General features: G+C 62.7%; 53 protein-coding genes and 1 riboswitch (2 of these 54 cut by a window edge). Of the genes, 30 read left to right on the top strand and 23 right to left on the bottom strand.

The features are described 5' to 3' along the window. From LDN82_RS21495 to LDN82_RS21485, 3 genes are all read left to right on the top strand, one after another. Window positions 1-850: the 3' portion of an NAD(P)(+) transhydrogenase (Re/Si-specific) subunit beta gene (locus LDN82_RS21495; protein ID WP_224165794.1), read on the top strand. The gene continues 524 nt to the left of window position 1, outside the view; only the last 850 of its 1,374 coding nucleotides appear in the window; the start codon falls outside the window, past its left edge; the stop codon is at window positions 848-850. A 138-nt stretch (window positions 851-988) separates the two neighbouring features. Then, complete coding sequence (locus LDN82_RS21490; protein ID WP_224165793.1) at window positions 989-1,231, top strand: hypothetical protein; 243 nt, start codon at window positions 989-991, stop codon at window positions 1,229-1,231. Between the two features lie 119 nt (window positions 1,232-1,350). Continuing rightward, on the top strand, window positions 1,351-1,698 hold the full coding sequence (locus LDN82_RS21485) for a hypothetical protein (protein ID WP_224092974.1): 348 nt from the start codon (window positions 1,351-1,353) through the stop codon (window positions 1,696-1,698). A gap of 20 nt (window positions 1,699-1,718) precedes the next feature. Here the strand turns inward: LDN82_RS21485 and LDN82_RS21480 are convergent, their stop codons facing one another. The 11 genes from LDN82_RS21480 to speB form a co-directional block, all read right to left on the bottom strand. After that, a complete protein-coding gene (locus tag LDN82_RS21480) occupies window positions 1,719-2,447 on the bottom strand; it encodes an aspartate/glutamate racemase family protein (RefSeq protein WP_224165792.1) in 729 nt (242 codons plus the stop codon). Window positions 2,448-2,455: 8 nt separating this feature from the next. Further along, a complete protein-coding gene (locus LDN82_RS21475) occupies window positions 2,456-3,895 on the bottom strand; it encodes an amidohydrolase family protein (protein WP_224165791.1) in 1,440 nt (479 codons plus the stop codon). 27 nt (window positions 3,896-3,922) lie between these two features. Beyond that, complete coding sequence (locus LDN82_RS21470) at window positions 3,923-4,738, bottom strand: aspartate/glutamate racemase family protein (protein WP_224165790.1); 816 nt, start codon at window positions 4,736-4,738, stop codon at window positions 3,923-3,925. Further along, complete coding sequence (locus LDN82_RS21465) at window positions 4,735-5,418, bottom strand: GntR family transcriptional regulator (RefSeq protein WP_224165789.1); 684 nt, start codon at window positions 5,416-5,418, stop codon at window positions 4,735-4,737. The genes LDN82_RS21470 and LDN82_RS21465 overlap by 4 nt, the downstream gene beginning before the upstream one ends. A gap of 103 nt (window positions 5,419-5,521) precedes the next feature. Then, window positions 5,522-6,871, bottom strand: a complete 1,350-nt coding sequence (locus tag LDN82_RS21460; RefSeq protein WP_224165788.1) for an MFS transporter — start codon at window positions 6,869-6,871, stop codon at window positions 5,522-5,524. Window positions 6,872-7,244: 373 nt separating this feature from the next. Continuing rightward, on the bottom strand, window positions 7,245-8,144 hold the full coding sequence (locus LDN82_RS21455; RefSeq protein ID WP_224165787.1) for an amino acid-binding protein: 900 nt from the start codon (window positions 8,142-8,144) through the stop codon (window positions 7,245-7,247). Window positions 8,145-8,351: 207 nt separating this feature from the next. Continuing rightward, window positions 8,352-8,804 carry a large conductance mechanosensitive channel protein MscL gene (mscL, locus tag LDN82_RS21450; RefSeq protein WP_224165786.1) on the bottom strand — a complete coding sequence of 151 codons (453 nt, stop codon included), beginning with the start codon at window positions 8,802-8,804 and terminating at the stop codon, window positions 8,352-8,354. 179 nt (window positions 8,805-8,983) lie between these two features. Next, a complete protein-coding gene (locus tag LDN82_RS21445; RefSeq protein WP_224092989.1) occupies window positions 8,984-10,261 on the bottom strand; it encodes a D-arabinono-1,4-lactone oxidase in 1,278 nt (425 codons plus the stop codon). Between the two features lie 28 nt (window positions 10,262-10,289). Further along, window positions 10,290-11,819: an aminobutyraldehyde dehydrogenase gene (locus LDN82_RS21440; protein ID WP_224092992.1), complete on the bottom strand. Its 1,530-nt coding sequence runs from the start codon at window positions 11,817-11,819 to the stop codon at window positions 10,290-10,292. A gap of 21 nt (window positions 11,820-11,840) precedes the next feature. Further along, window positions 11,841-13,274, bottom strand: a complete 1,434-nt coding sequence (locus LDN82_RS21435; protein ID WP_224165785.1) for a cytosine permease — start codon at window positions 13,272-13,274, stop codon at window positions 11,841-11,843. Beyond that, a complete protein-coding gene (gene speB / locus LDN82_RS21430) occupies window positions 13,271-14,269 on the bottom strand; it encodes an agmatinase (protein WP_224092994.1) in 999 nt (332 codons plus the stop codon). Before speB ends, LDN82_RS21435 begins: the two co-directional genes overlap by 4 nt. 177 nt (window positions 14,270-14,446) lie before the next feature. Here speB and LDN82_RS21425 point away from each other — a divergent pair, with 177 nt between their 5' ends. From LDN82_RS21425 to LDN82_RS21350, 16 genes are all read left to right on the top strand, one after another. Beyond that, window positions 14,447-15,961, top strand: coding sequence for a PucR family transcriptional regulator (locus tag LDN82_RS21425; RefSeq protein WP_224165784.1), 1,515 nt, complete (start codon window positions 14,447-14,449; stop codon window positions 15,959-15,961). Between the two features lie 74 nt (window positions 15,962-16,035). After that, window positions 16,036-16,134: riboswitch (glycine riboswitch) on the top strand. A gap of 148 nt (window positions 16,135-16,282) precedes the next feature. Further along, window positions 16,283-19,150, top strand: coding sequence for an aminomethyl-transferring glycine dehydrogenase (gene gcvP / locus LDN82_RS21420; protein ID WP_224165783.1), 2,868 nt, complete (start codon window positions 16,283-16,285; stop codon window positions 19,148-19,150). Between the two features lie 12 nt (window positions 19,151-19,162). Continuing rightward, entirely contained in the window at window positions 19,163-20,299 is a 1,137-nt protein-coding gene (gcvT, locus tag LDN82_RS21415) for a glycine cleavage system aminomethyltransferase GcvT (RefSeq protein WP_224165782.1), read from the top strand. 20 nt (window positions 20,300-20,319) lie between these two features. Then, window positions 20,320-20,703 carry a glycine cleavage system protein GcvH gene (gcvH, locus tag LDN82_RS21410; RefSeq protein ID WP_224165781.1) on the top strand — a complete coding sequence of 128 codons (384 nt, stop codon included), beginning with the start codon at window positions 20,320-20,322 and terminating at the stop codon, window positions 20,701-20,703. After that, window positions 20,700-22,019, top strand: coding sequence for a serine hydroxymethyltransferase (gene glyA / locus LDN82_RS21405; protein ID WP_275964852.1), 1,320 nt, complete (start codon window positions 20,700-20,702; stop codon window positions 22,017-22,019). The genes gcvH and glyA overlap by 4 nt, the downstream gene beginning before the upstream one ends. Before the next feature lie 457 nt (window positions 22,020-22,476). Continuing rightward, window positions 22,477-23,895 carry an L-serine ammonia-lyase gene (locus tag LDN82_RS21400; RefSeq protein ID WP_224165780.1) on the top strand — a complete coding sequence of 473 codons (1,419 nt, stop codon included), beginning with the start codon at window positions 22,477-22,479 and terminating at the stop codon, window positions 23,893-23,895. A gap of 57 nt (window positions 23,896-23,952) precedes the next feature. After that, entirely contained in the window at window positions 23,953-24,960 is a 1,008-nt protein-coding gene (lipA, locus tag LDN82_RS21395; RefSeq protein ID WP_224165779.1) for a lipoyl synthase, read from the top strand. A gap of 21 nt (window positions 24,961-24,981) precedes the next feature. Beyond that, the gene (locus LDN82_RS21390) at window positions 24,982-25,767 is read left to right on the top strand and encodes a methylenetetrahydrofolate reductase (protein ID WP_224165778.1); all 786 of its coding nucleotides are present in this window, start codon (window positions 24,982-24,984) and stop codon (window positions 25,765-25,767) included. A 183-nt stretch (window positions 25,768-25,950) separates the two neighbouring features. After that, window positions 25,951-27,330, top strand: a complete 1,380-nt coding sequence (locus tag LDN82_RS21385; RefSeq protein WP_224165777.1) for a serine/threonine-protein kinase — start codon at window positions 25,951-25,953, stop codon at window positions 27,328-27,330. A 495-nt stretch (window positions 27,331-27,825) separates the two neighbouring features. Then, complete coding sequence (locus LDN82_RS21380; RefSeq protein ID WP_224165776.1) at window positions 27,826-28,278, top strand: hypothetical protein; 453 nt, start codon at window positions 27,826-27,828, stop codon at window positions 28,276-28,278. Window positions 28,279-28,366: 88 nt separating this feature from the next. Further along, window positions 28,367-29,233 (top strand): hypothetical protein, encoded by an 867-nt coding sequence (locus tag LDN82_RS21375; RefSeq protein ID WP_224165775.1) that lies wholly within the window; start codon window positions 28,367-28,369, stop codon window positions 29,231-29,233. A 1-nt stretch (window position 29,234) separates the two neighbouring features. Beyond that, window positions 29,235-29,741, top strand: coding sequence for a hypothetical protein (locus tag LDN82_RS21370; RefSeq protein WP_224165774.1), 507 nt, complete (start codon window positions 29,235-29,237; stop codon window positions 29,739-29,741). After that, the gene (locus LDN82_RS21365; protein WP_224165773.1) at window positions 29,738-31,018 is read left to right on the top strand and encodes a hypothetical protein; all 1,281 of its coding nucleotides are present in this window, start codon (window positions 29,738-29,740) and stop codon (window positions 31,016-31,018) included. Before LDN82_RS21370 ends, LDN82_RS21365 begins: the two co-directional genes overlap by 4 nt. Before the next feature lie 160 nt (window positions 31,019-31,178). Next, the gene (locus LDN82_RS21360; RefSeq protein ID WP_224165772.1) at window positions 31,179-32,249 is read left to right on the top strand and encodes an FUSC family protein; all 1,071 of its coding nucleotides are present in this window, start codon (window positions 31,179-31,181) and stop codon (window positions 32,247-32,249) included. Window positions 32,250-32,311: 62 nt separating this feature from the next. Further along, window positions 32,312-32,713 (top strand): hypothetical protein, encoded by a 402-nt coding sequence (locus LDN82_RS21355; RefSeq protein WP_224093024.1) that lies wholly within the window; start codon window positions 32,312-32,314, stop codon window positions 32,711-32,713. A gap of 140 nt (window positions 32,714-32,853) precedes the next feature. Further along, a complete protein-coding gene (locus tag LDN82_RS21350) occupies window positions 32,854-33,114 on the top strand; it encodes a GlsB/YeaQ/YmgE family stress response membrane protein (RefSeq protein ID WP_224093026.1) in 261 nt (86 codons plus the stop codon). Window positions 33,115-33,174: 60 nt separating this feature from the next. Here LDN82_RS21350 and LDN82_RS21345 read toward each other — a convergent pair whose 3' ends face one another. Together LDN82_RS21345 and LDN82_RS21340 are read right to left on the bottom strand one after the other, a co-directional pair. Next, window positions 33,175-33,969 (bottom strand): hypothetical protein, encoded by a 795-nt coding sequence (locus LDN82_RS21345; protein ID WP_224165771.1) that lies wholly within the window; start codon window positions 33,967-33,969, stop codon window positions 33,175-33,177. Beyond that, window positions 33,959-34,642, bottom strand: coding sequence for a DNA-binding protein (locus LDN82_RS21340; protein ID WP_224093029.1), 684 nt, complete (start codon window positions 34,640-34,642; stop codon window positions 33,959-33,961). Before LDN82_RS21340 ends, LDN82_RS21345 begins: the two co-directional genes overlap by 11 nt. A gap of 163 nt (window positions 34,643-34,805) precedes the next feature. Between LDN82_RS21340 and LDN82_RS21335 the strand changes: the two genes are divergently transcribed. Next, entirely contained in the window at window positions 34,806-36,038 is a 1,233-nt protein-coding gene (locus LDN82_RS21335; protein ID WP_224165770.1) for a hypothetical protein, read from the top strand. A gap of 29 nt (window positions 36,039-36,067) precedes the next feature. Here LDN82_RS21335 and LDN82_RS21330 read toward each other — a convergent pair whose 3' ends face one another. Beyond that, window positions 36,068-36,529, bottom strand: a complete 462-nt coding sequence (locus tag LDN82_RS21330) for a hypothetical protein (RefSeq protein WP_224093032.1) — start codon at window positions 36,527-36,529, stop codon at window positions 36,068-36,070. Then, window positions 36,526-38,931, bottom strand: coding sequence for a nitrate reductase (locus tag LDN82_RS21325; protein ID WP_224165769.1), 2,406 nt, complete (start codon window positions 38,929-38,931; stop codon window positions 36,526-36,528). The genes LDN82_RS21330 and LDN82_RS21325 overlap by 4 nt, the downstream gene beginning before the upstream one ends. 250 nt (window positions 38,932-39,181) lie before the next feature. Here LDN82_RS21325 and LDN82_RS21320 point away from each other — a divergent pair, with 250 nt between their 5' ends. The 3 genes from LDN82_RS21320 to LDN82_RS21310 all read left to right on the top strand — a co-directional run bounded on the left by LDN82_RS21320 (window position 39,182) and on the right by LDN82_RS21310 (window position 41,050). Next, window positions 39,182-39,787, top strand: a complete 606-nt coding sequence (locus LDN82_RS21320) for a TasA family protein (protein ID WP_224094101.1) — start codon at window positions 39,182-39,184, stop codon at window positions 39,785-39,787. A 182-nt stretch (window positions 39,788-39,969) separates the two neighbouring features. Then, window positions 39,970-40,635: a signal peptidase I gene (locus LDN82_RS21315; protein ID WP_224165768.1), complete on the top strand. Its 666-nt coding sequence runs from the start codon at window positions 39,970-39,972 to the stop codon at window positions 40,633-40,635. Then, complete coding sequence (locus LDN82_RS21310) at window positions 40,628-41,050, top strand: Hpt domain-containing protein (RefSeq protein ID WP_224165767.1); 423 nt, start codon at window positions 40,628-40,630, stop codon at window positions 41,048-41,050. Before LDN82_RS21315 ends, LDN82_RS21310 begins: the two co-directional genes overlap by 8 nt. Before the next feature lie 13 nt (window positions 41,051-41,063). On the opposite strand, the gene LDN82_RS21305 is transcribed toward LDN82_RS21310, so the two are convergent. Next, the gene (locus LDN82_RS21305) at window positions 41,064-42,332 is read right to left on the bottom strand and encodes an aromatic acid/H+ symport family MFS transporter (protein ID WP_224165766.1); all 1,269 of its coding nucleotides are present in this window, start codon (window positions 42,330-42,332) and stop codon (window positions 41,064-41,066) included. A gap of 164 nt (window positions 42,333-42,496) precedes the next feature. Between LDN82_RS21305 and LDN82_RS21300 the strand changes: the two genes are divergently transcribed. Together LDN82_RS21300 and LDN82_RS21295 are read left to right on the top strand one after the other, a co-directional pair. Next, a complete protein-coding gene (locus LDN82_RS21300) occupies window positions 42,497-43,237 on the top strand; it encodes an IclR family transcriptional regulator (protein ID WP_224165765.1) in 741 nt (246 codons plus the stop codon). Window positions 43,238-43,347: 110 nt separating this feature from the next. Beyond that, on the top strand, window positions 43,348-44,535 hold the full coding sequence (locus LDN82_RS21295) for a 4-hydroxybenzoate 3-monooxygenase (protein WP_224165764.1): 1,188 nt from the start codon (window positions 43,348-43,350) through the stop codon (window positions 44,533-44,535). Between the two features lie 185 nt (window positions 44,536-44,720). Here the strand turns inward: LDN82_RS21295 and LDN82_RS21290 are convergent, their stop codons facing one another. From LDN82_RS21290 to LDN82_RS21275, 4 genes are all read right to left on the bottom strand, one after another. Then, window positions 44,721-47,135, bottom strand: a complete 2,415-nt coding sequence (locus tag LDN82_RS21290) for an HNH endonuclease signature motif containing protein (protein WP_224165763.1) — start codon at window positions 47,133-47,135, stop codon at window positions 44,721-44,723. A 318-nt stretch (window positions 47,136-47,453) separates the two neighbouring features. Further along, the gene (locus LDN82_RS21285) at window positions 47,454-47,954 is read right to left on the bottom strand and encodes a hypothetical protein (protein WP_224093062.1); all 501 of its coding nucleotides are present in this window, start codon (window positions 47,952-47,954) and stop codon (window positions 47,454-47,456) included. A gap of 2 nt (window positions 47,955-47,956) precedes the next feature. Continuing rightward, window positions 47,957-48,517 carry a hypothetical protein gene (locus tag LDN82_RS21280; RefSeq protein ID WP_224093063.1) on the bottom strand — a complete coding sequence of 187 codons (561 nt, stop codon included), beginning with the start codon at window positions 48,515-48,517 and terminating at the stop codon, window positions 47,957-47,959. A gap of 125 nt (window positions 48,518-48,642) precedes the next feature. Then, entirely contained in the window at window positions 48,643-49,107 is a 465-nt protein-coding gene (locus LDN82_RS21275) for a phage tail protein (RefSeq protein ID WP_224093064.1), read from the bottom strand. A 178-nt stretch (window positions 49,108-49,285) separates the two neighbouring features. Between LDN82_RS21275 and LDN82_RS21270 the strand changes: the two genes are divergently transcribed. Further along, window positions 49,286-50,182, top strand: a complete 897-nt coding sequence (locus LDN82_RS21270) for a helix-turn-helix transcriptional regulator (RefSeq protein WP_224165762.1) — start codon at window positions 49,286-49,288, stop codon at window positions 50,180-50,182. Here the strand turns inward: LDN82_RS21270 and LDN82_RS21265 are convergent. After that, window positions 50,146-51,366, bottom strand: a complete 1,221-nt coding sequence (locus LDN82_RS21265; RefSeq protein ID WP_224165761.1) for an MFS transporter — start codon at window positions 51,364-51,366, stop codon at window positions 50,146-50,148. The two genes, LDN82_RS21270 and LDN82_RS21265, sit on opposite strands and share 37 nt — an antisense overlap. Window positions 51,367-51,637: 271 nt before the next feature. Between LDN82_RS21265 and LDN82_RS21260 the strand changes: the two genes are divergently transcribed. Beyond that, window positions 51,638-52,294 carry a PRC and DUF2382 domain-containing protein gene (locus LDN82_RS21260; RefSeq protein WP_224165760.1) on the top strand — a complete coding sequence of 219 codons (657 nt, stop codon included), beginning with the start codon at window positions 51,638-51,640 and terminating at the stop codon, window positions 52,292-52,294. A 140-nt stretch (window positions 52,295-52,434) separates the two neighbouring features. Next, window positions 52,435-52,656, top strand: coding sequence for a hypothetical protein (locus LDN82_RS21255; RefSeq protein ID WP_224165759.1), 222 nt, complete (start codon window positions 52,435-52,437; stop codon window positions 52,654-52,656). Window positions 52,657-52,667: 11 nt separating this feature from the next. Here LDN82_RS21255 and LDN82_RS21250 read toward each other — a convergent pair whose 3' ends face one another. Both LDN82_RS21250 and LDN82_RS21245 read right to left on the bottom strand, forming a co-directional pair. Continuing rightward, window positions 52,668-54,584, bottom strand: coding sequence for a glycoside hydrolase family 15 protein (locus LDN82_RS21250; protein WP_224165758.1), 1,917 nt, complete (start codon window positions 54,582-54,584; stop codon window positions 52,668-52,670). An 83-nt stretch (window positions 54,585-54,667) separates the two neighbouring features. Continuing rightward, on the bottom strand, window positions 54,668-55,345 hold the full coding sequence (locus LDN82_RS21245) for a TetR/AcrR family transcriptional regulator C-terminal domain-containing protein (protein WP_224165757.1): 678 nt from the start codon (window positions 55,343-55,345) through the stop codon (window positions 54,668-54,670). A 94-nt stretch (window positions 55,346-55,439) separates the two neighbouring features. On the opposite strand from LDN82_RS21245, the gene LDN82_RS21240 reads away from it, so the two are divergent. Together LDN82_RS21240 and LDN82_RS21235 are read left to right on the top strand one after the other, a co-directional pair. Further along, a complete protein-coding gene (locus LDN82_RS21240; RefSeq protein WP_224165756.1) occupies window positions 55,440-56,498 on the top strand; it encodes an NAD(P)-dependent alcohol dehydrogenase in 1,059 nt (352 codons plus the stop codon). Between the two features lie 153 nt (window positions 56,499-56,651). Further along, window positions 56,652-57,198: the 5' portion of an SDR family oxidoreductase gene (locus tag LDN82_RS21235; protein WP_224165755.1), read on the top strand. The gene runs 359 nt beyond the window's last position; only the first 547 of its 906 coding nucleotides appear in the window; its start codon is at window positions 56,652-56,654; its stop codon lies beyond the right edge, outside the window.

Raw genomic sequence — 57,198 nt, 5'->3', positions numbered from 1 at the left:
ACTGGATGGTTCATTGCTGCTCGCGTTCGTGCTGCTGATCCTTGGTCTTGTTGCCGGTGTCCTGCTGGTGCTCCCGGTGGGCGGCGCCGATGTACCGATTGTCATCTCGCTGCTCAACGCTTTCACCGGATTGGCCGTTGCCGCGTCGGGGTTGGTGCTGGGTAACGTACTCCTGGTGGTTGCCGGAACCCTGGTTGGAGCGTCAGGCACCATCCTCACCCGGGCCATGGCTGCCGCAATGGGCCGAAGCGTTGCGGGAATCATGTTCGGTGCCTTCAAGGGTGGCTCCACGGCTGGGTCCACTGCCGTGAGTGAGCGCCCGGTCAGGTCCTCCAGCCCGGAAGATGTTGCGGTGCTGCTCGGCTATGCCCAGCGGGTGATCATCGTTCCGGGGTACGGCTTGGCTGTTGCGCAAGGCCAGCACACAGCCGCTGAATTGGCCTTGGCTTTGGAAGCACGCGGGACTGAGGTTGACTTCGCCATCCATCCGGTGGCCGGACGCATGCCCGGGCACATGAACGTCCTTCTTGCCGAGGCCAACGTGCCCTATGAATCGCTGAAGGAAATGAGCGACATCAATCCGGAGTTCAAGACCGCGGACGTTGCCCTAGTGGTGGGTGCCAATGACGTCGTGAACCCCGCAGCCAAGACCACCTCAGGTTCGCCGATCTACGGAATGCCCATCCTGGAAGTAGCTGAGGCCCGGCAGGTGGTATTCCTCAAGCGTTCCATGCGTCCAGGATTCGCCGGCATCGAAAACGAACTTCTCTACGAACCTCAGACCACTTTGCTTTTCGGCGACGCGAAGGATTCGTTGACCAAGGTGTTGGGCGCCGTGAAGGCGCTCTAGGAGGATTGGTCCCCTAAATTCGGCACCGATATTCGCGTCATATCCGGGTTTGCAGAGCCACATCTTTTGTACACAAGTCTGCCCAGAAGGCGACTGCGGAAAGATGAATGGCTAGGAGTCAGCGATTTGCAAGACGACATGAAGGATTCGACGCCCGATTCGCGCTTCGACAAACCACAAAGCAAGAGGGTGACTGATTGGAGGCCACTCGTTGGCCAGGATGTGCAGATCTGGCGTGGCAACAAGATCGTGGACCAAGGCCGGGTGGAGGCCGTGACTGCCGACGGCAAAGTTCTATGGCTCAAACAACTTGGAGCAATCGAACGTCGGTTGGTCATGAAGGAACCCGGAACAGGGCTCCGGGTACGGCTCATCCCTTGAACGCAATCCTTGGAGTGCGCGGGGCCCTGGCTCTTCCCGGCCATCCGCCGTCGTCCTAAGCTGAACCGTACGAGTTACCCAACCCATGCCGAACCGCCACATCGAAGCGAGGTTGCGCCATGACCGTGAAACTCAACAAGAAAGCCTTCGACAACGCGAAGCACCTGATCCGTGACGGCAAGATCGTCAAGGACGTCCGGGATGACTGGAGCGAGCACGCCCCGTCCACCAAGGACGAGAATGAGTTCCTGGAGAAGAACGGCCAAGCCGAGTATTCCAAGTGGTACCTCGGCGTGGACGACGATCATCCGGCTGACCAAAAGGGCCACTACAAATTTCCCTTCGGCGACTTCAAGAAGATCCACAGATGTGCGGTCATCTCTGCCGAGAGCCGTGCGGCGCAGAACGACTATGACGACATCCGGGATGCGCTCGGCAAGCTGCTCGAACGCATCGATGAGGAATGAGCCGTGACGGGCAAGCTCATCTACTCAGCCAGCAAGCGCCCCCATTTGGCGTCGAGCAGCGGTGCGCCAGCGAGTTTGAGTGCATGCCAGAGAGTCACTGCCACAGAATCGAGCACCGGAACGCCGGTCCGGGCCTCCACCTCGGCCGTGATGTTGGCTCCGTAAAGATTCGTGCACAGGTATACCAAGGCGTCCGGGTGGGCGGCGGCCAGCTCAAGGGAACCCGGTAGCATCTCCTCATCCGTGACCCGGCCAAAGGATTCGTTATCAGTCAGGTCGAGGTGCCGGTGATCGATCGTCTTGATGCCTTCCTTGGCATAGGACGCGATCACGGCCTCATTCACGTCTGCCGTATAGGGGGTGAACAATCCGATTCGTTCGGTGCCAAAAGTAGAAAACGCGTCCAAGTAGGCGAGCGTGGACGTGGTGGCCGGTATGCCTGTGGCGTCGGTGATCTCACTGGCCAAGGCATGGTCGTGGGAAGCTCCAAGCCAGGATCCGGAGGTGCCGTTCCAAGCAATGACGTCCACATTCGCCGTGGCCAGCAACTCGGCGGCGGCACGCATTACAGAGGAATCGAATTGCTTGTCCGAGGAGTCGTCGAGGGCGATTCGCGTGACCGGTATGCGGGTTGAATGGATGGTTATATCCTGGCGATCGCCCAGAATCCGGTATGTCTGCGGCTCAAGGCAGGTGTTGGAGGAGGGCACGATCATGCCGATGCGGATGGGGCGGTTGTGTGAAGGCATGCTTGCTCCTAGGCGCTGAGGGATTCGGCAGAGGGAAGGACGGGAACAGAGAGGGCGTCGCGGTGTTCAGCGAACCCGTTCCGGGCGACGAAACGGCCGACTGCGCCAGGATCGTGGAAACCGTCCTCGTCGAGGACCACTCGCCCGGAAGAGACCACGACGGCGGGCCAGCCGTTCAGCGTCTTCCCTTCGAAAGGCGAGAAATCAGTCCCCATGTGCAGCGCACCGCCGTCGACGGTTTGCTGTGTGGCGGGATCGAAGATCACGAGGTCGGCGTCGAAGCCTTCCACGATGGCGCCCTTCCGCGGCACGGCGTTGATCCGTGCGGGGCCGGCGGAGAAGACCTCAACGAACTCCTCCACAGAGCCGCCCGACTCAGTGACCAATGCCGTGAACGTCACGGGCATGCGCGTCTCGACGCCAGGGAGGCCGTGCAGCATGTAGCGGACGTCGTCCGTGCGCTCGCGTTTTTGCGAGAGATCGTAGCAGGAGTGGTCCGAGGAAACAGTATGGATGGCCCCGGCTGCGAGGCGTTCCTTGAGTGCGGCCACCGTTTCGGCGCTCCGCATCGGCGGACAGCAGGCGTACCACTCGGGGAATTTTGAACCGTAGACGGTGTCATCCAGGGTCAGGTAGTGCGGGCACGTCTCGGAGTACGCCTCCTGGCCGTGCTCGCGGGCTTCGGTGACCAGATCCACGGCGCCCGGAGTGGACTGATGGACGAAGTAGACGGGCGCTCCGGTGTACTCGGCCATCGCCAGGGTTTCCTTGACCGAGATCTCCTCGGCAAGCTCAGGCCGGGTACGGTGCAGGTGTTCGATGCCGATGCGGCCATCCGCGACGTGCTGGTCAGTGCAATCGGTGATGATGGGATCGTGCTCTGCATGGATGTACGTGAGGCCATCCAAGCGCACCATTTCGCGCATGACCTTCAGGATGGTGTCGCCGTCGGCCATGGTTGAACCGCGGTTGGTGGTGTACATCTTCACGGACCGGACGCCCTCGGCAGCAAGCTGCTCAAGCTGCCACGGGACCGTCTCATCCCATGCGACAACCGAGCCGTGCAGGGCAACATCGCAGCGCGACTCGGCGGCCAGGCGCTTCTTGTTCAGCACAGCTTCCAGCGGTGTCTCCTGGGCATCGCGGGGGATGCCGAAGTCGATGATCGTGGTGGTGCCACCCCACAGCGCAGCCGTTGATGTGGTCCGGTAGTCATCCAGGGTGCGGAATCGGCCCGTCACTTGGGCAACATGGCAGTGGCCATCGATGCCACCGGGAATGACCAGCTGGCCGTGCGCTTCAATGGTGCGGGCAGCCGCGGGAATGGGTTCGGTGGCGTCAATGAGCTGGACGATGCGTCCGCTGTCCACTACGACGTGGGCCGCCTGCCGGCCGAAACTGTTGACCACGGTGCCGTTGGCAATGACGAGATCGGGGAAATGGGACATCGTTGTCCTCCTTGTTCTTGGGAAGCGTTAGAGAGTGGGGGACGAGGAAAGGTGCGCCGACTGTGCGACGGTCAGGGCGGCGTCGAGGTTTTCGGAGAGACCCTGACGGCGCTTGACCGGTGGCGCGGCGAACGAGCCGCCGCGATGTGCCCCCGACTTCAACGCGACCACGGCCTCCGTCATGCGGATGCCGGCCGAGATGCCGTCCACCACGGGCACTGGAATCTGGCCTTCGAGCTCGCGGGCAAGTCCTGCTAGCGGCGCACCTGCAAGGATCACGACGTCGGCACCGTCCTCTGCGACCGCCTGCCGGCTAAGTGCCAGGAGCGTTTCCTTGAAGTCGGCCTGCACGGATCCGATCGAATTGAGGCTCTGGTTGATGGATCGGATGGAGGCGAGACGGCCGCCGAAACCGAACCGCTCCACGCAGTCGAGGTACCAGGCCTGGATACGGTCCGAGATGGCGATGATGGAGAAACGCTGGCCCTGGAGTGCTGCCGCGCAGAGTGCGGCTTCGGTGATCCCGATGACCGGTACGTCCACCAGTTCCTTCAGGGCGGGCATGCCGGGATCCCCGAAGGCAGCCACAACGACGCCGTCCACAGCGGCACCGCCGCGTTCACGCCCAAGGCTGGCTCCGCCGTCGTGCGCGTATTCGGCGATCAGCTCGGCAACAGCGCCAGCAGCGATCAGCGATTCGAAGCGGGTTTCGATATATTCGACGCCGTGCCCGGCGGTCCGCACGATCAGTTCGGTATCCGGTCCTGCCGAACGCAGGGCCTCGGCCTCGATCAGTGCCGTGACATCGTCACTGATGTTGGGGTTGATGACCAGGAGTTTCATGATCTTTTCCGTTGCAGCTTGGGCTCAGTGTGGCTGGAATCGTCAGGGAACTGCTCGCGGTACTTGCCGATGTGCGACGCCGACTGGGTAGCGGCGCGGTCAGGATCGCCACTGGCGATCGCGGCGTAGAGGTCGCGGTGTTCCTGGATGAGTTCCGGGAGGTCGCTGACGTGGCGGAACAGCCAGTGCATGCGTCCCTGGAGTGGTTCCAGCGCGGAGCGGAGAAAGTCGTTGTTGGCGATGGCCGTGATGGCATCGTGGAAATCGCTGTTGGCGCGGTGGGCTTCCAGGATGGAGCCTTTGGCCAGGCAGCGGTCGGCCTCATCCAGCAGTCCGGCGAGGTGTTCAAGATTCGCGGCGGTAGCGCGCTTGGCTGCCAAGCGGCAGGCAAGGACTTCCAAGGATTGACGGACGTCGAAGAGGTCCTCCACGTCCTTGGCGCTCAAGCCGCTGACCTCGGAACCGCGGCCGGCGCGGTCCCGGATCAGCCCTTCTTGCCTCAGCATGCGGAGTGCTTCGCGGATGGGCAGTCGGGAGACGTTGAATTCGGCGGCGAGGTCGCGCTCCACCAGCCTGGTGCCGGGCGCATAGTGCCCCTCAAAAATCCTTGAACGGAGCGTGTCACGCACTGACTCCCGGAGGGGGCGGTCAGTGATGTTCGTGTCTTCTGCGGCTAGCATTTCCAGCTCCATTTCGTGATGTGTGAGGCGGTGCGCCCGGCGACCAGGCGGGCTTCCGGCCATCCGGCGGTTCAGTACCGTCCGGCCGGCCCGGTCAGGCGAGTTAGACCGGGAGTCGCTTGTTGTAATCCAGGACGAGGACGGAGATGCCCATGATCACCGCGGATCCAACAAAGTACAGCAGCGCCCAGGTGTAGGAGCCGGTGGCCCCGACAATCAGGCCTACCACAATCGGCGTGACGAACCCGGCGATGTTGCCGCTGAAGTTCATTGCCCCGCCGAGCACGCCAGCGTTGGTGCGGCCGCCCAGGATGGAAGGGATGGACCAGAACAGGCCAACCCAGCGCAGGAAGAACAGGACTACAGAGAGAAGCACGACGGCGGTGATCGGGTCTGCGACCACGGTGACACCTACGAGGCCGCCCACCACTACGACGCTGGAGAATCCCAGTAGGGTTCGCATGACGCGGTTGGCGGAGGCGCCGGATGCGCGCCATTTGTCGGCGATGATTCCGCCGAGGATTTCACCGACGAAGCCGGCACCGAAGATCACGAATGTGGACCAGCCGATGGTCTTCAGGTCGAAGCCCTTGGCTTGGGCCAGATACAGCGGGCCCCACGTCAGCAGACCGTAGAAGACGCCGTTGAAGCCTAGCCAGCCGAAGCACATTGCCCAGAAGGAACGGAACTTCAGGTAGGGGAGAAGGGCTCGCTTGCCTTGTGCGCCTTCCTTGGCTGCCTCGGCGTCGTCCTCGGCATGCGAGGCTTCGATGTACTCAGCTTCGGCATCGTTGACGCCCTTGTGCTGGCGGGGGTTGTCGCGAATGTACCACCAGACGGCCAAGCCCATGAGAATCGTGGCGGCACCGGCGATGATGAACGACATGCGCCAGCTGCCCGTGGAGGCGATCAGCCAGGTGATGAGGATGCCGCCCAGACCTGCGCCCAGTGGAGCTCCGGCGTCGAGAATGGTGGCGCCGCGGCCACGTTCCTTCTTGTGCATCCAGATGGCATTGAGCTTGCCACCGGCAGGCATGACGCCGGCCTCAGTGACACCGATGCCAAGGCGTGCGATGAACATGCTCAGGAAGCCACCCGCGAAGCCGGAAGCAGCAGTTGCTGCGCCCCAGCCAATGCAGGATGCTGTGACCATCTTGCGGGGGCCGAACTTGTCGATCAGCCAGCCGACAGGGATTTGCATGAGCGCGTAGGTCCAGAAGAACGCCGACAACAGAAGCCCCACAAGCTCGGGCGGGAGGTTGAATTCCTTCTGGATGATGGGGAGCGCAACGGATATTGAACCGCGGTCGATGTAATTGACGGCGACCAGGACCAGGAGCAGGATGAACAGTTTCCAGCGGACGTTCGTGCGTCGCTGCACACCGTCCTTAGCGGTTTTGGGCTCGTTTTCCTGGTTTTCCTGGGTTGCCAGTTGGGTGTTTTGGGGAGACACAGCTTCTCCTTCAGAGGAGTCAACAGAGGTGGAATGTCTTTGGGGTATGTCTTTGGGGGGATGAGCCGGGCGTGGATATCGCTGCAGCCGAACCCGTGCCGGCGGCAACTGTTGCGGTCCCTGCCCTTTTGGTGGCGGGGGCCGCAGCCGGTAGCGGGTCTATTTGGGATCCCGTTTTGGGATCCCAAAATCCAAGTTAGATGTGACGGGCCGCACTGTCAAGGGATTTGGTATACAAAGTCTGTTGGCGAAATGTGACCGTGAGATCTACCTGCGCGCGCTCCTCCCCGGTTGCTCCTGCCCTGGCGCACGAAAACCCGGCGTTTCCTGGGAAATGCCGGGCTTTCGGGTAGTAAGTGGGAAGGAGTGCTGGCTAGCGCTGGTATGCCGAACTTGGGGAGGCTTCCGGACTGTATGCCAGAATCTCCGCGAGCTCAGCAAGCCGGTGCGCGCGGGCGGACTCGGCGGGCGTGAACGGCTCGCCTGGTCGGGAAAAGACCAGCGGTCCATGCCATGCGGTAGGAATCTTCAGGATGTCCGTTGAACGTTCGACGCCGGCACTCGCCTCGGGTGCCGGGTTCTCGGGGTCGTTGGGGACCACTTTGGCGGAAAGCAGTTCGGCAACCGCGTGCGGAAGCTCATTCGGGTTCCCGGCAATGCGGGTGGCCAGGCTCAGGGCCTTGGTTTGGCCATCAGCCATGGCAAGCGCTGTGGTTGGCCACACGTGTGACTCACGCCCGCCGCCGTCGTCGAGTGCTTTCAGCAGTTCATGTTCGGTGACTTCGCCCGGGGCGGAGAGGACGAACTCGTCCAGCACTATTTGGGCGCCCTGTGTACCCTGGCGGCCCGGGGCATCCATCGGATGAACGTGAATGCTGAGGATGTTCGTGTCCAGCTTGGCCAAGGAATGGGTGATTTTTTGCAGGGACCCGGGCTGGTCCCGCAGCAGGGTTCGGGCCCGCCACAACGCAGGTGCGGCGTGCAGCTTGTTCCGCTGGCGAAGGGCCGGCGCATGCAACCAACGCCGGAGGACCTTGGCAGCCGACGGTTCGGCCACCCAGATAACCAGCACTGTGGCAGTCACGGTCAGCAGCAGCACTTTGGCCACATAGGGAAGATGGGTTTCCACAACCGCCGCGTGAACCAGCAGTTCAATGGGAAGCATCACCGCGATGTTGGCCAAGGTGAGCCGGGCCTTGGGCGGTTCGGGCAACTGTCCGCAGACATCGCACCGAAGATCCGCAGTAACGGGAGAGCTCATTTTGGGCTTCATGGTTTCATGCTGCCCCTCGCCTGTTTCGGGACGGTTGCCTCCGCGTCACGTTCTCGGGACACGCTGGTCGGTGCTCCGCTCCTGCCCACTTAGTGGCTTTGTGCCGAACGCCGGCAACGCAAAAGCCCGACGTTCCCGCGGTGGGAACGCCGGGCTTTGCAAAGCAACCGGGAAGGAACGCTCGGGCTTGGTCGTTACTGCTCGGACCTAGCGGACGCTGTCCGGGTCGAGGTCCGAATCGCGGTCCGTGCCACGGTGGGCCGCTGCGTCCTTCAAGAGATCCCGGATCTCGGCCAGCAGTGCGGTATCCGCAGGCAGCGGTTCTTCCTCGGGTTCTTCGGTGGAGAGGCGGTCCTTAACCATGGAATTGATCTTGTTCATGGGCGCCACGAAGATGAAGTAGACCACTGCCGCAGTGATCACGAAGGTCACAAGGGCAGTCAGCACCGCGCCGAAGTCGACGAACGTGGCCGGGTTGTTCTCCCAGATCTTGAAGCCAAGCCCTTCGGCATTCATGCCGCCGGCCGCAGCAATCACGGGGTTGATGATGTGGTTGGTGAAGGCTGCTACGAGAGCGGTGAAGGCACTGCCGATGACGACGGCAATGGCCAGTTCAATCACGTTGCCGCGAAGTATGAAGTCCTTGAAACCCTTAAGCATGGAATGTCCTCCGGATGGGTACGGGTGTGTGGCTTAGGCAGAGAACAAACTACCACTTGCAGGTTTCAAACGGGTGTCAAGGGGATGTGAGAGAGGGATGCCGCCTGGGGGTGTGGATGTGAGAGAGGGATGCCGCCTGGGGGTGTGGATGTGAGAGAGCGTCGGGTTCTTTAGTGGGATCAGCCTACGAGGGCCCGGGTGTGGTCGTTCAGGAAGATTCCGCGGGGATCGAATTCACGCCGGACCTGGATGAAGGTGTCCAGCTCGGGGTAGAGACGCTCAAGGCGGCCCCGTGTCATGAAGTGGATCTTCCCCCAGTGGGCCCTCGGCTCGAATTCCTGCAGGACGGCGTCGGCGTCCCGGAAGAACTGCCAGTAGTCGGTTCCGGGCTCGGTGGTCAGCGTGATGACGGTGCTGTCTCGCCCTTGGAACTGGGACATGTAGGCGTCGTCGGCCTTCACCCAGCGGACCTCGACGGGGTACTTCTGCTCGGGATACTTGCTGCGGATCAGCTCCTGGATGGCCTCGACGGCGGCAAAGCCGTCCTCGCTGCGGACGAAGTACTCAAGTTCGTGGAACTGGGTGGTGAAGCCGCCAGGATAGATCCGGTACGAGCGGTCAAGCCGGGCACCTTCCACGGTCGAAATCCCGCGCTCGTCCTCAATGGAAGCAACGTTATACCGCTTGGTGTAGCTCCGGTTGGCCATGCTCAGGCCGGGTGCGCCAGGAAGATCCAGGAGCTCGCAGGAATCGTTCTCCGGGCACCATAGGAACGAGTAGTGCCTGTTGTTGTCAAGATCGTCCTGCCACGTCGAGGCAGTTTCAGCCCAGGTGGGATAGGTGATCTGTTCCTGCAGGTAGTAGCTGTCCTCAACAGCCAGCTCCACCTCCAGGAAAACACCCAGCGTACCTAGAGCCACCTGGGCGGCCCGGAGTTCGCGGAGCTGACCTTCGCCGATTTCCACGATGTCGCCATAGCCGTTGATGAGCTTCACCCAGCGGAGGTTGGACGAGAAGCTGCCCAGGTGCTTCCCGGACCCGTGGGTGCTGGTGGCCAGTGCGCCGGCGATTTGCTGCTTGTCGATGTCGCCTTGGTTGCCCAGGGCCAGACCCTGCTCCCACAGCGGATCTCCAAAGGCATTGATCGTGGTTCCGGCAAGGGCCCGGGCGCGACGCCCGGCCTTGTCAGTTCCTGTAATCGCGGAGAGCCCGGACATGTCCATCAGGACGCCGCCAGTCTGAACAAGAGGTGAGGACGAGTGCCCTGAGCCGACCGCCCGCACAGGCAGGCCTTCCCGAATGGCGAAACGGACGGCGTCGAGCGCTTCTTGTTCGTTCCTTGGCCGGACGGTGAAGGCCGGCGTCGCGCTCTGGTTCCCGCCCCAGTTGGTCCAGGTGATGTCTGTTCCAAAAGGTGCCGTAGGAGTGGCGGCGCGGGAAAGGTCTTTGGTGGTCATTGCTAAGCTCCGTTGCTTGTTTGAAGGCTTACGCGCCGTGGTTGATCATGACGTGCTTGGTGCGCGAGTAATCATCCAGGGCGTAGAGCGAGAGGTCGCGCCCATACCCTGAGCCCTTGAATCCGCCCCACGGTACCTCACACGCAAGGACCAGGTGCGCATTCACCCAGACGGTGCCGAAGTCCAACTGCTTGGGAATGCGCAGGGAGAGGCTGGAGTCCTTGGTCCACACGGAGGCGGACAGTCCGTAGGGGCTTTCGTTTGCACGGGTGACGGCTTCTTCAGTGGAAGAGAAGGTTTCCACAGTGACCACGGGGCCGAAGATTTCGTGGGTTGCGATGTGCGCGCCGGCAGGGACGTTGGAGATGATCGTTGGCTCGATGAAGTAGCCGGGACCTTCCAGTGCCGAGCCGCCAATCGCGATATTCAGTCCCGCCTCGCGGGCTTCGGCCAAGGATTCCTTGACGCGTTCAAAGTGGGGCCGGGAGATCATGGGACCGATTTCGACGTCGTCCCCAGCCTCGGGTGCGCCGACCACCAGCGTGCTGACTTCGCGTACCAAGTGCTCGGTGAATTCCTCGGCCACGGACTCGTGGACCAGCACGCGGCAGGCAGCACCGCAGTCCTGGCCGGCATTCCAGAATCCTGCGTTGCGGACTCCAGCGGCGGCGGCGCGAAGATCGGCGTCGGGGAAGACAACAACCGGGGCTTTGCCGCCAAGTTCCAGGTGGACGCGCTTCACGGATTTTGCCGCAGTTTCCGCAACGGCCTGGCCACTAACGACGCTGCCCGTCAGGGCGACCAAAGCAATCGATGGGTGCTCCGAAAGCCGCTGTCCAACAGTGCGCCCCTGGCCAGTGACCACGTTGAGGATCCCGTCCGGGATCCGTCCGGCGAGCAGTTCGGCCAGCTTCAGCGTGGACAAGGGGGTCTGCTCGGAGGGCTTGAGGACGATGCTGTTGCCGGCGGCCAGAATCGGTGCGATCTTCCAGGCGGCCATCAGCAGCGGGTAGTTCCAGGGGGTAATGACGCCGACGACGCCCACGGGTTCGCGGAGGATCACGGAGGTGTGGTCAGTGGCGTAGTCGCCGCCGGCCATGGAAGTCAGCGTGCGGGAGGCGCCGGCCATGAAACGGAACGTATCGATGGTGCTGGTGACGTCGTCCTCGGCCACTGCCTGCGGCTTGCCGGTATTGGCGGACTCGATGAGCTCGAACGCTTGCCGGTTCTCCTCAATAATGTTGGCGATCAGGTTCAGGACGTCCGCGCGCTCCTTGGGGGTAGTAGCCCCCCAGGTCTTTTGGGCGACGACGGCGGCCTCTACAGCGGCGTCGACATCGTCCGCCGTGCCCGCCTGCACTGAGGCGATGACCTGCTCGGTGGTGGGATCCACGACGTCGATCAGCTGACCGGTGGAGCCCGGGACGAACGATCCGTTGATGAAGTGCCCTGCGGGAGGCAGGGGCAGCTGCGGAGGCAGGCTGCTGCCATGGTCAGAGGACGTGCGTCGAACGGTGAACTGGACGGTTTCGGGGTGTGCAGTGTCTGTGAGGGTCATGACAATTCGCTTTCAGATAGGTCAGTTTGCGAGTGCAGGGGATGGAAAGGGGGCGGCTTCCGTCTTTTTCCGGAACACGCGTGCCGCGAAGTAGTAGAGGGGAGCAACCACTACGAGGCCGACGAGCCAGGAGATGTCCACCCCTCCCAACGCGGCCGCGAGGGGGCCGGTGTAGATTGCGGTTGCCGAGAAGGGAACCTGGATCAGGGCGCCTGCCAGGTAGGAGCCGATGGCGACCCAATTGAACCGCCCGTACACACCGCCGTCGCGCTTGAAGAAGTCCTCAACCCGGTAGTCGCCGTGCCGCAGAAGGTAGTAGTCCACCAGGTTGATGGCAGTCCACGGGACCAGGACGTACATCAGGAAGGAGAGGAAGTTGGTGTAGAAGAGGATGAAGTTGTCGCGGGCGAACAAGGCGATGGAGACTGCGACGACGAAGAGGATGAGGGCCGCGATGCTGCGGGTCTTGGCGCGTGGCAACCAGGACGGCTTGAAGGTTTGGCCGATGGTCAGAGTGCACAGGACGCCGCAGTAGAGGTTCATGGCGTTGGACGCCGCGACACCCAGGCAGAAGATGCCCACGATGATCAGGGTCCACGGCTGCAGCAACGCACCCAGGCTGCCAACGATTTCGACGTTGTCGGCGCTCATGGTCATGGCGAGCGTGCCCACCAAGGCGCCGAGGATCATGGGGAACAACGTTCCCAGGACGCAGCCCGAGTAGGAAGCCCAAAATGCCGGTGCCGACCCCGTGCCCTGCGGCATGTAGCGGGAGTAATCGGAGACGTAGGGCGCGTAGGCCAGCTGCCACAGGGCCGAGACGGAGATGGTCCCCATGAAGCCAACCCAGTTGAAATTGCCCTCCGCAAGGAAGCTGGCGGGAAGGCCGTGGACAACGAGGATCCACACGAAGGCGAGCAACAGAGCCAGGCCCGCTGCAACGCTGAGGATCCTGGCATAGGCGTGGATGAGCCGGTAACCGAAAATCGTGGCGATGACGCTGACCACGCCGATGATGATGATGCCGGCATCCACGCTGATGCCGGGGCTGACCGCGGCCATTGCTTCTCCGCCAAAGACGAGGTTTGCGGCGAAGAACCCGACGTACATGATGACCACGATGACCACGATCAAGAGGGCGCCGAAGGAGCCGAACTGGCCGCGGGTCTGGATCATCTGCGCCACGCCCAGCTGGGGGCCTTGGGCCGAGTGCAGCGCCATGAAGATGCCGCCCACGACGTTGCCGATGATGATGCCCACCAGCGCCGGCACGAAACCGAGGCCGAATACCGTGGTGGCAAGTCCGCCGGTCACGATGGTCATGATCATGATGTTGGAACCGAACCAGATGGTGAAGAGATCGCGCGCCTTGCCGTGCCGCTCATTCAGCGGGATCGGCTGGATGGTTTTGTCCTCAAGCCGGGGAACTTCGTGGGTGGCCAAGGGCGCATTCATGATGCGCTCCGGGACGTCGAAGCCAGTTCACGGACTGTAGTGGCTTTGCTGCGGTTCACCATCAGGCCGAGAAGGTCGAAAACAAGGGTGGCCGCAGCGACGGTTGTGATGTCCGCATGGTCGTAGGCCGGAGCGACCTCCACGACGTCGGCGCCCACGATGTTGATGCCGTTCAGGCCGCGGAGCAGGGCCAGGAGTTCGCGGGAGTGGAGTCCGCCCATCTCCGGGGTGCCCGTACCGGGAGCGAATGCGGGGTCCAGGACGTCGATGTCGATGGAGACGTACACCGGGGTGTCGCCGAGCCTGTCCTTCACCTGCTGGATTGCCGCCGGGACACCGATGACATCCAGGTCCGAGCAGCGGATGATCTGGAACCCGAACTCGTGGTCCCTGAGGAAGTCATTGCGGTCATACACAGGGCCACGGATGCCGACGTGCATCGACTTGTCCTCCACAAGGAGGCCTTCCTCGAACGCCCGCCGGAAGATGGTTCCGTGCGTAATGGGCTGGTCAAAGTACGTGTCCCACGTATCCAGGTGTGCGTCAAAGTGCAGCAAAGCCACCGGACCATGGACCTTGTTCAGGGCCCTGAGCATCGGCAGGGCAATCGTGTGGTCGCCGCCGATCGAGATCAGCCGCTTGTCTTCGCTGATGAGGGGCAACGCCTGCTCCTCGATCTCACGAACAGCGCGGGTGATGTCGTAGGGCGTGCAGGCGATGTCGCCGGCGTCCACAACCTGGGCTTCGTAAACGGGTTCGACGTCGAGCTCCGGGTGGTAGCCCGGGCGCAGGAGACGCGAGGCCTCGCGAACCGCGGCAGGACCGAAACGGGCGCCGGGCCGGAAGGAGGTTCCGCCGTCGAACGGTACGCCGACAATCGCAATGTCATAGTCCGGGACGCGGTCAATTTGGGGGAGGCGGGCGAAGGTGCCGAGTCCGGCATACCGGGGGACTTTGGTTGCGTCGACAGGGCCGATGGGCTTGTGGATTGTCATTGCCGGTTCCTTGGTGTGAGGGGTGCTCGCCATTGAGCGGGAAGTAAGTAATTCCATTCTTGGTGACGCGGGTCACGGCGAATAGCGGTACATTGACTACAAATGGCCCAGACGCTTAGACGAATGTCTAAAAGTCCGGAACGGGCCCCGGGAATCATAGAGTCAGGACCTCATCCGATGGCAATCACGGTCGCCGAACTCGTGGCTGAACCCCAACTCGGGCTCAGCCTTCTGGCCGGTGACGCAGGCCGCGACAACCGGATCACCTGGGCCCACACCTCCGATCTGCCCAGGCTCTGGGAATGGGTCACAGGCGGCGAGCTCATGATGACCAATGGGCTCTCGATTCCCGCCGATGCCGCGGGACAAGTGGCGCTCGCAGAGGCACTGATGGACAGCGGGGCAAGCGCCTTGGCCATCGGCGAGAAGATGCACGCGCCGCCGCTGACGCAGGATTTCCTGGCGGCCTGCGATCGGCTGCCGCTGCCGCTCATCAACATCCCCTACCCGCTGCCGTTCATCGCGATCGCCCGCTCGGTTGCCGAGTCCTCCCTGCTCGAAGAGTCCCGGCGCTTGCGGCAGACGGCCAGGGTTTACGACCTGCTCCGAACGGCCGGCGCCTCGGAGGACCATTGGCAGAGCCTGGTCCAACGGCTCGCCACCGAACTGGATGCGGAGCTGTTCGTGGTGGACCGCCGCTGCCTGCATCCCTGGCACCCGGAGGGACAGCCGGTCCCGGGGTTCCTTGCGGATGAATGGGCTCCGCTTTCCGGGCATGTGTCCTTGGCGGGTAAGAACTTCCAGTGGCACCGGATCCGGGGCCGGCACGTGCTGACCATGGACATCCCGACCCACGCCAACGCGCTCCTCGTGGTGCTGCCCAACAGCGAACCGCACCCGGACGCCGTCGTACTTCTGCACGCCGCAACGGTGCTGGGACTGCAGCTTTCGCGCATCGTCCTCTCGCTTGAAGGCCGCCATCGGCTGGCGGGTGAGTTCCTGCTGCAGGCCATGGATGGACGTTTGGGTGCGGCCGAGATGGAGAGCCGGCTGGCCGGTTTTGATGTTCCGCCCCAGGATTTCCTGCTCGCCTCGCTCTACGCGGACGCCGGCAATAAAGCAGCGGACGACGGCGACAGGCTGGCTAACGTGCACATCGAACTGTGGCGGCACGGGGTTGCGTCGGCTTCCCTGAAGCGGAACAACCGGCTGCACGTCGTGGTCCCTGCTGATGTGCCGGACGACATTTTGGTGCATTGCGCAGGGGCGGATGCCGCGATCGGGATCAGCGCTCCGGCGGCAGTGGCCGGCATTCAGCGCGCGCTGCAGGAGTCACTGTGGGCGCTCGGATCGGCCCGGGCGAACAAGCTTGGCTTGGCCCGTTACGCGCAGGGACCATCGTGGCTGGGGCTGACGGGTTTCGAGGAAGGAACTGCGCTGGTCCGGCGTCTCCTCGGCCCGATTTTCGATTACGAGCAGAGCCAGGAAGGCGATCTCATCGTCACGCTGAGGACCTATCTGGACTCGCAGCGTTCCTGGCAAAAGACCGCAGCTGCCCTGTTCGCGCATCGGCAAACCATCATCTATCGGATACGAAAAATCGGCGAATTGACGGGGCTGGACATGGGTGAAACCTCCACTGTTGCCCAGTTGTGGTTCGCTCTCCAGATCCACGAGGCAATGCACCGGTAGGTATCCCTTGCTTGCGCTTTTTCCAGATAACCCGCTATGGTGTGAACCGTGTCACTGACGTGACGCAATGCTTTTGATCTGTGGCGGGAGAGTCCTGCCGGTACATCCAGTCAGGCGCCGTAGGAGCAAATCCTCCCCAGGAATCTCTCAGGCCCACGTACCGCCACGGCGAGGCAACTCTGGAAAGCAGTCCAGGTAACTGGGCTCACCGACGGTGCAAGCAGGCAACCATTCCTGCGGAATCTCTCAGGTCCAATACAGAGCGGGGAGGAACCCACATCATCGTGGCGCACATAGGGCGCCTGAATCATGGAGTTCCTCTTGACTGTTCAATCAACCCCCACCGCTTTCGCGGACCGGCACATCGGCGCCCGCCGCCAGGCCGACGTTGACACCATGCTCAAGGCAATCGGCTACGACTCCGTAGACGGCCTGGTAGATGTTGCGGTCCCCGATTCCATCCGGCAAGCCACGCCGCTGACGCTTCAAGCCGCCCTTGGCGAGACCCAGGTCCTCGCCGAGCTCCGCAAGCTTGCGTCCAAGAACAAGACCGCCATCCAGCTGATCGGCCAGGGCTACTACGACACCGTCACGCCGCCGGTTATCCGCCGCAACATCCTTGAAGCGCCAGCCTGGTACACGGCGTACACGCCTTACCAGCCCGAGATTTCGCAGGGCCGCCTCGAAGCTCTCCTGAACTTCCAGACCATGGTCCAGGACCTCACCGGACTTCCCGTGGCCAACGCTTCGCTGCTGGATGAAGCCACCGCTGTGGCCGAGGCTGTGCTGCTGATGCGTCGCGCCAACAAGTCCAAAACCGCGAAGGACGGCAAGACCGTCCTGGACGCCGACCTCCTCCCGCAGACCATCGCCATCGTGAAGGGCCGCGCCGAGGCGCTCGGCTTCGAGGTGGAGATTGCCGACCTATCCGCCGGGCTTCCCGACGGCGAGATCAACGGCATCGTCCTGCAGCAGCCCGGCGTTTCGGGCCGCGTTTTCGACCACTCCGGCGTGATCGCTGACGCCAAGGAGCGCGGCGCGCTGGTCACTGTCGCTGCCGACCTTTTGGCGCTCACCCTCATCACGCCCCCGGGCGAGCAGGGCGCCGACATCGCCGTCGGAACTGCGCAGCGCTTTGGTGTTCCGCTGTTCTTCGGCGGCCCCCACGCTGCGTACATGGCAGTCCGCGAAGGCATGGAGCGCACGCTCCCGGGCCGCATCGTCGGCGTCTCCAAGGACAACGCCGGAGTCCCGGCCTACCGCCTGGCCCTTCAGACCCGCGAGCAGCACATCCGCCGCGAAAAGGCCACGTCCAACATCTGCACCGCGCAGGCACTGCTCGCCATCGTGGCGTCGATGTACGCGGTTTACCACGGTCCGGAAGGCCTGAAGGCGATCGCCGAAAGCGTGCACGGCCACGCCCGCACGCTGGCCACTGCCCTCAAGACCGCCGGCCGTGAACTCGTGTCTGAATCCTTCTTCGACACCCTCACTGTCCGCGTACCCGGCAAGGCTGACAAAGTCATCGCCGCCGCCGAAGCCCGCGGTATCAACCTGCGTCGCATCGATGCTGACACGGTTGGCGTTTCCCTCGATGAAACCACGACGCCGGAGGTCCTCTCTGCGGTAGCCGTCGCTTTTGGTGCCGGTCCGGTGAAGGACGCTTCCGGGTTTGAGCTGCCCTCAGACGTGGTCCGAACCAGTGATTTCCTGCAGCACCCCGTGTTCAACACGCACCGTTCCGAGACGCAGCTGTTGCGCTATATCCGCAAGCTGTCCGACCGGGACCTCGCACTGGATCGCACCATGATCCCGCTGGGTTCCTGCACCATGAAGCTCAACGCTACAGCTGAGATGGAAGCAATCTCCTGGCCGGAGTTCGCCTCGATCCACCCGTTCGCTCCGGATCACCAGACCGCTGGGTGGCGCGAGCTCATTGAAGGACTGGAAGCCGACCTCACTGAGATCACCGGCTACGACCAGGTCTCCATCCAGCCGAACGCCGGTTCGCAGGGTGAGCTCGCCGGCCTCCTTGCGATCCGCGGATACCATCTTTCCCGCGGCGACGAGCAGCGCAACGTGTGCCTGATTCCGGCCTCTGCCCACGGCACCAACGCGGCCTCGGCTGTGCTCGCTGGCATGAAGGTTGTTGTGGTGGCCACGGCCGCTGACGGCACGATCGACCACGCGGACCTGGCAGCCAAGATCGAGGCCAACAAGGACGCCCTTTCGGCCATCATGATCACCTACCCGTCCACGCACGGTGTGTACGACGCCGATGTCCGGGAGGTCTGCGACGCGATCCATGCTGCCGGAGGCCAGGTGTACGTTGACGGCGCAAACCTCAACGCACTCGTTGGGCTCGCCCAGCCGGGCAAGTTCGGCGGCGATGTATCCCACCTGAACCTGCACAAGACTTTCTGCATCCCGCACGGCGGCGGCGGACCTGGTGTTGGACCGGTTGCAGCCAAGGCCCACCTGGCACCGTTCATGCCCGGAGATGCGAACAATGTTTCGTCTGAAGGTGGCGTGGCCATCTCTGCATCCCGCTACGGCTCCGCCGGCGTGCTCCCCATTTCCTGGGCCTACGTGAAGCTCATGGGTGGCCAGGGCCTCACCGAAGCCACCAAGTCCGCGCTGCTTGCTGCGAACTACGTTGCCTCCCGCTTGGATGAGCACTTCCCGGTTCTTTACACCGGCGAAGGCGGTCTTGTTGCCCACGAGTGCATCCTGGATCTCCGCGAACTGACTGCCCGCACCGGCGTCACGGCTGAGGACGTGGCCAAGCGCCTCATCGACTTCGGTTTCCACGCTCCCACCTTGGCGTTCCCGGTTGCGGGCACTTTGATGGTGGAGCCGACCGAGTCCGAGGACCTCGCCGAGATCGACCGCTTCATTGAAGCCATGATCACCATCCGTGCCGAAATCGAGCAGGTTGCCACCGGCGATTTCACTGTTGAGAACTCGCCGCTGCGTAACGCGCCGCACACGGCTGCCGCCGTCGTGAGTTCTGCATGGGACCGCGACTACACGCGGGAGCAGGCAGCGTTCCCCGTCCACCACCTTAAGCAGGACAAGTACTTCCCGCCGGTCGGACGCATTGACGGCGCTGCTGGCGACCGCAACCTGGTCTGCTCCTGCCCACCCCTTGAAGCGTTCGAGGACAACACCGCAGACGTCGAGAACTAAAGGACTGACTCAATGACTGAGAACTACACCGCTCTCTACGAGCAGCACAAAAAAGCCGGGGCCTCGTTCACGGACTTCGGCGGCTGGCAGATGCCGCTCAAGTACGAGTCCGAGCTCGCCGAACACCACGCAGTCCGTAACGCAGCTGGCCTCTTCGACCTCTCCCACATGGGCGAAGTCTGGGTCAGCGGTCCGGACGCGGCGGCGTTCCTGGACTTCGCGCTCGTGGGCAAGTTGTCCGCGATCGCCGTGGGCAAGGCCAAGTACTCGCTTATCTGCAACGCCGACGGCGGCATCATCGACGACCTCATCACCTACCGCCGCCCTTCTCCCGAAGAAGGCGTGGATCAGTACCTCGTGGTCCCCAACGCGGGCAACGCCAAGGTAGTTGCGGCAGCATTGCTGGAGCGGGCGGCCGGCTTCGACGTCGTGGTTGAGGACGCCTCGGCCGAGACGTCGCTGATCGCAGTCCAGGGTCCGAACGCGGAAGCCATTCTGCTGACCTTGGTTCCGGCAGAGCAGCACGCCCTCGTGACCGAACTGAAGTACTACGCGGCTGTTGAGGTTGAGATCAACGGGCAGGACCTATTGCTTGCCCGCACCGGTTACACCGGCGAAGACGGCTTCGAGATCTACATCCCGAACGTTGACGCAGCCGGCCTTTGGGAAGCACTCCTCGAGGTCGGCGAAGGCCACGGCCTCATCCCCGCGGGCCTTGCAGCACGCGACTCCCTTCGCCTCGAAGCCGGCATGCCGCTCTACGGCAACGAGCTCTCCCGCTACGTCAACGCCTACGCCGCAGGACTTGGCCCGGTGGTTTCCCTGGCCAAGGAAAGCGACTTCATCGGCAAGGAAGCCCTGGCCGCGATCAAGGCAGCCGGCGTCGGATCGACCATCGGACAGAAACTGGTCGGCCTCAAGGGAACCGGCCGACGTGCAGCCCGCGCCCATTACTCGGTCCTCAAGGACGGCTCGCTCATCGGCGAAGTCACCTCCGGCCAACCGAGCCCGACGCTCGGTTACCCGATCGCCCTGGCGTATGTCGACGTCGAGCATTTCACACCGGGCACGGTAGTCGAGGTGGACCTCCGCGGAAAAGCTGAGCAGTTCGAGATCGTTCAGCTGCCGTTCTACAAGCGCCAAAAATAGCCACGAGAGAAGGAACTGGAATGAGCAAAGTAGTTGCCGAGCTGAAGTATTCGGCTGAGCATGAATGGGTTGCTTCGGATGGAGCCGGGCCTGTGGGGATTGGGATCTCTGCGGTTGCTGCGGATGCCCTGGGCGACATTGTGTACGTTGACCTCCCTGAGGTCGGTTCTACTGTGACTGCAGGCGAGACCTGCGGTGAGGTCGAGTCCACCAAGTCGGTCTCGGACCTGTACTCGCCGGTGACAGGTGAGGTGACCGAGATCAATGACGCCGTTGTCAGCGATCCGGCCCTGATCAACACCGACCCTTACGGCGCTGGTTGGCTGTTCAAAGTGGCGGCCACGGAAGAAGGCCCGCTCATGTCGGCTGAGGAATACGCTGCAACAAACGGTGGCGAACTGTGAGCGCCGCAGCCGTGACTGAGTTCGAGCAGGTTGTGTCTGCGTCGTTGGACGCCCAGCTGTCCGAGCTGGACCCGGACATCGCCGCGAAGATCGACGACGAACTGGGCCGCCAGCGCGACGGCCTGGAAATGATCGCCTCAGAGAACCACACAGCCGTTGCCGTGATGCAGGCCCAAGGCTCCGTGCTGACCAACAAGTACGCCGAAGGCTACCCGGGCAAGCGGTACTACGGTGGTTGCGAGCACGTCGACGTGATCGAGCAGCTCGCGATCGACCGCATCAAGTCACTCTTCGGTGCGGAGTTCGCGAACGTCCAGCCACACTCCGGTGCGCAGGCGAACGCCTCAGTGATGCACGCGCTGATCAAGCCGGGCGACACCATTATGGGCCTCAACCTTGCCCACGGCGGCCACCTCACGCACGGCATGAGGATCAACTTCTCCGGCAAGCTCTACAACGTGGTCCCCTACGGCGTCCGCGAGGACACCCACACGGTGGACATGGCCGAAGTCGAACGCCTGGCGCAGGAGCACAAGCCGGCACTGATCGTTGCCGACTGGTCCGCTTACGCGCGGCAGCTGGATTTCGCTGAGTTCCGTCGGATTGCCGACTCCGTGGGTGCCTACCTCATGGTGGACATGGCGCACTTCGCCGGACTGGTTGCGGCTGGCCTGCACCCGTCCCCGGTGCCGCACGCCCACGTCACGACGTCGACGACGCACAAGACCCTCGCCGGTCCGCGCGGCGGCATCATCCTCTCCAACGACGCCGACATCGCCAAGAAGATCAACTCGGCCGTGTTCCCGGGCCAGCAAGGTGGACCGCTGGAGCACGTGATCGCGGGTAAGGCAGTTGCTTTCAAGATCGCAGCCTCGGCAGAGTTCCGGGAACGTCAGGAACGCGTCCTGGCCGGCGCCCGGATCCTGGCCGAACGCCTGGTCCAGCCCGACGTTGCAGAAAAGGGTATCTCCGTTGTCTCCGGCGGGACCGACGTGCACCTGGTCCTCGTCGACCTGCGCAACTGCGAACTCGACGGCCAGCAAGCCGAGGACCGCCTCGCCGCGATCGACATCACCGTCAACCGCAACGCCGTCCCGTTCGACCCACGCCCGCCCATGGTCACCTCCGGCCTGCGCATCGGCACCCCGGCCCTCGCCACGCGCGGATTCGGGGAAGCGGCCTTCCGCGAAGTTGCGGACATCATCGCCGAAGTGTTGATTGCCGACGCCGATGCGGACCTTTCCGGGTTGCGGCACCGGGTTGAGGTTCTTGCGAAAGCGCATCCGCTGTACCCGGGAGTTGCGAACCTCGCCTGAGCCTTGCGGGTTGGGTCGTCGACGCTGGCCGGTGTGTGGGCCCGTCGGGGCCGACATCCTCCGCGGGCTCGGTCGCATAGGCACCCGCTGAGCGGATGCGATGCTCCCTTGGACGCCCGCTTCCGGATGCCGGCCCCGAAGGGGCCGCCGGGGCGGGTCGCCTTCTTGGGACGGGCAGCTTCCGAGGGTGGGCCGCGAGGATGCTTTGGTCTTCCGTTTCGTGGGGTTGCTGCGGGGTGTGCCGTGCGCACGGCATGTTTGGCAGGGAGTCCACGAATCGGCGGGACTCGATTTTGATCTCCCGGGTGTGGCATTTGCTGGGAACGAATGCCGCACACAAAACCGGGTTTGGAGGTTCGCACTGGGACCTCCAGGGGGCCGGGCCGCCTTGGCTCGGGATTTGGCCCGGCCCCCACATTTTTGTTGTGTTTGACTCCTCCCTGAAAGGGATCCAGCCATGGCTGTTGGTGTTTTCGATCTGTTCTCTGTGGGTATTGGCCCGTCGAGTTCTCATACTGTGGGGCCGATGCGTGCTGCTGCGGTGTTCGCTGGCGAGTTGCGTGAGTCCGGGGTGCTGGGTTCGGTGGCGGGGTTGCGGGTTGATTTGTATGGGTCGTTGGCTGCGACTGGCCGTGGCCACGGGACGATGACTGCGACGCTGTTGGGTTTGGAGGGTTACCACCCGGAGTTGATCCTGCCTGATGAGGTGGAGGAGCGGTTGGCTGCGATCGCGGAGACGGGTGTGCTGAATCTTGCTGGTGCTGGCGTTGCTGGTGCGGGGGTGCAGTTGCGGTATGCGGTGGAGGATATGGTGTTGCATCCGTTGACGGTGTTGCCGCGGCATACGAACGGGATGAAGTTTGCTGTGGTTGATGCTGAGGGCGCCACGTTGCGGGAGGCGACGTTTTTCTCGGTTGGTGGCGGGTTCATTGTCCGGGAGGGTGAGGAGGACGCGGCGCGGGCGGAGTTGGAGGAGACGAAGGCGGAGTTGCCGTTGCCGTTCCGGACGGCTGCTGAGTTGCTGGGCCGGTGTTCCTCGAAGGGGTTGGGGATCAGCGACATCATGTTCATCAATGAGCGTGCCAGCAGGTCTGAGGAGGAGATCCGGGAGGGTTTGTTGCATATCTGGCATGTGATGGAGGCGTGTGTTGAGACGTCCTTGAAGCGTGAGGGTGTGTTGCCCGGGGGGTTGAGGGTCCGTCGTCGTGCTCCGGACTGGCTGGAGCGGTTGTTGAAGGAGGACAAGGACCGTAACGATCCGAAGTATTGGCAGGAGTGGGTGAACCTGATCGCGTTGGCGGTCAATGAGGAGAACGCTTCCGGTGGGCGGGTGGTCACGGCGCCGACGAATGGTGCGGCGGGGATTATCCCGGCGGTGTTGTATTACGCGTTGCATTATGCGCCGGGCATGGACAAGGCCACCCAGGCCGATAAGGACGATGTGGTGGTGAAGTTCCTGCTGGCTGCGGGGGCTGTGGGGGTGTTGTACAAGGAGCAGGCGTCCATTTCGGGGGCTGAGGTGGGTTGCCAGGGCGAGGTGGGTTCGGCGTCGTCGATGGCTGCTGCGGGGTTGGCCGAGGTGATGGGTGGTACGCCGGGTCAGGTGGAGAACGCGGCGGAGATCGCGATGGAACACAACCTGGGGTTGACGTGTGATCCGATCGGGGGGTTGGTGCAGATTCCGTGTATTGAGCGGAACGCGATCGCGGCGGCGAAGGCGATCAACGCGGCGAAGATGGCGTTGTGGGGGGATGGGACGCACCGGGTGTCGTTGGATGAGGTGATCGTGACCATGCGCGAGACCGGCAAGGACATGTCTTCCAAGTACAAGGAAACCGCGATGGGCGGCCTGGCCGTGAACGTCGTCGAATGCTGACACGTACCTGCGTTGTGGCAACGGACAAAACGAGACAACCAACAAGGAAGTAAACCCATGACCCTGGCACCTGAAGGCCGTAAGTTGCTGCGCGTTGAGCAGCGTAATTCGGCTATCCCGGTTGAACGCAAGCCCGAGTGGATCAAGGCCAAGGTCCAGATGGGGCCCGAGTTCGTCGGTCTGAAGAACCTGGTGAAAAAGGAAGGCCTGCACACGGTGTGTGAGGAGGCCGGTTGCCCGAACATTTTCGAGTGCTGGGAAGACAAGGAAGCGACGTTCCTGATCGGCGGGTCCGAATGCACGCGGCGCTGTGATTTCTGCCAGATCGATACCGGCAAACCCTCCCCGGTGGATATGTTCGAACCCACCAAGGTGGCCCGGTCCGTGCAGGCCATGCAGCTGCGCTACGCCAGCGTCACCGGGGTGGCCCGTGACGACCTCGCCGATGAGGGCGTGTGGCTGTACGCCGAAACGGTCCGCAAGATCCACGAACTGAACCCCGGCACCGGGGTGGAGCTGCTCATCCCTGACTTCTCCGGCAAACCCGAACACATCAAGGCGATCTGCGATTCCAAGCCCGAGGTGTTCGCGCACAACGTCGAAACCGTGCCCAGGATTTTCAAGCGGATCCGCCCGGCGTTCCGGTACGAACGCTCCCTGGATGTCATCACCCAGGGCCGGGACCTTGGCATGGTGACCAAGTCCAACCTGATCCTGGGCATGGGCGAAACCCGCGAGGAAATCTCCGAAGCGCTGCGGGACCTGCACGCGGCCGGGTGTGACCTGATCACGATCACCCAGTACCTGCGCCCGTCCGAACGGCACCTGCCCGTGGACCGCTGGGTCAAGCCGCAGGAGTTCGTGGACCTCCAGCACGAGGCCGAGGAGATCGGGTTCCTCGGTGTCATGTCCGGGCCGCTGGTCCGCTCCTCCTACCGGGCCGGGCGTTTGTGGGCCACCGCGATGCGCAAGAAAGGCTGGGAAATCCCCGCCGCCCTGGCCCACATCGAGTCCTCCGGCACCACCCGCCAGGAAGCCTCCACCATCCTCGCCGCCCACGCCTAAGCCACAGCAAAAGGACACATCGTGCTTCCCGTTCGTGTTGAGATCATCCCGTCCGAGGGAATCGTGGACGTCGTCAGCAAGGCCCTGCCTACGTCCACCGCAATCAGCATTACCTGCCTGCCGAAGCATGGTGTCGGTGCCACACTCCGTGCTGCAGTCCAGCTGAGGGAGCTCGGCTATACCGTGGTTCCCCACCTTGCTGCCAAGGCTCTTGAAAGTCGCGAGGAGTTGTCAGCCATATTGGGTGACTGCTCGGCGTCGGGCATCACGGAAGTATTCGCCATCGGTGGCGACGGGCAGCCATCGGGTCCGTATTCCACAGGCGGGGAATTGCTGCGCGACATCGCCCAGATCACGTCCGGCGAAATGGCCGTTGGAGTGGCCGGCTACCCGGAAGGGCATCCGGATATCACCAGCCTGCACTTGGTTGATGCCTTGCTGGAGAAACAGGAGTTCGCCACGAAAATAGTCACGCAGATGTGTTTCTCGGCGGACAGGATCCAGGACTACGTGGCCATGCTCCGCCGTGAGGGCGTACTCCTTCCAGTGTGGGCAGGTGTGGCAGGGGCCGTGCCCAAGGTAAAGCTGGTCTCGCTTGCCACCAAGATCGGAGTGGGGTCCTCCTTGAAATTCCTCAGCCGCAAAGGCCCGCTGGCACGGAGGCTTCTGATCGGGGAACGGTACACGCCGGACGCGCTCATTGAGGAGCTCTCTGTCCGACCAGGGATAGAGGGAATCCAGCTCTACAGCTTCAATTCCTTGGACGCACTTCCAACGCCACAACCCGTCGTCGAAGGACTCCGGTAACCGAAGCTTTAGGCGCGAATTCCCCCGATTTTTCCCGGAAAAGTAGTAGCAGACTTCATGGTTGGCAAGGTGGGCCGGAGGCTGTACGTTTGCCGTAAGAAGGTTACTTAGCAACTGCATAGCAGCGCAGGATCAATGGGGGTAAATCGGCGCAGCGCGCTTGGACGCAAGAGGTGTAGGGCCGTGAGGGCAGGCGGAGAAGCTTTCGTTGATCCAGCAGGCGGCGGGGACATTCTCAACGGCCGCTACCGGATTCTGGAGCTACTCGGGCACGGGGCGATGTCCACTGTCTGCAAGGCCCGGGATGAAGTCCTGCAGCGTGAAGTTGCCCTGAAAATCTTTTCCCCTGGCTCAGGCGACGAGGGTTTCGAGGAACGTCAGCAGGCAGAGATGCGGTTGCTGGCAGGATTTGATCACCCCGGCCTGGTGCATATTTACGACGCCGGTGTGGACGCCGGAACTTCCGGCCCGCCGCAGGCTTTCCTGGTCATGGAACTGGTTTCCGGAAATAATCTGCGTTCGGTGCTTGCTGAGGGTCCGCTCAGCCTTGCGGAAACAACGCACATCGGCCACGCCCTTGCAGGTGCCCTCGTGCAAGTTCACGGGAGCGGAGTCATTCACCGGGACATCAAACCGGCAAATATCCTGGTTTCGGAAACTCCGGGCCCTGATCGCATCGTCAAACTCGCTGACTTTGGCGTGGCCCGAATATTGGAAGGCAGCCGCCTGACTGCCACCGGAATGACGGTGGGAACCGCCCAGTACCTCAGCCCGGAACAGGCCCTCGGTCGTCCCTTGACTCCTGCCAGCGATATCTACTCCCTCGGCCTGGTGCTCTTGGAATGCCTTACGGGCAGAACTGAATATCCGGGGACGCCTATTGAGTCGGCTGCAGCGCGCCTTCACCGTGCCCCCGTCATCCCTGAGCAGATCCATCACCCCATAGCTGAACTGCTGAAGTCCATGACGGACCTCGAACCAGACAATAGGCCGACTGCCGCGGAGATCGAAGAATTCCTGGGTCGCCCTTGGCAGGAGGCGTATGCACACCCGGCAGCTACGGCGCTTTTGCCCCCACTGCCTGCCCGGGCGCCCGCCATCGGGGCAACAACCGAAGTGTCCCCCAAGCTTCACAGGAGTAGGGGAGGCGGCAGGCTCGGAGCTCTGTTGATGGTCCTTCTCGCGGCGGCGATAGCAGTCCCCCTCGCGGTGGCATTATCTGGTCAGGAACCCTTGCCGGCAGACGTTACCTCGCCTTCGCCGGTTGTGCAGGAATCCGGCCTTCCTTCCCCGGTTGGAACGCCCGCGCCAGTGGTAACAATTACCACCCCTGGGCCAGTGGAAACAGTTCTTATTCCGGGGCCGGTGCAAACCGTTCAGCTGCCGCCGTCCGACTCTGGCAGCGGGCGAGGAGACGTTCCATCGCCAGCGGCCAGCCAGGAAAGCGTGCCAACTGAGGTTGCGCAGGAAACCGAATCTCCGGCGGACGGGGTCCAAGGCGGCGGCCAATCCGACCAAAGAGGCCACGGAAACGAAAAAAGCAAGGGCAGGGGCCCCAACTAAAACGTCCCGCAATGCATGCAGTCAGCCCCGAACATCTTCGAACGCCAGCGCAGTTTTTGCTCAAGATGGGCACAATGTTGGCTCAGTGGCAGCTGAATTTCCGAAATGCCCTGCCCGCAGCGACTCCTGGGGGCAGGTACCGGGCCGTCAAAAAACTGAGTACTCCTGATCCAACCGCTGCCGGGATGCTCAGATTCGCCGCAGGCCAGCGTTGGTGTAGCAAAGCGGGCTATCAGATGGGCGCACAAGCCTATGCCGCGCTGGGATGACGCAAAGTGGGACCAAGTAGTCCCCGATACGAAAACTGAGTACTCGCTTGCCGGTTCAGCGTATTCCTGACCCCTTGGTCGGGCGGAAAAGAGGCGTACACCCAAGAGTAGCCACGGTGCCACTGCTGGCTGAACTATTGGGGGCATCGCTTCATCCGCCGGAAACGGTCGGGTGCTGGGGGTTGCGATGCGGCTCCCCGGAAAAAGATCAACCAAGGAGTATACCATGCGCAAGCTTTCCAAAAAGAGCCGGATCACCGCCACCGTCGCAGGCGTGGCATTGGTAGCCGTAGGTGGCGGAGCTGCCTACGCCTACTGGACCACCACGGGTTCAGGCACCGGCTCGGCCGCCAACTCAGGCGGTGGCGGAACTGTCACACTGCACGCCACCTTCAATGCCGGCCTGGCGCCGGGCAACCAAACCAACGTGGCCTACACCGCGGACAACGCGACGACGTCCAGCACGGTAGTCGGAGCCCTGACGGCAAATGTCACCACCAGCGTCCCCGAATGCCTCCCGTCATGGTTCGAAGTCACCGCCGTGACCAGCAACTCGACCGTCGCCGCCGGGGCCACGGGAACGTCCGTTGGCAGCGGTGTCTTGAAGTTCAACGACAGCACCGCCAACCAGGACGCCTGCAAGTCCGCGACCGTCACGGTCAACGTCTCCAGCCAGTAGCGCGTGAATGCCGGGACCACCTTGCGAGTGGTGGTCCCCGGCTTCCGCATTCCTCCCGACTGAACGCTTCCGTCCGAAAAGAGCTTCCATGGACCACCGGCCAGAGCGCCCCGCGCCTAACCCTCGAGCTGCCGTACCACTCCGGACGCTGATACTTGCGCTCGTGGTGGCCCTTGTTCCGGTGGCGGTTGTCGCCGCAAGCAGTGGGCAGAGCGCTACGCAAGGCAGCCCGGTCAAGGTAGCCAAGGGGATTACGGTGGCGTTGTCGCCCTCCAGCCGCAGCCTGGATCAGGGGCAGTCCACCACCTTCACAGTGTCAGCCACCTCCACGGGCGGTTTCACCGGACCAGTAGCGTTTACCGTTACGGGTCTTCCGGCTGGAGCGACAGCCGCATGGTCGCCGTCGTCGGTGGTTCTGGGATCCGGCAGCACAGCGCAGGTGGCTTTGACCGTCGCCACGTCTCCCACAACGCCGGTCGGCAAGTCCGACTTCACTGTGAAGGGAGCCAGCGGCACGGGCCAAAACGCGGTCCAGTCGAACGCGGCGCCCGGGCAGTTGCAGGTCCAGGAAGTCAAACGGACCTTCGGTGTCACCGGCTCATTGAGTGGGCTCCTGGCGCCAGGGGTGTCCCGAGCAGTGGAGCTGCAGATTTCCAACCCCGGGAACAAGAGCATCGCCATCACCAACCTGACGGTTTCGATTGCGCAAGTGGTGCGGACGCCGGCAGCGGTAGCGGCCAACCTCCCCTGCAGCAGTGCCGACTACCAGGTCACCCAATACTCCGGGAGCTACCCGTTGGCAGCTCCTCCCGGGCCCAGCTCGCTGACCTCGCTGGGCGTGAATGACAGCAGCAAATGGCCCCAAGTGAGGATGCTGGACACCTTGCAGCTCCAGGACGGTTGCAAGGGTGCGACCCTCCAACTCACGTACTCCGGGACGGGACAGGCGAACTGACATGAAGACGCTCAACCGGAAGCCCCGTAGCGGACGGATCGCCCGCACCACTGCGGCCACCGTGGCCCTTTGTATCCTGGGCGGTGCAGGGACTGCCTACGCCTACTGGGCTACCACCGGAATCGGCAGCGGTTCGGCGACCAACGGGACAATGCAAACCGTGACAGTGGATGCGCTCATCCCGGGCGACACCCTGCAGACCAGCCTCGTTCCAGGTGGATCAGCCGACGTGATCCTCCGGGCAACCAACCCCAATAGCCATGCAGTTACCGTCTATGGAATCGCGGCCAACGGCGCCGTGACTGCAGACGCCGCGCATCCCGGCTGCACCACCACTGGCGTGACGTTCACGCCTCCCGCCGCGCCGTTGCCCCAACCTGTGACCATCCAGGCAAATACATCCATCCTGCTGACTCTTGAGGGTGCGGCCAGCATGAGCGCGGCTTCACTTTCCGCCTGCCAGGGCGCCCAATTCAACGTCCCCGTCACGCTGGAGGTACGGAAGTGAGCCCGCTTCGCCAGTCCGCTGCTTCATCATCCTCAACGCGGGTGACGATGGGCGCTTGGAACCGCGCCCTCGTGATCATTCTCGGCATTCTCCTCGTCTCATGGGGCGGTCCCGCAGCCAGTGCTTTCTGGAGTTCCGTTAGCAGCAACTTCGGTGCGGCCCGTGCCGACGCCGTCGCACAAGGGGCAAAGCCCACTACCGCCGTTTCCGGAAGTAGCGTGACGGTCACCTGGACAGCAAGCACGACAGCGGCTGGCCGGTCCGTGACCGGGTACAGCATCGTCCGTTACGCCTCAGCCACCGGCGGCACGGCCGTTGCGGCAGCCGGAACCTGTGCAGGAACAGTAGCCGGGCTGAGCTGCGTGGACACCGGTGTCACCACGGGGAACTGGTACTACACGGTTACGCCCAAACTCTCCCAGTGGCAGGGCGCTGAAAGCACACGAAGCGCAGTTACTGCCGTGGATGCCACCGCACCCCTCGCCCCGTCCGTGACGGCGCCACCATATGTCTACAGCGGAAACGTGACCGCTGTTCCAGTCAGCGGGACGGCAGAGGCCTTGTCCTCGGTCACTTTGACCGTAACGGGAACGGGAGCCCTGCCCGTGACCCAGACCATCAGCGTCAACAGCTCCGGGAACTGGGCAGCGACCCCCTTGAACCTGAGCGCTTTCAGCCCAGGGACCATTAATTACTCCGCACAGGCAACCGACGCCGCAGGTAACACTGGTCCTGCGGGAGTTGCTACATCCACCAAGGACGTGAGTTCGCCAACGGTGACGGGGGTCCAGCTGAACAACCGTTCGGGCGGCACCCTTGGCAAGGTAGAGCAAGGAGACTCGGTTACCCTGACGTTCTCCGAGCCGCTCAGCGCCAACACCATCTGCGGTGCGTGGACAAGCAACACCACTACGCAAGCGCAAAACGGCAACGGTAGCAGCCAGGTTGTAGTCAACATCAGCGCCGGTGACGTGCTGACCGTGACCGGGACGGCGTGCACCACCCTGAGGGTCGGATCGATCAGCCTCGGCGGCGACTACAACACCAACACCTCCACCGCCCTTACTTTCGCTGGAAACAACACAAGCGGCTCAAGCCTTACCTGGAACCCCACCGCCAATACACTCACCATCACCCTTGGAGCAGGGACCAGCGGAGGCTCGACGCTTACGTCGACCACGATCTTCCCGACTTACACCCCCGTCACTGGCCTGACGGACGTAGCAGGCAACCCACTCGGAACAGGGCCCTTCCAGGGAGCACCCTCCCGCTTCTAGCGACAAGTAGTGCGCAACTGATAGTGCCCCTTATTCCTCGTGATAAGGGGCACTATCTGTACCCAAAGCCGGAGTAGCCCAGCGCCCGGAGCGTAGCCTTGAAGCGGACGCCAGCGCCGCCGTCGTACGTTTGATCCTGCGACGAAAGGCGAGCCGCCCCTTGAAGGCTGTAGCGGAAATGTTCATGATGGGTCCGGGAAACAAGGACCATCACCCGGCTCTCCGCTGCGCTGTGGGAGTCTTTGTGCCGCTGATTACGCTGACCCTGATGGGGCGGTTGGACCTGGCGGTGTTTGCCTCGTTCGGTGCGTTTACCGGCATTTATGGCCGCAATGAACCGCACAGCGTGCGCTTCCGAAGCCAAGTGCGTGCCGGTGGTTTCATGCTGCTTATCATTTTGTTGGCGACGCTCATGGCTCGTTCAGCGCAAGCCATTGGCATCGAGGGCGCCGCGTATTCGTGGCTCTTGACTGCTGCGACCACTCTCGTGGCGGGCGCGTGCTCCGTGGTGGTCGCGGCCTGGAGGTTGCGGCCAGGCGGCTCCCTCTTTCACATCTTCGCCTTCGCTGCGATCGCATCCATCCCTGCTCAGCCGCCCTTGTGGGAGGCCATACTGGTCGCGGTAGGGACCACCCTCTTCTGCCTGCTGATCGGCATGTCGTCACGGGTGCTCAAAACTCACAGAACCCCGTGGAAGCGGCCGCCCCGCATCCGCCACACCACGTTGGAACGTCGTGCGATCTGGTTGGAAGGCGGCGGATATCTGATTGCCGCAGGCCTTGCGGGGACCATCGCGACTCTGGTGGGGGAACGGCTCGGCTTCGGCCACACTTATTGGGCCGTGGTTGCGGCGGTGGTTCCATTGGTGGGTCATTCGACGCGCCACCGAGTGAGCCGTGGCATCCAAAGAATCGCCGGAACGGTGATCGGATTGGTGCTGCTTGCCGGCATCCTGTGGCTCAATCCCGCGCCCTGGGCGATGGTCCTGGTGATAGCAGCTTGCCAGTTCGGTGCTGAGATGTTTATCGCCCGCCAGTACCTTGTGGCGCAGATCTTCGTGACTCCGCTTGCCCTGATAGCCACGTTGCTGGCAGCCCCGGTTGATCCCGGCCTCCTGTTGCGGGACCGCATCATCGAAACGGTGATCGGTGCCGCCGTCGGCGTTGCAGTGGTGGTGGCGCCCGCTCTTTGGCGGCGGACGCGTGCAACTGTGCCGGCTGGTTGGACTTAAATCGTAAGTACACATATAACTAGATAGCCAAGATAGTTGCTAGGGATGTGTGGGAGAAGACGATGACAGTCGCACTGCGTGAACCAAGCTCCACACCAGTCGCTGGGAATACCGTGGACCATGCTGCGGAAGGGGTGCTGCCGATGGGGCCCGTCCACTGCGGTTCGCACATGGCAATCTCCGCAGGACCCGGCCATGACTCCATGCAGTGGATCACAGTGGAGCCAATATGGCCGGAGTGGGCATGCGGTTGCGGTTTCAGAATGGACATCGACGCCTTGGACCCGGTCAGCGGTGTGTGGGTCGCAGCACTTCGCCGCCAAAGCCTTCAACATGAGTTGGCCATTTCCCAGAACACACTCGCCCTGGCCTTCAAGAAGGCCGTCGACGCCGGTGTCGAGCCCCGGGCTCTTGCTGAAGTAGCCGGACTGCCGGTTGGGGAGATTGAATCCTTCCTTCAGTAACAGGGGAGCCATAAAAACGTCTGCCCGCCCAGCTGTTGTCGGGATACGTCGCCGCACAAGCGGGCAGCTAGCAATCAGGCCGACCGCGGCACCAAGTATTGGTGCCTGACCGAGGCTTACGTACGAGAAAAGGGAAACAAATGGGAATCATTGGTTGGATTGTTTTGGGTTTGATCGCAGGAGCCATCGCCAAGGCCATCATGCCGGGCAGGCAGGGAGGCGGCTGGATCGCTACGCTCCTGCTGGGAATCGTGGGTGCCGTGTTGGGTGGCTGGATCGGTAGTGCCATCTTCAAGGTTGGCATCAACGAATTCTGGTCGATCTCCACGTGGTTGCTCGCAATCGGAGGTGCGCTGATCGTACTGGTCATCTGGGGACTGGTCACCCGCCGGAAGGCTTGATTCACCGCGCTCCCGGAGGCCCTGACGCGAATGCGTTGGGGCCTCCGTCGTCGGCGCTGTCTACCCAAGGCGCCTAACAGGGAGGCGGTCGGGATTGGCGCAGAGCACCGCAAGGTTGCTGATTGCCCGTGCCCTATCGCCAGGGTCAAGGACCTTCCAGGATTCATGGTCTGGATCGCCGAGGACCCGGTTGAGCCCAAGAATCCGCGAGCGATCACTGCCTCCCATGTCGGCCACAAGTTCCAAGGGCCCGTTAATTGTTGCCAGGAGTGTTGCTGCGTCATCGAGGTGGCGGCCCCTTTCCCGCGAATCCTCCTGATACGCAGCGCCTTTGAGGACCAGCGCGCCCAGTGCGTTCGGGATGCTTATGGACACCGGACCCCGATGGTCCACGAAGACCCGGCAGTCTACTGTTCGCCGGAGGGCTTGGGTCCCACCCGTCACCTGAAAGACTTTGCGGCCTCCTATACGGGGAACCAATCCGGGTACAAGATGGTCGGCAACCATGAGGTCGATCTGCTCATTACCGCGAAGGAAACGATGTGCGGGGCTATCGCCATTGATGGATTGCCTGGGCGAGTAGTCGAGTGAACGGAGCACTGACGCGACGCCGGGCATGGTTGCCGCGCCGGTTTCCATGTGAAGGATGATGTCGACGTCAGTGGTCGGCCGCGAAACGGTTAGACCCGCTACGGCGGAGTGCAGTTGGACCATAAGTCCCCCAACCAGCGTCCACTGATCAGAAGGCAACGCGCGGGCCAGTTCAGCGCATTGGGGCCACGGCCGGCCCCAGCCACCCGCGGGCGGCGAAGCCTCCCACTGCACTCGTTCCGTCACACGATGGTCATCGTCCACTAAAAAGCTCCTTCAGAACACGGAGTCCAGCGCTGCGCTCACGGGTGACCGAGGACTCCAACAGGTCCAAGGCAATGGCCGCCAGCGGGACTCGCCCTGTAAACGCCTGGCTGGTGGTGACTTCCCGCAGCACTACGTTGCCCTCCCGATCGTCGATTAGTCCGTACGCTTCCTTAAGTGCACCTGCATCGCCGGACATGACGTAACCATCCACAATTCCCCCACCACCAGTGAGACCAAAGCGTTGGCCAACGTTCTGGTCCGCCATGGCCGCGGCACCAGTGGGAAGGACATGGTCCCTTAGCCGTTGGACCACATCGGCCGTGGCTCTATATCGATGCACGCCCGCCCGCCTGCGCGCCAGAATGGGCAATTCGGCCGGTTCCATACGGCTCAGTTTGCGTCGCAGCCGAGAAAGTTGGGTGGAGTCAACCCACTCCACCCCGTTTTCCCCGGAAAGCAGGAGGAGCGCGGTCCAGGCATTCGCCTCAGTCCATGGCCGGCCATGGCGTGTGCCTTCGCGGGCCAATCGCTCCACAGAGGCGGCGTCCAGCAGGATGGCCCGGCCAACGACACCTGAGTTGATCAGTTGACCGGTGCCGATCAACTTACGGACAGCTACCTGCGTAATGCCCAATCGCGCCGCGGCCTGGGCAGTAGTTACGTGGCTCATACACTAACGTTCTCTCGAAGAAACGTTAGTGTCAACGGGAAGCTCTTCTATCGGAATACTCCCGGTCACAAATCCCCCGCAACAACACGAATGGGGCCGCTCTGGAAAGCTCGGATACGCTGCTTTCGAGTTACACCACATCGCACGCTAAGGGTTATCAACGATGCTCACCTCAGCTGTCGATGGCGCGCCCCGCCGTCGGCCGGGTCCTGCCCCGAAGAAGAATGCAACTGAACTTGGCGCCCTCGGGACAGCATTGGGCGCGTTGGCTTCGGTCATCCTCGCGGGAGTGCTCGCACTTGTCCTCCACACGCTCGCGCAGCAATCGCCACGGCTCGGCCCTGCGTTCCAGGGCTGGGCTGCATCAGCCACCAACTCCCCTTTCGCAGCGGTCAGGTGGTTCCTTGGCGACATGACTGAGCCCCTGTTCTACAAATCCGAGTTGGCGGCATGCGGATTGCTTGCCGGGGCTTTGTTGGCGTGGTGGGCTGGCCGGCGGGCCAAGAATTGGTCGGGTCAGCTGACGTATGGCACCGGACTGTGGCCGTGGGTGCTGGCCTCGACGTCGCTTAGCCTGCTGTTCTCCAACGTAGTTTTCGGCCGGTTGCTCGACGACGGATGGCAGCCCACGTTCGTGCCTTTAGTTTGCGTGGCCCCGGCAATTGTCCTGATGTATGGACCCGGTTGGCGGACCTGCGTGACCGGAGCTGTACTCGGCGCCTTCACCGTCACGCCGTTGGCGTTGCTGCTGATCCCAACGCTCACTGCGCCGCTGGGACTGCCGCCCGTGGTGGCGAACGTCCTTGCGATGTCCCTGGGATCAGTACTGGCTTTCCTCATCGCCCGGAAATTGCCTTGGCTTGTCCTACGGAAACCGGCTCCGCAGACGCAACCCATCCAGCCGCCGTCGGGCGTTAACCGTGTTCTTACGGACGCAGCGTGGGCGGCGCGCCGGGTCCTCGCCGACTTCACCGAGACCCATTTCTTCGCCAACGCGCTCGCCAGTGCGGGCATGATCCTTGGCGCCGGAATGGCATTCGTGCTGAATCCTGCGCTGCCCGGGTACGGTTCCAACCTGGTTCCGCACATCCTGTTCGCGCAGGCCCTCACCTCGGCCATCGGCGTGGTTCTTTGGCGCGGCTGGTTCAGCAACGGTGGGTGGGCGGCCACCTACGCCTCACTCGTCTCAGTGGCGCCTGCCGCCGTGCTAGCCTACGACGGCTCGTGGTGGAGCATCATCGGCGGCGCATTGCTTGGAGCGGTGCTGGCCCCTCCCATTGCCAGGGCGATTTCGGCCCAGCTGCCGGAGGGCTACCATCCGGTCATCGGCAACACCGCGGCCATGGCCATTTCGACGGCGGTCACCCTCCCGATCCTGGGGCTGCTGCCCCACTGACCCAGTCTGCTGGTGAGTCCTCTACTGACTTAGTCTGCGACCAGAAGCGCCTGCGGCGCTGCCTGCTTCATACGGGTTTGCAGCCAACTGAGCTGGACTTCCGTCTCTTTGTGGCATTGCTCGACGACGGCGAGCAGCCCGGCGTCGCGAAGTGCAGATCCGGCTTGATTCACCACAGTCCACGTGACGTCAACCAAGCTCGCCAGCAGATACAGGTCCTGCAGGTCGCGAAGGAGGCCGACAGGGCCGCTCCGGGTTTCTGACAAGCCGTCGGCGTGGAGCCGCTCGGGCTCGTGGTCGGATGTGTCCTTCCCGTATCGCTGCACAAGGGGGAGGAGGAGTTCCCCGTGCTTGTCGCACTGCTTGGCCAAAGTCTGGCAGAGGAAATGTATGTCAGGCTCCGAGCCGTGGCCATCAGAGACTTGCCGGAAAGACGTAGCCAGGGTCGCTTCACCCTGATGCAGTAAACCCAGGTAGATGTTGAGGTTCATTGTTGTTGTCCTGCCTGCCTTGAAGCGGTGGTGTTGGGCGCCGGAGCCGGTCCATCACCGTCACGGATTTTCTCTACTTTCACCGCCGCATTCTTGAAAAGCGGTTGCTTTGACACCGGATCCCACTCGGTAATGGTGAGCTCGTTGGCTGCAGTCTTCTGCGAATCCTTGGGAGAATCATCCGGGCTGGAGGGTGCGGTCGAGTCCCAGTATCCATAGTGGAAAGGTGCGAAAACTGTGCCCGGCCGGACGCCACTGACTCGAGCCGGGGCCTCAATCAGACCTCGCCGCGACGATACGCGGACGATGTCGCCCTCCTTGATCCCCAGCGCTGAAGCGTCTTCGACCGAGAGCTCCACCCACATCCGTGGCGCCGCCGCGTTCAGCGTCCTGGCACGTCCCGTCTTGGTCCGTGTGTGGAAGTGATACGCCGTCCGACCGGTTGTGTACCGGAGCGGGTAGTCGTCGTCCGGTTCTTCGTGCGGTGGATGGTACTTGGTTGTTTTGAGCCAGGCGCGGCCCTTGGGCATTTTGGCGCGGTACGGTTCCGGCTCCACTTCGGCCCCTGTCAAGAGGTCGTGACCGTAGTTCTCGCAGTAGTCAGGATCGCTGGGAAAAACCCCGTCCGTATAGAGGCGTGTGGTGCCATCCGGGTTTTGCTCATTGCAGGGCCAAGGGATCCCGCTGCCGCCACGGAGTTTCGAGTAACTCAGTCCGGTGTAGTCGCAAGGACGCCCGCGCGAGCATTCTTTCCAAGCTTCGAAGGCGTCCTCCGGACCCTCCCACGTCAACAAGGGCGTGCCGTCCAAGGTGGTGAAGCCCATTCGGTTGGAGTAGTCCAGGAAAATATCCAGATCGCTGCGGGCGTCCCCGGGCGGGTCCACGGCTTTGTCAGAGATATGGACGACGCGCGAAGCGTTGGTGAATGTTCCTGTCTTTTCGCCCCAAGCGGCGGCGGGGAGGACGACGTCGGCCATGCTGGCGGTTTCGGTGAGGTACAGATCCTGCACCACCAGGAACAGTTCCGGCTTGGCCAGGATTGCCCGTATCCGGGGCAGCTCCGGCAGGGAGACCGCAGGGTTCGTAGCCGAGACCCAGAGGAAATTAATGGATCCTTGCTCGGCGTAGCGGAAGATTTGCATGGCATGGGTTGGCGGTGCCCAGTGGGGGATGATCGCGGGATCCACGTTCCACAGGGAGGCCAGTTCTTCAACGTGTTTCGGGTTGTGCCAATTACGGAAGCCCGGGAGGTCGCCGTCGGCCCCGCATTCGCGGTTGTTTTGCGCCGTCGGCTGCCCGTTCATCTGTAGTAGGCCGGCTCCGGGTCGGCCGAGCATGCCGCGCAGCAGATGGAGATTATTGACCTGGCAGGAGGAAGCCGTGGCCTGTGACGATTGGTAGAAGCCCTGTAAAACGGTGGACAGTACCCGATCCGAGGTGCCGAAGATGCGGGCGGCCTTCCTGATGTCGTGGGCGCTGACGCCGCACACCTCGGCAGCAGCCTCGGGCGTCCATTCCTCCACAGTGGATTTCAGCTCGTCGTAGCCGAGTGTGTGTTCCTGGATGTAGGTGGGGTCCTCCCAGCCGTTGTGCAGGACTTCCCGGACCAGGGCGTGCATGAGCGCAAGATTGGTGCCGGGCCGCACCGCCAGGTGCACGTCGGCAAAGCGCGCGGCCTCCGTATTTCTGGGGTCGACGCACACCAGTTTGGGCGGTGTGGGTCCTGACAGGCGGTCCAGGATGCGAGCCCAGAGGACGGTCTGGGTTTCGGGCATGTTGTGGCCGTAAAGGAAAATTGCATCGCAATTGTCGATGTCCTCGTAGGCGCCTGGCTGTCCGTCTGCTCCGAAGGTTTCCTTGAGCGCGGACGCCGCTGTCGCGGTGCACAGACGGGTGTTTCCATCCATGTGGGGTGTCCCGATACCAGCCTTCCCAATCACGCCCAGGGCGTAGTACTCCTCAAGGAACAGTTGGCCGCTGGTGTAGAAGCCATGGCTGAGGGGGCCCTTCTCCTTCAAGAGTTGCTTGCTGCGTTCCACGATCCGCTTCATGGCCGTGTCCCAATCAGTTGGGACTAATTCGCCGCCTTCGCGGATCAATGGATGCGTGAGGCGGTCCTTGTTCGAGACGCCTTGCCAGCTTGCGAAGAGTCCTTTCGGCCCAAGGCGTCCCTTGTTGATGCGGTCTTCCGCACGGCCACGAATGCCAACCATGACCCCGTCCTTGACGGCAATATCGCAGCCGCAGCCGTTGCTGCACAGCACGCAAGCGGATTGGACCCAATGGTCAACATCGCCCTCAGTGAGGCCTTCCTGGAGGGCGTAATCCACGCGGGAAGGCCACTCAGCTTCTCGCTCAAACGGAGTCCTTGTGCCCCATATATCAGTAATGCGATCCACCATGATCCCACCTCTGTGTTTAGCTTTGACCCTTCGTTACAGGATTATCAGGTTGCTTATTATCAGTCCAGAGTGCCTGGCATGGGGTGGGAAACGGAACAAAGACCCTTGATCTTTTCCTGAGCAAGTGTTGATGGATTGCAGGAGTGGTTCTTGATCCTGGCCCGGCACAGTGGTTCTTGTCAGCCACTCAGGGCTGGCACAGGAAACGGCCGGCCGGCAGCGGTGGCCTCCCGAAAGGACACTGATTCCCATGGCCATCAGCCTCAAGACCACCTCCGGCAAGGTCCTCGCTTCCGTCGCACTGCTCGGCACCGCAGCCGCCGTCGCCGGCATGGGAACCTACGGCGCGTTCACCTCCTCCACCTCGGCCAGCCAGCAAGTCACCGCCGGCACCGTCACCATCGCCCTGGGCACCGGAGCGAACAACACCCTCAACGTCCCCGTCGCGGGCCTGCTGCCCGGAGACAAAGTCGAAAAGCTCGTCACCCTGGCCAACACCGGCAACTCGGACTTGAACAACGTCACCCTCACCACCTCCGCCGGCGCCACCGCCTCACTGCTCACCACCGACGTCACCAACGGCCTGCAGCTGACCATCGAGAACTGCTCCGTCGCCTGGACCGGCGCCGCAGCCCCCTACACCTGCACCGGCACCAAAACCACCGTCATGGCCGCCGCCCCGGTGATCACCGCGAACAAGGTCCTGAACAACCTGACCGCCCTGGCCCCGGCCAAAACCGACTACCTCAAAGTCACCACCGCGTTCCCCACCACCGCGAACGACACCTTCCAAGGCGCCACCAGCACCATCGCCTTCGCCTTCACCGGCACCCAACGCACCGAAACCACCAAGTAACACCAGTAGAACCACCCAGTTTCACCACAGAGCCCCGCCGGGCCTGGTCGGGCGCCCCCCTGCCCGATCAGGTCCGCCGGTATTTCCTGAGCCAGACTTGAGGATTTCCCGCAGGAAGCCTGAGCCGTATAGCCCAGACTTTCAATCAGAAGATAACCAACACCGGAAGGAACGCCAGGACCATGAGCGCACTGACCAGCATCAGCGGAACCGCACTCAAGGGCCGGCGTTCAGCAGCGGCACTGACGGCGACCGCCGTCGAGACCCCCGCGAAAGCCGCTGCGTTCCGCCGTATCGCTGCTAAAACGATGAAATTCCTCGGTTTCGCGATGCTGGCTATGGCGGCCTTGGTTTTCCTCTTCCTGGCAATCGGGCCACGCATCCTGGGCTACCAAACCTCCACGATGCTGACAGGATCGATGGCGCCGTTGATCAACCCGGGTGACGTCGTCGTCACCGTTCCAACGCCAATCGCCGACGTCAAGGTGGGCGACATCATCACCTACCACATTCCCGTGGAAGACCAGCGGGTGGAGACGCATCGCATCACTGAGATCACCACTACGGCCGATGGTGGTGTGGCTGTCCAGACCAAGGGCGATGCGAATAATGGCATCGATCCGTGGATCGCCACCCTGCAGGGCGAAACCGTGGATAAGCAGATCGCGACCATCCCTTACGTCGGGAACGCCATCCGTGCCCTCCGCGAACCACTCGTCCTGAACGTCCTGATGTACGGTGCGCCCGGCATCCTGGTCATCGGGATGCTCGCCTCCATCTGGAGCAGGGACCCCAACAAATCGACGCCGGAAGACGCCGCGCAGCCACAAACGGCCAGCCATGACTGACGAGGCAGATGGTCAGGTTCCGGCTCTGGAACCGTGCAGGTTGCAGGCCTTGGCCGATGAGATGGGAGACCCCACCCCGGCCTTGCGCTTCCTCTCCACTTACCTTTCGATGTTGCCGGGCAGACTATTGAGAATCTCAAACGGCCTCTGCCAACACGACGCCGATGCCAGCATGGACGCCGTGCTGAGCCTCAAGATCTCCTCGGCAATGGTGGGTGCGCTTGAGACAGAGGACCAGTGCAAGGCCATCGAGTCGATGATCCGTCAGGAACACTTCGACTACGCCGTCCAGGCACTCCCGGCGCTCCGGCAATACACCGATCGCTGCTACGCGGCCGGACCGCAACTCCTGGGCAAGGCCCGCGAGTCGCTTCACCCACAGCCCGGAAAGTTGGACGGGCAGCGGAGCACCTAGCGTCGTGCCTCGGTTACCGTTCTCCCGCTGGCACGGGCTCAGGACTTTTGACCTGATGGGGCACCAGGAACAGCGCTGCGACAGCCAAAAGTCCCGCTGCGGCGAACACGTAGAAGCCGGCCGGGTAGGCAATGTTTGCGGCCACCAGGGTTCCAGTCACGGCAGGACCAACGATCGCACCAAGGCGTCCGACGCCGGCAGCGAACCCGAGTGCCGTTCCCCGGAGCCGCGCCGGAAACAGCTGACTGACCCATGCGTAAACCAGAACCTGCGAGCTGAAGACGAATACGCCAGTGACAAACACCGCGGCGTTGAGCAGGAACTCACTTTGGATCTTCACGCTGAGGATGGCCAGGAACACTGCGGAAAGCCCGAACCACAGCAGCACTATCTTCTTGGTTCCGTGCCGGTCGGCAAGAATTCCGGCCAGAACGAGGCCGGCCACGGCGCCGAGGTTGAGGACCAGCAGCAGCGTCAGGCCCGTGCTCACGGTGTAGCCCGCGGCTGCCATCAACTGCGGCAACCAAGTGTTCAAGCCATAAACCAGCAACAATCCCATGAACGACGCGATGCCAATGCCCACGGCCACCAGCGGATAGGGCTTCTGCAGCAGGTCGCGGAACCCGGTCTTTTGCTTGCCTTCCGTGGAATGCGCGACGCCGGTAGCCGCCTTTGTTGTTTCGTCCACCTTCGCGGGTGCTGCTTCAGGAAGTGACTCCGGCAATTTCGCCCACAGGAATGGCAGGAGTGCCAGCCCGGCAACGCCGCCAATGACAAACATGAGGCGCCAGTCAGGGACAACAAGGATGGCCAGGAACGCGGTGGCCACAGCGCCTACGTGGTAGCCGGTCATAGTCCGCGTGGTCGACTTTCCGGCTGAGCCCGCCGGTGCGTAATCGTTCATGTACGCAAGGGCGGCGGGGAGGCAGGCGCCCAGCCCGAGGCCTGCCAGCAGGCGCAGTATGGAGAAGACCGCCACGTTGGGAGCGAACGCGACTCCGATCGTGAAGAGCGAGAAGCCGGCCACGCAGGCGATCAAGAGCTTCCGCCGGCCGAACTTATCGGATAGCGGGGCGATAAAGAGTGCGCCGAGCCCCACGCCTACCAGGGAAATAGTTGCAGCGAAGGTGGCTCCAACGGCATCGAAGCCTATGTCGCCGGTTTTGATGAGCGTCGGGATGACCGACCCCAGGACCACCAGGTCGAAGCCGTCCAAGACCATGGCTAACCAACACAGCCAGACTGGCCATTGTGAGCGGCGGGCAGATGGCATCGTTGGCATAGTGTCCTCGGGAGTTCTCTTTGGGAATGGAAAGTGGCCAGCAGAACGGCCGGTCGGTTATGAGAGTTGTATCACCGGCGGGAGTAATCTGAAGCACGTTCTACCATTGAATGGAAGAGGCCCCCGCGGGGTCGGGTAGGGGAGCGGCAGCAAAGGAGCGCATCGTGGCCAACTCAGCATCAGGTGATTCCGTGGTGGATCGCGTAGTCCGGGTCATTGAAGCCTTTCCTGAAGGTGCCACCTCCCTGCAACTGACCGAACTCGCCGACAGGTCCGGCCTCCCGTTGTCGTCCGCCCACCGTCTGGTCCGTCAACTCTCCGAGCATGGCCTGCTGGAACTGGGTGCTGGCGGGAGCGTTCGGCTCGGCCTCCGATTGTGGGAACTCGTCAACAGAAATTCGCCCACCCTCGCACTCCGTCAAGCGGCCATGCCCTTCATGGAGGATATTCAGCAAGTCTTGAACCAGAACGTGAACCTGGCAGTCCTTGAGGGCTGGGAGGCGCTGTTTGTGGAGCGGCTTTCGCGCCGAGGATCGGTCGCCAACCGAGCACGCGTCGCCGGACGCATGCCGGTCCACATATCCTCCGCCGGCCTGGCGCTGATGGCACACCAGTCCCGGGAATTGCAGGCGCAGTACCTCGAACAGTTCCACGACCCGGAAGGAAAGGTGACTTCCGACGTCGTACGCCACCTGTTGGCTGAGGCCGGGCAGCTGGGCTATGCGCAATTGGCTGGAGTCGTTGATCCGGACACGTGGGGCATCGCCGTGCCCGTGATGAACGGCAAGAGGCGAGCGGTCGCGGCCCTTGGCGTGGTGGTGCCCTTGGCTGAGATGCGCCTGCAGGCGCTTGTTCCGGCGTTGCAAACCGCTGCTAGAGGAATAGGGCGGCAGCTCAGGGACTAATGTAGACCTTCCGTTCAACGGAATTCATGTAACACCCGTCACGCAGTACCCGCCACACTGATTCCAGACTCATCCCGTCCCGGCGGGACCGCAACGAAGCGAGGAACACCATGGCACGTACAACCGTCACCACTCAAGTCGCCATTATGGGTGCAGGACCCGCAGGGCTCATGCTCTCCCACTTGCTGGCCAAGCAAGGCATCGAATCCGTAGTGGTGGAGGTCCGCAGCCGGGAACAAATCCACCAAACAGTTCGCGCAGGCATCCTGGAACACGGTACCGTCAACCTGCTCGTGGACTCCGGCGTCTCAGACCGGGTGCTGCGCGAAGGTGACCGGCACGATGGCATCGAGTTGCGGTTCAATGGCGAAAGCCACCGCATCAACTTCAAGGAGCTGGTGGGTGAATCCGTGTGGCTGTACCCACAAACAGACGTTTTCGCCGACCTCGCTGCGCGACGCGAGGCGGACGACGGCGACGTTCGATACAGCGTCACGGACACCACTGTCCACGATCTCGAGGGCAAACCGAAAGTTTGGTTCACCGATTCCGACGGTCAGGAGTTCGAGATCCAGGCCGACTTCCTCGTTGGCGCTGACGGGTCCCGCAGCCACTGCCGCTTCCAGATCCCCGAAGCAAACCGAAAGTGGTTCTTCCACGAATACCCGTTCGCGTGGTTCGGCATCCTGGCCCAAGCTCCACGCAGCTCCGACGAGCTCATCTATGCCAACTCCGAGCATGGTTTCGCCTTGATCAGCCAGAGGACCGAGACAGTGCAGCGCATGTACTTCCAGTGCGATCCCAAGGAAAACGTCGCCGACTGGGACGACGAACGCATCTGGTCCGAGTTCCGCAAACGCGTAAACGGTAATGGCTTTGAGCTTAACGAAGGCCCTGTCCTGGAAAAGATGGTCCTACCGTTCCGGAGCTTCGTCCACACTCCTATGCGCCACGGCAATCTTTTCCTTGCCGGCGATGCAGCACACACCGTCCCGCCCACCGGCGCCAAGGGCCTAAACCTCGCGATACACGACGTGAAGGTCTTGTTCGAAGGCTTCGACTCCTTCTATTCCAACGGTTCCTCCACACTGCTGGATTCCTACAGCGACCGCGCCCTGGACCGAGTTTGGAAGGCACAGCATTTCTCTTACTGGATGACCTCCATGCTGCATACCGTTCCCGGCGCCGACGACTTTGACCGCGCCCGCCAGCTGGGCGAGCTGCACTCTGTGGTCTCGTCGGAGCACGCCAAGGCATACCTGGCTGAGTCGTACACGGGCTGGCCGACGTCGCGGTAAGGCTTCGTCGCGGCTGGCTTTAGGGTCGCGGGCCCGGCTTATGTCGCAGGCTCAGCTTAGGGTCGAGGCGTAATTTAGGAGCGCTCGACGGCGGGCGGTCACCCTGTGGCGAGACAGTCACCCTTGTGGCGAGGCCGGTCACCCTTGTGGCGAGGCAGCAGAGCGCAATTGGACGCGGCGGACTCTTATGTTCTGAGGGGTGTGTGGTGGTGGTTGCGTCGGGGTGTTTGTTTGGGGTCGATGTGGGGTGGCGGGATGAACCACGGAACCCCTGTTGTGATGTCGATGCGCCAGTCTTCTTTGTGGATGAGGTGGTGGTGGTGGCTGCAGAGCAGGGTGCCGTTGTTGGTTGACGTGGTGCCGCCGTGTGACCAGTAGGTGATGTGGTGGGCTTCGCACCAGGGGGCGGGCATGGTGCAGTCGGGGAACGCGCAGCCTTGGTCCCGGGCGGTGATGGCTTTGCGGATGTGGGGCGGGAAGATCCGAGTGGTGCGCCCGATGTCCAGGACGCGGGATTCGCTGCCGAGCAGGACGGGGAGGATGTCGGCGTCGCAGGCGATTTTGCGGATGGTGTTGGGGTGCATCGGGCCGGCGAAGGTGGCGGAGCCGGAGCTGAGCCGGGGGTGTTGCGGTCCAGGCCCAGGCCGTGTGGTCTGGGTGGCGGCTGCGCCGGGTGGGGAGGCGGCTGCGCCGTGTGGTGTTGCGGTTGCACCGGGCGGTGTGGCTGCGCCGGGACGGGGGTCTTCCGTTCCAGGCCCAGGTCGTGTGGTCTGGGTGGCGGCTGCGCCGTGTGGTGTGGGGGCTGCGCCGGGCGGGGCGGTGCGGGTGAGTTGTTGGAAGAGGTCGTGGTGGTTGATGGTGACGGTGACTTGGGGGCGGAGTCCGCCGTTGGCTGGCAGTTTCCCGGTGGTCAGTGCCACGCCGCAGGCTCCGACGAGGCCGTCGAGGAGTTTCTGGGCCCGGGAACGCCGGTCCAGGTCCGGCCCCGTTGGTTCGCTCCCGCGGTCACTGCCGTGGACGGTTCCGGGTGCCTGACCGTCGACGTTCCCGTCGACGCTCTCGTTGGTTTCCCCGGTGACGTTGCCTTCGCCGGTGGCTGCGTTGGTTCCGGTGGCTCCGTTGGCTCCGGTGGCTGTGGTGGTTGCGGTGGTTGCGGTGGTGAGTCGGGGGTTGGTGGCGGTGTTCATGGCGGTGGTGAGTGTTTCGTATTGTTCGGTGGTGGCGAAGATTTCCAGGTGGTGCAGTCCGTGGCGGGGTTTGCGGATGAAGGTGCCTTGGAGTTGGCGGAGGATTTCTTCGCTGGGTTCCGGGCCGTCCTGGTCGATCAGGTCGTTCCAGCGTTTGGTCATTTTCAGGACGAAGTCGGGGTCGGACCCGGCGGCGGTGCGGGTGAGGGCGTGTTCCATCCGGGTGAGGGTTTCTTCGTCGGTGAGGAGCCGTACTTTGTCCAGGGCGGCGCTGATGATGCTCGCGGACCGGGTGGGTATTTGTGTGGATTCGAGGGCTTGGGCGAGGATTTCGCGGCGGGCCGGGATGTATTGCCCGGCGATTCCGGTCCCGGGGAGGACCTGGGAGGCCAGGGCGAGCCGGCGCCGGGCTTCGCTGATGCCGATCCGCAAACGGGCCCGCAGGAATTCCGCGGCGTTGCGGTAGCCATCATCGGCCACCGCAGCAGCGTCCGCCACCGCAGCAGCGTCCGCCACCGCAGCAGCGTCCGCCGCAGCAGCAGCACCGAACCCAGCAGAAGTATTGAAGCCAGCAGCGGTGGCGGATCCAGTAGCAGTATTGAAGCCAGCAGCGGCGGCGGATCCGCCGGCAGTGGAGAAGCCAGCAACGGCGGCGGATCCAGCAGCAGTATCGGATCCTGCAGCTGTGGCTGTGGCGGTGGCGGGATTTGGTCCTGTGGGTGTGGGGTTGGTCCAGCCTGTCTGCCATCCCGTGCCCGCCGCGGAGGAGGGCCGTGCCTGCTGGGCCTGGGTACGGGTCCGTTCCACGGCGTGCGCCGCGATGACCTGCAGGTATTCCACGGTGCGGGCGATCTCCTCCACCCGCCCGGCGAACCCCGCGGCTTCGGCAAACCCGAACCCCGGGGCACCGGCCACGGTGACGGAACGCAGACTTTCCAAGGCCCCAACGCTGTCCGCCAGCGCATCCCCAAGTCCGAGCGCATCCCCAAGTCCGAGTGCATCCCCAAGTCCCGGCGCACCCTCAATTCCCGCGGAACGGCCGATTCCCAAGGAACCGCCCAGTCCTGGGGAAACAGGGCTGACTTCAGAATCGACCCTAATTCCTGGATCGACTTCAACTTCAGGATCGACCCCAAGGCCGGCGAAGGGCAGTGGTTCCAGGCCGTGAACAGGCTCGCCTTCACGGTCCATTTCACTAAGGGTGGCGAAGGATTTCGGTTCAATGCCGCGAAGCAGCGCCATGGCCCTGAGCTTCTCCGAATCGCCGCTTGCCGCAGCCGACGCCGTCGGGCTTTCACAGCCGGCATGGCCGCTGGCAGGACCGGCGTGGCTTCCTCGGGGAAGGCCCGGGGGGCGCATCGCGACGCCAGGCATCGCTGCCCGACGCGCCATGATTTCCCCAATGCTTCCCATGAATAAACCCTCTCACCAGGGTCTGACATTTTTAGGAAGCAGTGCCGCTGCCCTTGGGTGCCACAAGCTTCCCAACCGTTTCCAGGCATCAACCATGTGTTCAGAATCAGAGATCTAGGGCCCACAGATCGCGCGGGGCGTGGATTGCCAGGAGAACAGACTGACCCGCTTGGAAATGTGTCGGTCAGCACTGAACCGGGCTTCTTCTGAAGTCGAATTGGGGGACCCAGATCCAGACCGCTACAGCGCCAAAAAAAGCACCATTGTCCTACTAGCCCCGTTTCAGTCCCCAAGAGCCAGCGAAGGCCAGCCCAACCGTCATCCGTACAACGCCGCCTCAAGCAGCCGGTCAAAGCTCGCAGTTCCACTGCTCACCGGGGCAACGGTGATGATCGCGAGGAGTCTCTCGGAGCCATCTTCCTTGGCACTTGCAACCCTTTTCACGTGCAGCCGCAAACCTGGAACCCCATTGATCAGCAGTGGAAGCTGCTCGCCGCTCTTGATCAATTTCCGTAGCTGCTTCGTGGAGATCTTGTCGTCGGGGCTGCCTGTCAGCTCCGTGAGGGTGTCGTTGATCCGTTTTGCCAAGCCACGCACCAGGTTCCTCTGGGCGACGACGGTGGGAATAGTAAGTATCGCGGCGAACACGGCAATGAAGATCGACGCCGGGACAGCGTTTCTCAGGGCAGGCATGAAGATCATCAGGATCAGCCACAGGATCACGGCAAGGATGCTGAAAGTGACGAATTTGATAATGGGTTTGTCGCCGGGTTTCCTCATCCAGCGCACGATTTCAACAGCATCCGGCGCGTTTTCCATGGTCAGGATCCCTTCACTTCGAGGAGTGCTTCGGCCAGAATTACTGCCTCGCGTGCTTCCCTAAGGTCGTTCCGCAATCCCACATCGGGGATCTTCGCGGCGCCACTGCCGGTACCCGCAAGCTCGTAGAGGGCCCTGCCCAGGTTTTCGCGGTCCCGTGACAACCTCCGGGACGTTTCCAGTTTGGCCCTGATGACTTCAAGTTCGAGGAGCGAGCGGCCTACGGCGTCTCGTTGTCCTTGCTTGAGCGACAGTTTCTCCGTGAGCCGCAGGACCTGTGCACTGTGCATTGACCTCATCTGAACGGCAGTTCGTTGGAGCTCATGAAGGGCAGCCGACGTCTGGGGCTCGCCGGAGTGCCGGTCTAGTTCCTCATCGACGCGGCCCAGTCTCCGTTCCCAGCCTCGAAGGGCCCGTTGATACCGTCCCAAGAGCAGCGAGATCGCCGACAATGCCTTGTCAAGGGCCCTCGCCCGGCTGGTCAGGCTTGTGGTTGCCGCGTCCAACCTTGCGAGGAATGCGGCGTAATTGTCCGGCGAAGGAACCTTGTCTTGGGGATCCACGCGTCACCCGCGCCCGATGCTCTTGCAACCGGGTTTGGTGCGGTACAACGCTCCCCAAACGCCCATGTCAAGAGAATAGAGGGTCCCGGCGCGTTTGGGATAGGGCATGTAGTCAGAGCCAACGGTCAGTATTGACCCTTGATCACGAAGTACGATCCCCGGATTACCCCTGCCAGCTTGGACTTCTGACGGGCGAATTTGAAGCGCGGTTCCAGTTCTTCGGGAACATCCATGCCCTCGGCGAGCTTGAAACCGACCGCCCGCTTCCCGCCTTCCTCGATGCTGTACATGACGTTGATGGAAAGCCCGGACTCGTAGAACACGTAATCCATCCGTAGGCCGTCCACTTCGAAGGCCGTCGCCTCAAGGGGGCGGGACTCGATGACGATGTCGCGCTCTTCCTTCAGGATCCGGCTCACCCGATCCACGACTTCCGGCACCTCACTTGCGGGACTCACGGTGAAGTCATGGTCGTATTTGTTCTTGTAATAGCGGGCCTCGTTCGCGCGCAGTCCTGCGAGGGCCGCGGCAACCGGAGAAGACTCCAGGCCCTCGGTAGAAACGTTCTTGAAGTCAACGATGTACGGCAATTGCTCTCCTCGTCAGATGTCTTGGACCAACCCTAACGTTCCACACTGACACGGCCATGTTGGGCGCGGAATTGGGTGTGGAAAACGCACGACGGCGGGAGGTCGCCGTCGTGCGGTAAGCGAAGCAGGTATCGGGAGGGACTCCCTCCCGATGCCTGCTTGGCCTAGCGTTGAGGCTATGGATAATCGAGCCGAGGTCCGCGAATTCCTGATCTCACGCCGTGCCCATGTTGCCCCTGAGCGGGTTGGCTTGCCCGCCGGGACCAATCGGCGGGTGAAAGGCCTGCGGCGTAGTGAAGTGGCCACGCTTGCCGGGTTGAGCGTGGAGTATTACACGCGCCTTGAGCGTGGCGCGATCAGCGGAGCCTCCCCTCAAGTTCTTGAGAGCATCGCCAGGGCGTTGTGTTTGGACGACGCCGAGCGCGCCCATCTGTTCGACCTCGCCCACGCGGCCAGTCCGGTGGCCCGTCCGCCCAGGCGGCGCAACTCCAAGTCCTACGTTCCGCATCAAAGCCTGCAATGGGCGCTGGATGCTGTCACTGCCGGCCCGGCGTTCGTTCGCAACGGCCGGATGGATCTGTTGGCGGTTAATCCCTTGGCGCGGGCGTTCTACAAGGATTGCTACGACATGCCCGGCCAGCCGCCGAACATAGCGCGCTACACGTTTTTGGATGAACGCGCCCATGATTTTTATCCGGATTGGAATGCGTTCGCCGAGGTGACTGTGTCCATCCTGCGGACCGAAGCCGGTCGCGATCCGCACAACAAGGAACTTCATGACCTCATCGGTGAGTTGGGTACCCGCAGCGATGAGTTCCGGAAACGCTGGGGTTCTCATAACGTCCGCCACCACGGGACGGGTTTCAAAACATTCAATCACCCAGTTGTAGGTGAGTTGACGCTCGCCTACGAGGGCTTGGAAATGGCCGCTGAGCCGGGCTTGACCCTGACGATCTATAGTGCGGAACCGGGGTCGCCTTCGGCGGAGCGCCTGCAGCTCCTCGCCTCGTGGGCTGCCAGCGAGTATGGCACGGCAGCTCAGGCTGAGCCTGAGAGGGCTGCCTCGGACGGCTGAGGTGACCGTTCTTTCCGCCACAAGATGGTGAGTGGGAGAAAATACAGTGCCGCTATGCAGGTACCCACCAGCACTGGGCCAGTTGCGCCGAGCGCGGACTCGACTGCGAAGCCTGCGATCCACGAACCTACTGCTGTGCCGAGGTTGAACGAAGACGTGCTGAGGGCCGAGGCGAGCGTGGGTGCATGGTGGGCATAACCGACTGCTTTGCCTATGAGGATGGGGTTGGTTGCCATGCCGAACAGGCCCAGCAAGAAGATGAGGATCACGGTCAGCACGGCGTTGCGTGAGAGCAGGCAGAGAGCCCCGAGCACCAGGAACGTCATTGCTGCCGAGACGAACAGTGCCGTGAAGGGGCGGTGTGCGCCAAAATGGCCACCGAGGTTGGAACCGATGAACGCTCCAACGCCATAGCCCACCAACACCAGCGGAATTGCCGCTGCCCCCATCCCTGTGTTCTGTGTGAGGAGCGGTGAGATGAAGCTGTAGGCCGCCAGGGATGATCCACACACGATTGCGCAACCCAAAAGAACAAGCCACACCCGGGCGTCACGCATGCTGGCGATCTCGGCCCGAACTGAGGGGATGGGGCCAGCGGAAGGTTCGACGCCGACCAAACGGTAAACGACCAACGCCGCCATGAGTGCCAGGGCACTGAGGATCCAGAACGGGCCTCGCCAACCGATCGACTGGCCGGCAAACGCCCCCAACGGAACACCGATCACGTTGGCCAGCATGCCGCCGCCCAAAACCACGCCTAAAGCACGGGAGGCTGAAGCGGCGCCGGCCGTCTTCGCCCCCACGACGGCGGCGACGGCCCAGAAGGCTCCAGTAGCCAGAGCGGTCAGGAACCGGGCTCCGAGTATCAGCGCGAAGTCGGTGGTGAGGGCGACGATGACGTGGCCAACGGCGAAAACCACCAACGCGAGGCTGAGGGTGACGCGTCGCGGCATCCTGAGGGTGAGAATCGACATCGTGGGCGTTCCAACGATCATGCCGACCGCGAAGACGGTAATCATCAACGCGGCATTTCCTACCGTGATACCCAGGTCCTGGGCGATCTCCGGGAGGATCCCGGCCACCACGAATTCTGTGGTGCCCATAAGGAACACGCCCGCGGCGAGCACATAGGTAACAAGCGGCAGGCGACGGGCTGTTGGTGCCCGCAAAGTATCAGTGGTCATGGTTCCAGACCATCATGGGCATTCAGCCTGAGGGAGTCCCGGTTGATGGGGGTTCCCGGAGGGACTCTCTTCGGCAACCGGAAAAGTCTGCGCTCAAGGGCTTCGAATCTTCGATTGGGTCTTGCCAAGAAAATAGTAAGCATGCTTATGTATTTCTGTTCCGTGAAGTCAGCGGGTTGAATCAATTCCCCGTCCTGATTCCGGAATCTACGCCTGGTGATGCAGGCCGCCGGGCACTAAAGGCAAGACAATCACATTCCAAGGAGACATCATGCTCGCCAGGGAGAACATTGACCGTCTGATGGGCCTCAACGGAAACGTTCGGACCACGGAGGGGGACAAGGTTGGGTCAATCGGAACGTTCTACACCGATGACGACACGGGGGAGCCAACATGGGTAACAGTCAAAACCGGTCTTTTCGGTACTTCTGAATCATTCATTCCCTTGGAGGGGGCCACCCTTGAGGGCGACGACGTCGTTGTTCCCTACAGCAAGGATCACATCAAGGACGCACCCCGCGTGGCCGAAGATGGGCACCTCGATCCCAGTGAAGAAGAGCGGCTCTACAACCACTACAGCATCCAGGACCGGGGTGCCTTCGAGGGTCGGCGTGACTACCCGGACCCCAGCGCCGGAATGGAAACAGACGCCGGAATGGAAACAAGCGCCGGAATGGGCACAAGGGCCGGAGTGGACGCCGTCGGCGGCATGGACGTTGACACGACTGGTACGGCACGCGCGGGCGAGGATGCCATGACCCGTTCTGAAGAGCGCCTCAACGTCGGGACTGAAAGGACAGCGGCCGGACGGGCGCGCCTTCGCAAGTACATCACCACCGAAAACGTGACTACGACCGTGCCGGTCGAGCGTGAGGAAGTCCGCAAGGAGAACATCGAAACTGAAGGCACGCGCGATACCCGCCGCTGAAAACTGCGGCAGCTGCCGCGCCACTGAGTGGTGAAAACGCCCGACGGCGGGAGGCCGCCGTCGGGCCCCGTACTGCCACCTGGTCTTTGTCCAGCCAGCCGGTCCTACCGCAGAAGCCCAGGCGATGGGACGATTTCCTTATGGGCGATGAAGAGAAGAAGGGCCCGGGCGTGCCCTCAGGCACAGGGTCAGAGGAACGCGATCAGTGGCAGGATGCCGATGCGGGATCTCCGACCACACAGCAGATGAGGACTATCGGCCAGCGTCGGCGGGAGGCCGAGCGCAAGCTCGATCAACACCTGGAGGAAGCGAAGCACAAGGCTGAAGCCCCGGATCCGGACGATCAAAAAACGGAATCGTAACTGCAGCGTTTTCAGCGGCTGGTTTCGGGGCGCTTTTTTGGTGCCGGATGGTCGGTGCCCGGGCCGCTTTCGGAGATGGCCTGTTGCGGGAGCTGGTCGGTACCTTGCTCCGGGTGTTTCGGCCTACGCAGCGGCGTGTCACTGCCGTGGGCTTCGCCGTGATGGAGTTGCAGGGCGCAGTGGATCAGTGGAAAGTGGCTGAACGCTTGTGGCGTGTTTCCGAGTTGCCGCTCGGTTCTGGGATCCCATTCCTCGCTCAGCAGCCCAACATCGTTTCGGAGCGTCAACAGCCTCTCGAACAATGCGGTTGCCTGGCCGGCATGGCCAAGGCCCAGTAGCACATCCACCAGCCAGAACGAGCATGCAAGGAACACTCCCTCGTCGCCGGGAAGGCCGTCGTGGCCGGACTCGGTTCGGTAGCGCAGCACCAGTCCATCTTCGGTGAGGCCTTCCTGAATGGCTTTCACCGTTCCCGCAACGCGGGGGTGGCGGTGCCCCAGGAAGCCAAGGCGGGGGATCAAGAGCAGGCTGGCGTCCAGTTCCTTGCTTCCGTAGGACTGCACAAAGCTGTTGAGCCCTTCATCGAATCCTTTCGTCATTACCTCTGAATGGATCTGAGTGCGCAGCGCCGCCCAACGGTCTCCGGGGCCGGGTAATCCTGAGGTTTTTACGGCCTTGACCATGCGATCAGCAGCTACCCATGCCATGACTTTGGAATGGGTGAAATGCCTGCGGGGGCCGCGCATCTCCCACAGCCCGTTGTCCGGTTGGTCCCAAGCCCCTTCCAGGTACTCCATCAACGCCACTTGAATGTCCCACGACGTGTCCACGGTGCCCGGCGGGGAAGCTGCCCTGGTCAGCGAGAGCCCATCCAAGACCTCGCCCCAAACGTCCAATTGCAGCTGGGGGGCCGCGGCGTTCCCGGTTCGGACTGGCTGGGAATTTTCGTAGCCCGAAAGCCACGGGATCTCAGCCTCCGGCAGTCTGCGGGCGCCGTCCAGGCCGTAGACGATCTGCAGCTCTGACGGATCACCCGCGACAGCGCGGAGCAGCCATTCCCGCCAGGCTGCTGCTTCTTCCGTATATCCGGCGGCAAGCAAAGACTGCAGGGTCAGTGTTGCATCGCGCAGCCAGCAGTAGCGGTAGTCCCAATTGCGGGAACCGCCCAGTTGCTCGGGAAGGGACGTTGTAGCAGCCGCAACGATGCCTCCCGTTGGGGCATACGTCAGGGCTTTGAGGGTGATGAGGGATCGCTCCACCGGTTCCTTGTACTTGCCCTCCATCTCGCTTTGGTCAATCCACTCGCGCCAGAAGGATTCTGTAGCGTGAAATGCTTTGGCTGCATCGATTCGCCGGGGCTCCGGTTCATGGCTTGGTGCCCAGCGAAGCACGAAGGGGATACGTTCCCCGGCGCGGACTGTGAACTCACTGATCGTGCGCCTGTCCACGCCTTTGAGTGGAGCGGGCGTCGTGAGGTAGGCGGAATCGGGCCCCGCCACGGCGCTGATTCCGTGCTTGTTGTGGCGCACCCACGGCACCACGCGACCGTAGTCGAAACGGAGGATAAGCTCCCCACGCATGGCTACCTCGCCAGACAGGCCTTCCACGATCCGCACGAGGTCTACAGCGTCATCGCGGACGGGCATGAAGTCGGTGACACGGACCGCACCGCCGTCCACTTCCCATTCCGTTTCCAGGATCAGGGTGTCCGGACGGTAGCGCCGCCGCGTACAGTTTCCGTCGTTCCGCGCCCCTGCCTCTGTGGGCGCGAGGAGCCATCGGCCAGCTTCAGGGGTATGCAGCAAGGCGGCGAAGCAGGCGGGGGAGTCGAAGCGGGGCAGGCACATCCAGTCGATGGATCCGTCGCGTGCCACCAGGGCGGCTGTATTCAAGTCCCCGATGATCGCATAGTCCTCAATTCTGGCCATGGCATCAGATCCTTAAAATCAGACGGCGTCGAGTATGCCCTGACCGTACCCTTTTGCCTCACGCACCTCAACGGATGCGGCGGTTATTCGGCTGCTGCGCCGGCATCGTCCATCAGCCGGTCCAGGCCGTCAAGAATCAGGTTCAATCCGAAGTCGAATTCGTCGCCGAAGTCGTAGCCGGGTTTGAGGACATGCTCGACGGCGATCTCCACCATGCGCGGGTACTCCCCGGTTGAGAACCGCTCCATGATGGGGGTGGTGATTTCGGCTGCGGTATCCCTACCTTCAAAGGGCAACGCTGCCTCCTGTAGGGCGAAACCGTAGATGTAACTGTCCAGCGCCGCGTATGCGTGGGCCGTCAGTTGGACCGAAAATCCTGCTGCCCGCAAGGTGGCTAGCGTCGCCTCATGGTGTCGGAGCGTTGCGGGCCCAGGGGCGGAGCGGCTTTCCAGCAATCCAACCGCCCATGGATGCCGGGTGAGGGCTGCCCGCATCGCGTGTGCCCGATCGTGCATTTCCTCCCGCCAGTTACCGGAAGGCGAGGGCAACGGAACTTCACTGAAAACCATGTCCACGATGCCGTCCAGGATTTCGTCCTTGTTCGCCACGTAGTAGTAGAGGGACATCGGCTTGGTGCCCATGCTTTGCGCCAGGGAGCGGATGGTCAGCGACGATATGCCCGACTCGTCCGCGAGTTCCACAGCGCATGTGAGGACCCTTTCGCGGCTAAGGGGAAGGCGCTCAGGGCGTACGGCGGACACTGGATCTCCTTTGGGTGTTCCGTTTTAGTACATTGTACGGTAGCGTCTTTAGTACAGCGTACGAAAAATAGCTGAACTCCTGAAAGGAACGGCCATGACCACTGGTCAGCAAGCCAAGGAATCGTCTGCGTCCGATGTGGCGCCCACCCCGGAAGTCACCATGCGGGCGGTCGTCCAGGATGCCTACGGCTCCGCCGACGTCCTTCGCTTGGCCCGGATCCCCAAGCCGGAGATAGCGGACGATGAGGTGCTGGTCCGGGTCCACACTGCAGGGCTGGACCGCGGGACCTGGCACATCATGACAGGGAAGCCTTACGCCCTGCGCCTGGCCTTTGGGTTCCGGCGCCCCAAGAATCCCGTGCCCGGGCTCGACCTCGCCGGGATCATTGAAGCCGTGGGGCCTGGCGTAACCCGTTTCGCGGTCGGGGATCACGTTTTCGGTGTGGGGAAGGGCTCCTTCGCTGAGTATGCCGTTGCGGGGGAAGGCCACCTCGCCCTCAAACCGGCAAACATCAGCTTCGAGCAAGCCGCAGTGGTTCCCGTTTCAGCCTGCACCGCGCTTCAGGCTCTACGTGCAGGTGGGATGGATGTCGGGACGCCGGCAGGGCAAACCTCGAAGGGGCTCAAAGTGCTGATCACTGGCGCCTCTGGCGGGGTTGGCGGCTACGCAGTGCAACTTGCCAAAGCCGCAGGAGCTGAAGTTACCGCGGTCTGCAGCGGCGGCAAGGCGGACCACGTGTTGTCCCTCGGCGCCGACCACGTCATCGATTACATCAAACAGGATTTCGCGGACGGCTCTGAGCACTATGACGTCATCATCGATCTCGCCGGAAACCCCAACCTGAAGCGTCTTCGCCGGGCGCTCACCCACAGCGGGACGGCGGTTCTTACTGGAGGTGAAGAAGGTGGGCCGCTAACGGGTGGCATGGACAGGCAGTTCCGCGCACTGGCACTGTCCCCCTTCATCAGCCAAAAGCTGACCATGATCGTTGGTACTGAGCGTTCGGAAGACCTTGAGCACCTCGCCGGTCTCCTCCAAGCCGGAACCATCGTCCCGGCTATCGACCTGAGCTATCCCCTTGACCACGTTCCGGAAGCCATGCGTTACTTCGACGCCGGCAAAACACGCGGGAAGATCGCCATCACCATTTGACCGGATGGTCACCAAAGGGCTTGATCGGGGAGGGGTCAAACGCACGACGGCGGCAGGTCGCCGCCGTGCGTTTGCGTGAAGTCTGGAATCAGCGCCGCGAGGCATGCTACGACTGTTCCTGGGAGCGAACCCGGCGAGTCCAAGGAGCAAATCATGGCTGAAGAAAAGCCTGTCCTCGTGGTCGGTGCCACCGGCTACCTTGGCAGTCAGGTAGTTGATGCACTTCTCAAGCGCGGCAAAAGCGTCAGGGCGCTGGTCCGGGCAAAATCCGACGCCGGCAAGCTCGAAGCCAAAGGTGTCGAGGTAGTCCGTGGCGACATGCTTGACGTGGCGTCGTTGATCCATGCAATGACCGGGGCGGCCGGAGTTATTTCCACTGCTGCCGGGTATACGCGGAACGACAAGAACGCAAATGCGATCGACACCTTTGGCCAGAGCAACCTGGCGGTGGCGGCCAAACAAACAGGTGTCCCGAGGTTTGTCCTCATCAGCATCCTCACCTGTGATCTGACACCCCAGGTGCCGCACTTTTGGCACAAGAAACAAGCCGAGGATACGTTCGAACAGCTGGGCGTGCCGTTCGTTGCGCTTCGTCCGGGTGCGTTCTTTGACCAGACCGCCGGGATGGGCGGCGACCCTCTGGCGAAAGGCCGCGTCATGTGGATCGGTTCCAAGGACACCCCGCTGACCTTCGTCCTCA

This window comes from Arthrobacter sp. StoSoilA2, from assembly GCF_019977195.1.
Classification (GTDB): domain Bacteria; phylum Actinomycetota; class Actinomycetes; order Actinomycetales; family Micrococcaceae; genus Arthrobacter.
Note: the sequence above shows the minus strand (reverse complement) of the source record. Positions and strands in the feature narration are given on the sequence as shown.

Bases quoted from the DNA above. Each gene is read 5' to 3' on its own strand.
- LDN82_RS21490 (WP_224165793.1), top strand. From the start codon at position 989: ATGAAGGATTCGACGCCCGATTCGCGCTTCGACAAACCACAAAGCAAG.
- LDN82_RS21485 (WP_224092974.1), top strand. From the start codon at position 1,351: ATGACCGTGAAACTCAACAAGAAAGCCTTCGACAACGCGAAGCACCTG.
- LDN82_RS21480 (WP_224165792.1), bottom strand. From the start codon at position 2,447: ATGCCTTCACACAACCGCCCCATCCGCATCGGCATGATCGTGCCCTCC.
- LDN82_RS21475 (WP_224165791.1), bottom strand. From the start codon at position 3,895: ATGTCCCATTTCCCCGATCTCGTCATTGCCAACGGCACCGTGGTCAAC.
- LDN82_RS21470 (WP_224165790.1), bottom strand. From the start codon at position 4,738: ATGAAACTCCTGGTCATCAACCCCAACATCAGTGACGATGTCACGGCA.
- LDN82_RS21465 (WP_224165789.1), bottom strand. From the start codon at position 5,418: ATGCTAGCCGCAGAAGACACGAACATCACTGACCGCCCCCTCCGGGAG.
- LDN82_RS21455 (WP_224165787.1), bottom strand. From the start codon at position 8,144: ATGAAGCCCAAAATGAGCTCTCCCGTTACTGCGGATCTTCGGTGCGAT.
- mscL (WP_224165786.1), bottom strand. From the start codon at position 8,804: ATGCTTAAGGGTTTCAAGGACTTCATACTTCGCGGCAACGTGATTGAA.
- LDN82_RS21445 (WP_224092989.1), bottom strand. From the start codon at position 10,261: ATGACCACCAAAGACCTTTCCCGCGCCGCCACTCCTACGGCACCTTTT.
- LDN82_RS21440 (WP_224092992.1), bottom strand. From the start codon at position 11,819: ATGACCCTCACAGACACTGCACACCCCGAAACCGTCCAGTTCACCGTT.
- LDN82_RS21435 (WP_224165785.1), bottom strand. From the start codon at position 13,274: ATGAATGCGCCCTTGGCCACCCACGAAGTTCCCCGGCTTGAGGACAAA.
- speB (WP_224092994.1), bottom strand. From the start codon at position 14,269: ATGACAATCCACAAGCCCATCGGCCCTGTCGACGCAACCAAAGTCCCC.
- LDN82_RS21425 (WP_224165784.1), top strand. From the start codon at position 14,447: ATGGCAATCACGGTCGCCGAACTCGTGGCTGAACCCCAACTCGGGCTC.
- gcvT (WP_224165782.1), top strand. From the start codon at position 19,163: ATGACTGAGAACTACACCGCTCTCTACGAGCAGCACAAAAAAGCCGGG.
- gcvH (WP_224165781.1), top strand. From the start codon at position 20,320: ATGAGCAAAGTAGTTGCCGAGCTGAAGTATTCGGCTGAGCATGAATGG.
- LDN82_RS21400 (WP_224165780.1), top strand. From the start codon at position 22,477: ATGGCTGTTGGTGTTTTCGATCTGTTCTCTGTGGGTATTGGCCCGTCG.
- lipA (WP_224165779.1), top strand. From the start codon at position 23,953: ATGACCCTGGCACCTGAAGGCCGTAAGTTGCTGCGCGTTGAGCAGCGT.
- LDN82_RS21380 (WP_224165776.1), top strand. From the start codon at position 27,826: ATGCGCAAGCTTTCCAAAAAGAGCCGGATCACCGCCACCGTCGCAGGC.
- LDN82_RS21375 (WP_224165775.1), top strand. From the start codon at position 28,367: ATGGACCACCGGCCAGAGCGCCCCGCGCCTAACCCTCGAGCTGCCGTA.
- LDN82_RS21370 (WP_224165774.1), top strand. From the start codon at position 29,235: ATGAAGACGCTCAACCGGAAGCCCCGTAGCGGACGGATCGCCCGCACC.
- LDN82_RS21355 (WP_224093024.1), top strand. From the start codon at position 32,312: ATGACAGTCGCACTGCGTGAACCAAGCTCCACACCAGTCGCTGGGAAT.
- LDN82_RS21350 (WP_224093026.1), top strand. From the start codon at position 32,854: ATGGGAATCATTGGTTGGATTGTTTTGGGTTTGATCGCAGGAGCCATC.
- LDN82_RS21340 (WP_224093029.1), bottom strand. From the start codon at position 34,642: ATGAGCCACGTAACTACTGCCCAGGCCGCGGCGCGATTGGGCATTACG.
- LDN82_RS21335 (WP_224165770.1), top strand. From the start codon at position 34,806: ATGCTCACCTCAGCTGTCGATGGCGCGCCCCGCCGTCGGCCGGGTCCT.
- LDN82_RS21330 (WP_224093032.1), bottom strand. From the start codon at position 36,529: ATGAACCTCAACATCTACCTGGGTTTACTGCATCAGGGTGAAGCGACC.
- LDN82_RS21325 (WP_224165769.1), bottom strand. From the start codon at position 38,931: ATGGTGGATCGCATTACTGATATATGGGGCACAAGGACTCCGTTTGAG.
- LDN82_RS21320 (WP_224094101.1), top strand. From the start codon at position 39,182: ATGGCCATCAGCCTCAAGACCACCTCCGGCAAGGTCCTCGCTTCCGTC.
- LDN82_RS21315 (WP_224165768.1), top strand. From the start codon at position 39,970: ATGAGCGCACTGACCAGCATCAGCGGAACCGCACTCAAGGGCCGGCGT.
- LDN82_RS21310 (WP_224165767.1), top strand. From the start codon at position 40,628: ATGACTGACGAGGCAGATGGTCAGGTTCCGGCTCTGGAACCGTGCAGG.
- LDN82_RS21305 (WP_224165766.1), bottom strand. From the start codon at position 42,332: ATGCCAACGATGCCATCTGCCCGCCGCTCACAATGGCCAGTCTGGCTG.
- LDN82_RS21295 (WP_224165764.1), top strand. From the start codon at position 43,348: ATGGCACGTACAACCGTCACCACTCAAGTCGCCATTATGGGTGCAGGA.
- LDN82_RS21290 (WP_224165763.1), bottom strand. From the start codon at position 47,135: ATGGGAAGCATTGGGGAAATCATGGCGCGTCGGGCAGCGATGCCTGGC.
- LDN82_RS21285 (WP_224093062.1), bottom strand. From the start codon at position 47,954: ATGGAAAACGCGCCGGATGCTGTTGAAATCGTGCGCTGGATGAGGAAA.
- LDN82_RS21270 (WP_224165762.1), top strand. From the start codon at position 49,286: ATGGATAATCGAGCCGAGGTCCGCGAATTCCTGATCTCACGCCGTGCC.
- LDN82_RS21265 (WP_224165761.1), bottom strand. From the start codon at position 51,366: ATGACCACTGATACTTTGCGGGCACCAACAGCCCGTCGCCTGCCGCTT.
- LDN82_RS21260 (WP_224165760.1), top strand. From the start codon at position 51,638: ATGCTCGCCAGGGAGAACATTGACCGTCTGATGGGCCTCAACGGAAAC.
- LDN82_RS21255 (WP_224165759.1), top strand. From the start codon at position 52,435: ATGGGCGATGAAGAGAAGAAGGGCCCGGGCGTGCCCTCAGGCACAGGG.
- LDN82_RS21250 (WP_224165758.1), bottom strand. From the start codon at position 54,584: ATGGCCAGAATTGAGGACTATGCGATCATCGGGGACTTGAATACAGCC.
- LDN82_RS21240 (WP_224165756.1), top strand. From the start codon at position 55,440: ATGACCACTGGTCAGCAAGCCAAGGAATCGTCTGCGTCCGATGTGGCG.